Source organism: Leptolyngbya sp. FACHB-8 (genome assembly GCF_014695575.1).
Taxonomy (GTDB): domain Bacteria; phylum Cyanobacteriota; class Cyanobacteriia; order Elainellales; family Elainellaceae; genus Vacuolonema.
This window is the reverse complement of record NZ_JACJOO010000062.1, coordinates 57,672-103,786: the sequence shown is the minus strand read 5'-3', so window position 1 is coordinate 103,786 and position 46,115 is coordinate 57,672. Positions and strand designations below refer to the sequence as shown.

Genomic DNA, 46,115 nt, shown 5'->3' with positions numbered 1-46,115 from the left:
CTCTCATCCCATAAGGGAGTAAGGTCACCCGCAGAACACGGGTTAATAGGTTCTAGATGGAAGTCCAGTAATGGGCGAAGTCGAGGAATACTAACAGACCGAGGGCTTGTCCTAGCTTCAGGTCAGCATGCTGGATAAAAAACAGCAGTTGGTTTTGTTGAAGACTCAAGCCAAGCAGTTACGCAACAACCAAAATTTCTTCCTCTTCACTTGACAGGTTTGAACATCAAATATAGTTAATTCAATAAAAGCTTTCCTGGTGCTAATGGCGGTTTGGCCCCACTCTCATCCATCCCGAACTGAGGTGTGAAACAGACCAGCGGCGAAGATACTTTGGGGGTTGCCCCACGGGAAAATAGCTCAGTGCCAGGATAATATTTAAAGCAAGACTCCTGCCTCGTGTGATGCAGGAGTCTTGCTATTTGTCATGAGTAAAATACTATAAAAAGGTTCAGGTTTCGGACCTGAACCTTTTTAAGGCCTTACTTATTTATTAGGTTGCGGGGTCATGCGCAGATAAGGCTTAATTTCGGTAACGCCTTTGGGGAACTTCTGCTTGGCTTCCTCAGTGGGAATGGAGGGAACCACAACAACGTCTTCACCATCCTTCCAGTTAACGGGGGTTGCAACGCCATAGTTGTCGGTTAGTTGCAGGGAGTCAATAACGCGAAGGATTTCTTCGAAGTTACGTCCGGTGCTGGGGGGGTAAGTGATGGTCAGACGGAGTTTATGTTGAGGGTCAATGACAAAGACGGTCCGAACGGTAACTTTGGCGTTAGCGTTGGGGTGGATCATCCCATATAGGTCAGAAACGCTCTTGTCAGCGTCAGCCAGGATGGGATAGTTGACAGTAGTGTTTTGAGTTTCGTTGATGTCGCTGATCCAGCCCGTGTGGGAATCAGCATCGTCAACACTAAGAGCAATGACTTTGGCGTTGCGCTTCTCAAATTCGGGAACCAGCCGGGAAACTTCACCCAATTCGGTGGTGCAAACGGGCGTGTAATCGGCGGGGTGAGAGAAGAATACAACCCAGCTATCACCAGCCCAATCGTAAAAGTTGATTTCGCCTTGAGAGGACTGTTGAACAAAATTGGGTACGGTGTCCCCAAGTTGAAGTGCCATAGGTGTCGTTCCTGTAGTCAATAGAACAATGTAGGGCTTTAGTGCTATCTTCTCATAAACTACACAATCCCGAGCGGGGTTTAGGTTATTTTTCCCAATCTTTAATGAAGGGATAAGAACAGCTATTCTCCATACCTTGACATTGATAGTCTAAAGGCCCTTCTCATGCATTATTGAATAGTGGGATACAGGTGTAGATTGATGAGATTGGAGGTTCATTCTTCTCTAAAGCTTAGAGATCATTAGGCTGGATGCCACCCTCGGGGAAGACCCATTTAGATCCCTCCATCATTTTGCGACGGCGTGCTGCCTCGGCTATTTCATGCATTTTGTCTAGAGAGGTTTCGTGAATAAAGCGAGATGCCTGGTCACGGTATTCGGTGTTAGGGCATTGATCGCCAAGGACACAGCCGTCTTTACATGCTTCAGCGCAGTTAATTTGGGTTGATTCCATAAGTTCGCTATCCTGATTTGATCTTTATGGTTATGGTATCGCAGGTAGCTAAAGAGACAATTCTGCCAGGCCCAGGTAGGTGATGCCTAAAGGAGTATTTTTGAAACGACAGGGGAGAATTTGAACACCTTTAGCGATCGCCTCCCGAAACAGGCGTCCATATTCAGCATCAGCCACGTCACCCGGCGCAAAGTGGGTGCAATCATCTCGATTGATGTAATAGAGCATGACAGCCTGCTTGTCTGGCAAGAGAGCCGTCAATTCTTGTAAGTGCTTTTGCCCTCGTGTTGTGACGGTGTCAGGGAAAAGGGCAAGAGTTTCCTTCGTCCAAGTAGTGTTTTTAACTTCGACATAGGTTGGTGGGGTTTCAGCATCTGGCGCTGTCAGTAGGAAATCGATGCGGCTTTTGCTATCTTGGCCGTATTTTACTTCGGCACGAATTTCTGTATAGCCGTCCAATTCGGGAATGGCATGGGCTTGGAGAGCTGCTTTGATGACACGGTTGGGGAGAGCTGTATTGGTACCGACCCAGGTTGGAGTTGTGTCGTTGATTTCGATTAATTCCCAAGTGTAGGCCAGTGCACGATTAGGGTTGTCGCTTTTGGAAACAAGAACGCGGTTGCCTGGGATGTTGACGCCGGACATGGGACCGGTATTAGGGCAGTGGGCTGTGATAATTTCCCCTGTTTCTAGTTCGATGTCAGCGAGAAAACGTTTGTAGCGTTTGAGAAGAATGCCGGGGTAGAGGGGAGGGAAAGGATAAAAGAAATCGGGCATGGGAGAGATCAGGCTTTGAGGCTTTGGAGAAAGTGGTTGCAGTTGCGGGAGGAGTCAAAAAGATGGAGCCCAAGAACCTGGGAGAGCGTTTCACAGACTCTGACACCTCGGATACTGTTGCCCCTTTCATCTAAAGGCGGTGAGAAAATGGCAATGCCAATTTGTTCGGGAACGACAGCAATGATACCGCCGCAGACGCCGCTTTTGGCAGGAAGACCCACACGGTAATTCCATTCACCTGCGAAATTGTACATGCCGCAAGAGGCCATGACGCTGAGGATGTCGCGAATATAGCGGGGACTGACGGCGCGATCGCCCGTCAACGGGTTCACACCTCGATTTGCAAGGGTTGCTGCCATGACCGCCAGATCTCGGCAGTTGACCATGACAGAACATTGTTGAAAGTATAGGTCGAGGGCATCTTCCACATTGGCTTCGATCATGCCAAAATGGCGCATCAGGTAGCCCATCGCGCGATTGCGATCGCCTGTAGACCGCTCCGACACATACGTTGCCATGTCGACAAAGATGTCATGGCCAGTGTAGCGCCGGAACATATCTAGCAGGCGATTGAGACGTTCGGTGAGATCGCGGCCTTTGATGAGGCTGGTGGTGGCGATCGCCCCTGCATTCACCATGGGGTTATAGGGCCGCTTCGATTGCTCGTCCAAAACGATGGCATTAAAGGCATCTCCTGTCGGCTCAACTCCGACTCGGCTCAAGAGTACATCTCGCCCATGGTCTTCTAGTGCAAGGCCATGGACGAAGACCTTAGAGATGGATTGGATGGTGAAAAGAGGGTCAGTGTCACCGACTTCGAAAATTTGGCCATCTACGGTGGCGATCGCTATCCCAAACAACTCAGGATTTACCTTGGCAAGTTCGGGAATATAGGACGCCACCTTTCCCTCACGTAAGGTGGAATACCGTTCATGTAAGTCTGCCAAAAATGTTTTGAATTCTTGAGCTGACCGAACCATTTCTGGATGATCGGCAGACGATAAATCGTCAGGGTTCGTCATAGAGTTCTTCAGGGAAGCAGCTTATCCTTAGGCATCTTATATCCTTAAGACTGACGCAAGTCCACTCAAGTCCACTATAGATATGGCAGATATGGCATTTTTGTTGTGGGATCTGCTTCGCACATCCCACAACAAAAATCTAATAGATCCAGGGAATCAGTTTCTTTGCCCGCTGTCGATAATCCGCATAATCAGGATACTTCTCCGTCAGCCAGATTTCTTCGCGGCTGGCTTTAGCATTAAAAAAGAGGATAAAAATAAAGGCCGCAAGCAAGTGAGATAGGCTTTGCTGGGCGATCGCATAACTCAAGATTCCTAGAATTAAGCCACTGTAGATGGGATGGCGCACCAAGCCATACACTCCAGTTTGCACAAGCTGACCGTCTTCCCGGGGAAACGGCAAAGGAGTCAGGCTCTGTCCCAGATCGAGCAGCCCTTTGCCCAGCAAGATTATAGCCAGGAGGGCGATCGCCCCGGCTATGCCCCAAAGACCATAAAGGCCAGGAGGGATAATCGTCAACGAAGGCAATCGGTAAACAGGCAACAGGACAACGCCAAGCAACAGGAAGCCCTGAAGAAGAACCCAGTACTCACCTCGTTGCCCCGTGCGCCAGCCCTCGCGGGTAAACCCCCAATCAGACAGCAGTTTCATGGGCTGGCTGAACGTCTACTTTTTCACAATAGAGCGCAATGATCTGCTCGATAACGGCTTCAGCGGTGAGCTGATCGGTGTTGATCTCGATCGCGTCAGCGGCCTTGCGGAGAGGGGCGATCGCCCGACTACTATCCTTTAGATCTCGTTCGTAAATGCTTTTCTCCAACTCCTCTAGGCTAAACTCTCCCAGGCCCCGTTCCTTCAGCTCAAGTTGACGACGGCGGGCACGCTCTTGAACGGAAGCCGTAAGAAAAATCTTGAGCTCAGCATCGGGGAAGACGTGGGTGCCAATGTCGCGGCCATCCATCACGACACCACCGCGTTGGCCGTACTCCTGCTGCTGTTTCATAAGAGCCTGACGGACGGCTTTTTGGGCAGCGATCGCTGATACCTGCGCTGTCACGTTTGGCGTCCGAATTACTGTTGTGACGTCCACATCATTGATCCAAACCTGGAGAGTGGGAATGCCAGAATCTAAGTCCTGACGTTCCAGGCGAATCTTGCACTGGCTGACGAGTTCAGCGATCGCCGCCTCATCCTCGACTGCTATACCAGAATCCAACACTAGCCAGGTAACTGCGCGGTACATGGCGCCTGTGTCGAGATAAAGCAGACCCAGCTGCTGAGCGACCTTGGGAGTAACCGTACTTTTGCCAGAACCTGCAGGCCCATCAATGGCAATGATCGGTTTACGGGTGCGGAGCAGGACGTTGTCAATCAGGCGGGCAGAACCAAGATGGGCAGCGATCGCCAATAGGCCGGTGTCTTGAATGGATTGCAGGGAAGTCATGGTGATGGGATCAACCAGATCGATATATTGAGGTTTGATAGAGGGGGTTGTAGCCAGAGCCGTTTGTACTGCTGTGAGCAAGGGTTCTCGCTCGACAATGCCAGACCGATATAAGGCTTCTGCTTGCTGGAGACTTTGGTAGATGCGGGGAGCCTGAGCGCGTTCTTCTGCTGAAAGGTAGCGGTTGCGCGAACTCATGGCCAGTCCATCAGATTCCCGTACGGTTGGGCAAGCAACAATATCTACGGGGATGCTCAAGTCTTGTACCATACGCCGCAATATGGCCAGTTGTTGTGCATCTTTCTGGCCAAAGTAAGCACGATCGGGTTGAATCAGGCTAAACAGCTTAGTCACAACCGTAGCGACACCTTCAAAGTGCCCTGGGCGAAACTTCCCACAAAGTTCTGCCATCATACTCGTTGGAGGAATGACCTGAAACAGATGAGCTTCTGTGGTCGGTTGTTCTGTGTGGTATAGCTCTGCTACCGATGGCGCAAAGATGACATCTACGCCTGCCTCTTTGCAAAGAATCTGATCTGCTGCCAGGGTTTTCGGATAGTGGTGAAAATCTTCGTTTGCCCCAAATTGTAAGGGGTTCACAAAAATACTGACGACTACAAGAGCATTTTCCTGGCGGGCGCGCTGGATCAAGCTGAGATGGCCTGCATGCAAAGCCCCCATGGTCGGTACCAGACCCACAGTACCGGGGGGATGAACACAGGGAACCGCCTTTTCCCAGAATTGCTCCAGGTAAGTACGGAGCCCAGCTACGGTTTGAAACAGACGCACGAGATCCTCCGGGCTGCCAAATTATATTGTTTGGAAGCAAGCTAACCTTGATAGTTTACAGAATTCCCATTCCAATCGCAGGCGATCGCTCCCATCTTCCTGATTTGTTGGCCTACATCCTTGGAGGGGAAATCGTGGGTTCAGGATCTAAAAACCTGAAAACTGTCAGCATCCGCTGCTTTCGATGCGGCCATCGGGCATGATCGTATTGCAAAAGAGTGCCCCTTCCATCCGAGCCTCTTGCAAGCTTGCTCCCCGCAGATTCGTATTGGTCAAATTAGCGTTTCGCAGGTTTACTCGCCTCAGAATAGCTTGCTGAAGGTTTGCCCCTGTCAGGTTTGCATGAGTTAAGGAAGCACGCGTCAAACTGGCCCGGGTCAGGTCGCTCTGCTCTAGATTGGCATTGGACAAATCAGCCATGGTGAGATCGGCTTCTCCAAGCTGAGCACCCTTGAAGTTGGCTCCACTAAGGTTCGTGCGAGACAAGTTAGCGCGAAGCAGCATTGCTCTTACTAAGCGAGCATCTTTGAGACTGGCATCACCCAAATACGAACGTCGTAAATCCGCTGCTTCCAAATTGGCTCCGCTCAGGTTTGCTTCAGCCAGATTAGCCCCCAGTAAGATAGCGCCATCCAGGTCTGCCTTGCCCATATCAGCACGGCTCAGCACGGCATCAGCCAGATGTGCTCCTTCTAAGTTGATTCCTCGCAGGCTAGCATCTCCTAAATAAACCTGCCGTAGGTCAGCTCCTTCAAGGTCAGCTTCGTCCATTTTTGCCCGCGTCATAACGGCGTCTACCATGTGAGCCTCTCGCAAATCGGCCTCCGATAGGTTGGCATCATCTAGCCGGGCCCCTACTAAATTGGATTTCCGCATCTGAGCGCTAAACAGATAAGCGTTGCTGAGATTGGCATATTCCAGGTTCACTTCCTCCAGGTTGCTATCCCGCAATCGCACAGATTCTAGCTCACACCCTCCACACTCGCGGGTTGTGAGCAGCTGATTAACGCGGCTCAGCTTCGCGGCGTTAGCAATCCGTACGGCTCCAACCACCATGGTTATGGTGGCCAGGAAAGATGCAATGGTGAATAGGGCTGTAATATCTTTCCGATCCATAGTCTGAAGATGAATGCCTTTAGGAAAGCAGTGCGATCGCCAAATGAGCAGTCTTCAGTTTAGCGAGAAGCTTGCCTCTATTGGTGAAGTAGGGGGTAAGCTAGGACGGGCTGAACCTATGGCCTTTGCCACTAGAACAGAACATGATGGTAGAACAGGGGTACCCTCCACCTTGCCATAATCCTCTACTCTAATGGCCATACTATAGATCAACCTGTACGCTATATCCCTCGGCGCCATTCTGAAATCATGACTGTTCGTCCCTTTCATATTGCTTTTCCTGTTCGTGATTTGGCTGAAACTCGGCACTTTTATGAGATGATTTTGGGATGCTCTGTGGGGCGTACCAGTGATGCCTGGATTGATTTCAACTTTTTTGGTCATCAAATTACGGCCCACCTCAGCCCCGAGGAAGTGAGTGCTGTGGAAACAAACCCGGTTGATGGAAAATCGATTCCGGTAAGGCACTGGGGGGTGATTTTGGAGATGGAATCCTGGGAACGTCTGGCTGATTCGCTAAAAGACCAGGGGATTGTATTTGAGATTGGGCCTTACATTCGGTTTCGAGGAGAGGTGGGAGAGCAGGCAACAATGTTTTTTCGTGATCCTAGTGGCAACGCGTTAGAGTTCAAGGCTTTTCGTGATGATGCCTCGATTTTTGCTGCTTGAGGGCTGAGCAAAGAGATAAAATTCCGGAGAAGGGGGTGCCGGTTTTGCCTGCACCCCTTCTCCAGAATTTTATTCGATAGCAAGTTCTTAAGCCTTGGTTAACCTCAGTTTCGGATAAGCTGATGTGCCCATTTTCGCGTGTGCAAAGTACAGGCAAAAATGCTTATCGCTTAGTATCAGGGATATTGTGTGGAGCCTTCGTGAATCAATGGTTTCAAGCAAAATTAGGTCACGTCTCACGGTAGGCTAGAAGCTGGAATGATTGAAACGGGATCACCATGCCCATGATGACAGAGTGGCTGACTCCCAGCCATGGAATTATGTTTGGCTTGCTAGTTGGGTTTGCGATCGCTCATAGTGGTTTAGCCGCCTTACGCCCCCGAGCAGAGAAATACATCGGCCCACGGCTTTATCGAGTGTTGTTTGCACTGGTCAGTATTCCTTTTGCAACAACGCTAATTATCTACTTCATTAATCACCGCTACGACGGGTTACAACTCTGGAATTTACAGGGAACTCCCGGGATACAGGCAACGGTCTGGATTCTCTCGGCTATTTCGTTTTTGTTTCTCTACCCAGCGACATTCAATTTATTAGAGATTGCTGCTGTCCAAAAGCCTCAGGTTCATCTTTATGAAACTGGGATTATCAGGGTTACGAGACATCCACAGATGGTGGGACAGATTATTTGGTGTGTGGCCCATGCACTTTGGTTGGGAACGAGCTTCATGCTGGTAACCTGTGCAGGGCTAATTTTGCATCATCTGTTTGGTGTGTGGCATGGCGATCGCCGCCTGACCTTACGCTATGGAGCAGCCTTTGAGGCGGTTAAGGCCCGTACCTCCGTGATTCCCTTTCTGGCTATCCTTCAGGGGCGCCAATCCTTAAAACTGCAAGAGTTCCTTCGTCCGGCATATGTTGGGGTCGCTATTTTTGTGGGCATACTTTGGTGGGTACATCCCCTAATGATCCGTGCAACAAGTAACGTTGCCTGGTAAAGTAGTGCCAAATAGAAACTCTCTTCAACGCCTACTATTCAATGATCCCAACCATTAACGAAAGCACCTTTCCACAAGAAGTTTTAGATTCACCTTTTCCCGTCATTGTGAGCTTTTGGGCTCCCTGGTGTGGCCTGTGTCGAATCATCAACCCATTGCTTCATGGTTTACAGAGTGAGCAGGGAGAGCAGGTGAAGTTTGTCAGTGTTAATGCAGATGAAAACTTTAGGCTCGCGAACACCTATCGGCTGACGAATCTGCCCACCCTTCTGCTCATCGATCGGGGTCAAGTTCTCTGCCGCTTTGATCATTTTACATCTCACGATGACGTCAGAGCAGCTTTTGCTACGTTAGGCAAAATTTTGGGTGGTCTTGCTAACACATATAGCTACACAGCTTAATCTCACCTAAATAAGAAGGGAGGGGGGCAAAGCCCCCCTCCCTTCTTATTTAGGTGAGATAACAGGATGTGTTTTTGAAAGCTGTGCTTCGCGCAGTTTTCAAAAACACATGAGTTATTCGAGTATTAAGAGGCTATCAATTCGGGCTGAGCACTGGTCTCAGAAATAAGCTCGTCTGTTTCGGTATCCGAGTTAGGGATGATGTCTAGATCCACATCCAGAACCGTCATGTTTAGCCCAGCACGAGGTTGTTGGTCAACATTGGAAAGATAAGGGCTAGGTTCAAGATTACCTGTGCAGATGACAAGTGCTCCTTTCTTGAGAAAGGAAAGCTTCCGCCATGCAGCAGATCGCTCCCAAATACTCAGGCGCACGGTAAAAGAATCTTTGTAATCCCGTGGCTTTTGAACAAATAGGGTTACTTCGGCTAGTTGAGCCTGCTCACCGTTACGGAGAGTAACAGTTTTTACCTGAGCATCGGCACCTAAGTTACCGCTAACGATCCACTTGTTCAAACCTTTGCTAGACATGAATAGATGCTCCTGATTAGGAATGATGACTTTATAGAAGTAGCATCCCTTGATCTATGAAAACGTCCGTAGTCTTGTGTAAAAATAGACCGGCTCCTATATTCAGTACCGTAATTCTTCTTGGAGCCTAAATTTGACTTCAATACGAACTCTGCTTCATACAGGAACGGTCTGTTTTTCGCTGGAATGTCCGTATAGCGGATATCCCAACGAAAAACAGACTGCTGCTCTATGGGCAGGTTTCGTATTATGTAGCAGTATGCAAGTACGTTCAGTACAGCGCTGTACAAATTTTTCTGAGAAAGCTTTTGGAGATTTTACAGGGGGCTGTACAGCTAGACCCCTGTAAAATCAGCTGCTTGCTTTACTTCTGAACCCAGACAGAAACTGAGCCTCCTTCACAGCGGAATTCTCCCCAGCCGTATTCGTTAGTTTGAACCAGGCTAGAAATATGTCCCGTTACGTCATAGAAGGTGGTGTTGGGCTTGCCAACTTCCATCCACTTGCTGCCACCAGGGCCATCGCTCATGATGACCGCCATCGCTTTGGGGTTGGCTTCCGTACCCAGGCGAGTCCATCCAATCACATCCCAGTGGTCGAAGTAGTCGTACTGGGGGCCATGGGCAAAGTTATGGCGAGCGTAGAGAAGTTTATCGATGATGGAACGGTGGGAATCTAACCAGATTTCGTACTCGTTTCCATCGCGGCCGCGATCGCGATAATGAGCCCCATAATAATCGGCGTAGAAGACACAGGGGTATCCTTCTGCTCGCAACAGGATGACAGCGTAGGCCAGAGGCTTGAACCATCCTTCTACAACAGATTCCAAAGCTTGCAGGGGTTGCGAATCGTGGTTATCAACAAAGGTGACGGCAAAAACGGGTTGTTCCTTCATCAGAGTGCCGTCTAGGATACGGCGCATATCGTAGTTACCACTGGATTTACTGGCACGGTGAAAGTTGTAGTGAAGGGGGACGTCAAATAGAGAGAGGCGTCCGCCTGTGTTGGCAATGTACCAATGTAGAGCAGCTAGATTTTCACTCCAGTACTCGCCAACGGCAAATAGATCCTGTCCCGTTTCATGCTCCAAATAATCCAACCAGCTCGTGAAGAAGTCTCCTTGAATATGCTTAATGGCGTCCAATCGAAAGCCATCAACGCCGATCGTATCCAATAGCCATTTACCCCAGTACTTCAATTCACCCTGAACCTCAGGGTGGTTCATGTCTAAGTCGCAGCCCATGAGGAAGTCATAATTACCGCTGCTTAGATCGACTTTGGTTTCAAAACTTTTATCTTTAAACCGGTAAATGGTATTGTCACCGGACTTGTACATGTTGTGGTTGACGGAATCGAAGTGCCACCAATGCCACTTCATGCTGGAGTGAGTATCACCCCGTCCCGGAAAGGTAAAAGCAGTCCAGGACTTGATTTTTTCGACCCCGCCAGTAATGTGATTGCGATCGTTGACGTCGACAGGGTAGGCCTCAATCTCCTCTTCAGCATCGGCTCCATTCTTATGGTTGAATACGACATCCGCATAAACCTGGATACCGGCATCCTGAGCGGTTTTGATAGCGGCTGCGTATTCGTCTCTCGTCCCGTATTTCGTACGAATAGTCCCCTTCTGATCAAATTCGCCCAGGTCAAACAGGTCGTAGGCTCCGTATCCTACATCCCAGGCCCCCCCACTGGCTTTGTAAGCAGGGGGAAGCCAGAGAGCTGTAATACCCGCTTTCGCTAAATCGCGGGCATTTTTTTGAACGCGGTTCCAGTGATTGCCATCGTTGTCGATGTACCAGTGGAAATATTGCATCATGACGCCATTGACGGGTTCTGTCGGGTGCTTACGGCCGAATTCCTCGGAATATTCGGTCAGCAAACTCGAAATGGTGTCCTTCAGATCATCGAGAGCATTGGGGCCAAGCTCTGCGGCAGCTTTACGAAGACGTTCGATGAGGGCCATACAGTTTCTCGTAGTAATGCATGGTGTGAACGGCTGGGGGAATAGCCGTTCCAGCTTTTTACAAACTATAGAGTGAGGAAATCAAGCTTTGGGTTAATACACATTACAAAGAGACAAAATCGTAAAACTCGATCAATTTGTCCAAGTCGGCCCTGATACTAATTCAATAGAGAATGCGCCTAATGTTCTACGTCTGTGCATTCTCATTGTGAGCTTTATCTGGGAGTTTGTGCCTTACGGCACAAACTCCCAGATAAAACCCGAAAACCACCTTGGAAGAAATGGCTTTGCTTGGGAAAACTATCAATTAAGCATTGCGATAGGTCTATTCATGCAACCTGTTTTGCGTCGGGGGCAGCTTGTTACCTGGAAGGATGAGCGGGGTTTTGGGTTTATCAAATCAGAGGATGGGGGGAAAGAAGTTTTCTTGCACATCACGGCGATTAAGGGAGCCAGTCGCCGTCCCCAAGTTGGTGACACCATTCTGTATGAGTGCGTCATAGAAAGCGGGAAAGTTCGTGCTGCCAACGCCTCTATTCAAGGGCTGGTAAAGAAGTCTGTGGCCGCTAGACCGAAGCCACAACGAACCCCATCACAAAGATCCATTCGCCACTCTGCGCCCAGACGACCTAAAGGCCAACCGCAAGGAGCACTTGGAACGATCGCCACCATTGGATTTGCGATCGCCCTAGCCGTCTTCTTAAATAGGCAAAGTCCATCCCGCTCCCCGTCTCCTATTGCCGCGATTACCCAACCGGAATGTACGATTAAGGGCAATATTTCACAAAGCTCGGGCATCCGGTATTACCATCTGCCTGGCATGGAGGATTACGAAAATACAGTAATTGACCTGGCCGCGGGAGAAAAGTGGTTTTGCTCTGAGCAGGAGGCGATCGCTGCTGGTTGGCGGAGGGCTCCCCAGTAATAGAAAACGGTGTGTCTATCTGGACACACCGTTTTTGAAAAAATATTGTGGAGAATAAAAGGTTTAGGTTTCCTGATGTTTTTGCCCGATGCGTGGTTCTTGACCTGCAAAAAGGCGCTGAATGTTAGCCCGGTGCGTTATGAGGACATAAATCCCGGCCAGCAATCCAAATAAGAAGTAGGGCAAGGGTTGGTGGAAAATCAGCATGAGGATGGGGGCAGCGATCGCCGTCAAAATAGACCCCAACGATACAATCCGCGAAATGCCTAAGGTAATGAGGAACGTTGCCGTAGCTCCCAATCCCACAGGCCACGCCAATGCATACAGCAAACCTAATCCTGTCGCTGCGGATTTTCCACCTTTGAAACCTAGCCAAACCGATTTACTATGACCGACTACGGCTAGTAATGCTGCTAACGTTGCAGCCCAGGGCATTTGAGCTTCTAATCCAGGCTGAGCAAACAACGCACGAGTAATAGCAACGGCCACAACGCCCTTAAAAATGTCTACCAGCAGTACGATAATAGCTGGAACTTTGCCTAACGTACGCAGCACGTTGGTAGCTCCCGTAGAGCGGGAACCCTGTTCACGAATATCAATACCTTTCAGCAGCTTTCCGGCCCAATAGCCCGTGGGGATGGAGCCCAACAAGTAGGCAATGACTGAGGCAATGACCCATACCAACTCAGTATTCATGGCAGTTCACCTCAATACAGATTGGCATTGGGACGGGTGGGATCGGCCGCAAAGGCCAACCACAAGGGGAATTGCAGCAGTGACAGGTCAATCACTCCTTCCGATTCATCAATGATGATCAGGGGTAAATATTTTTGTTTGACCAGGCGATCGGCCCGCTGAGAGAGGGGTTCTGGGGCATCAAACAGGGTTACGCCCTGGTCGGTGCCAAAGTCCATGCGGCCCAGACCCAAGCAATCTTGCAGGCCACGTCGCCACTCGCCCAGACGTTCGGGTGAATCGGAGAGGACAAGGGTGCGGATGCGATCGCCATACATCCGATGCAGAATTGAAATTGCTGCCGAAGCTATCAGAATATTTTGCAGCCGAGAGCCCATGCTGCGAACCGCTCCCCGGCCTCCCTGTTCAAAAAACCAGTTGGAAACGCGTTCTGCATGAATGGGTTCGAACGTACGACGCAATTGCCAGGGCGGACCGTAGTAATCTGGCGAATTGCGGTACTGGTCGAGGGATTTGCGGATCATGCGGGCGGCTTCCTGGAAGCCCTGCTCTGCAAACTGTGGCTTAGGAGCAGCAGTCTCTTCGGCTTCCCGTTGAGGGCGGCGTGAGGGTTCGGGAGCGGGCGGAGGGGCGAGTTTAAGATCTTCAGCAGCGGACACAAGATCCTGTAAGCTACCGACCAAATAATCCTTAAAGCCCTGGATGCGAATGGCTAGCTCTTGAGAGCTGCCAGCAAAGGTACTCCGCATTTCGGCGCGAATACGTTCCTGACGGCGCTCCAATTGCTCTACAGAAATTTGGAGGGTTTGTTTCCGGTGCTCGAGCTCGCTAAGCCCTTCTTTGACGAGATTTCCGAGAGCAACCTGAGCGTCGAGCAGTTGTTGTTGTAGGCTGGCGACCTGTTGGCGAAGCTGCTGTTCTTCTCGTCGCAGGTCACTCACGCGATTTTCGAGATCCTGAGCGGTGCCTGGCTCATCCATCAGGTCTTCAATAATTTCCAACCCTTCAGCCATCAAGGTTTGGGGCGCTTCTGAACGATCGTCGACGTTGGAATCATCTGCTTCCAACGACTCGACTGTTTCCAGGAGCCCATCGACCTCGATTACTTCTGGCTCGTCTGGACTGTCTACCTCAGTTGTCCAGGGATCGGAGACAACGGACCCTGACGGGGGCTCTGTGGATGTGTTTGAGCGCCCAGACAGTACATCCGGCAAGGGTTGAGGTTTGTAGTCGTCGGGTTCAGAACTGGATGGCGGCATGGATGCGTCCATCGGATCTTGATTCAGGGATTCATCCGGATTCATGGTGTCCATCACTTAGCGATCAATCGGGCAGCGTTGCTCCAAGCAAACCTTCAACATTTTCGGATCAAACAGCACTGGAACAAAGTGAATGCTCTTAATTTCCTTGAAGTAGAACAAAATGGGCACGGGGTTCCAGAAAATTTTCCAATTTTGCCAGTCTTGATAGGGGAAACGGCGAATTAAAGTTTCGCCTCGATAAATGTCCAGATCGGTTGGGGTAAACCGCAATCGCAAGGAAACCGCCTGATACATCAGAAATAGGCCAAACAGGGCGATCGCCCCACTGACCCAGATATTGATCCACACCAGGGGTAGGGATAGTCCTACGAGTGCTAGGGGCAAGGCATAGCTGGGGGCCAGTTCTACAGTTTCCAGGGTGGTTGGGGTTGATGATGAGGTCACCGTTTCTCCTCAAAGTTCTGGAGCATGAAAATTAATTCCCATTTTAAGGGGTCAGAGGAAGGCTGAACTCGAATTGATGGTGATGAGCTTTTATTGAGAGAAGTCAAAGATCTCACATCAAAGCCGAATCCCATCGATACACTGGATAAGGATTCGCTAGTTGTATGGGGCGATCGCACGCTCCACTAGTTAAGCTGCTGAACTTATGACGCTGAAATATGCTTATTTTCCGGGATGTGTAGCTCAGGGAGCGTGCCGGGAACTGTACCAATCCACCGCTGCCCTGACCCAGGCATTAGGAATTGAACTGATTGAGCTGAAGAAGGCATCCTGCTGCGGGTCGGGTACGTTCAAAGAAGATTCTCAATTACTCGAAGATACGGTCAACGCCCGCAACATTGCCCTGGCCGAGGAATTGCAACTGCCGTTGCTGACTCATTGCAGTACTTGCCAGGGAGTTATTGGTCATGTCGATGAACGGCTGAAGGACGCTCAAAAGAACGATCCAGCCTATATTGAACAGGTTAATGGTCTGCTCAAAAAGGAGGGCTGTTCCCCTTACAAGGGCAGCACTGAAGTTCGACACTTGCTTTGGGCTTTAGTGGGAGATTACGGCCTGGAAGCCCTAGCGCAGAAGGTAACTCGCAAGCTGAGCGGCCTGAAGTGTGCTGCCTTCTATGGTTGTTACCTGTTACGGGCTCAGGATCACATCCCTTATGACGATCCTTACAATCCACAGTCCATGGAGAACGTATTTCGCACCATTGGGGCAACCCCTGTGTATTATCGGGGGCGAACTCAGTGCTGTGGCTGGCCACTGTCGAGCTATGCCACAGAGCAATCGTTCAAGATGGCGGGTGGGCATATTCAGGAAGCGATCGCCGCGGGAGCTGACTGCATGGTTACCCCGTGCCCATTGTGTCACCTGAATTTGGACTCCCGTCAGCCAGAGGTGGAAGCGGTTATTGACCAGAAATTAGGGCTGCCTGTATTGCACCTGTCGCAATTGGTAGCCCTGGCTCTGGGCGTTAGCCCCAAAGCGTTGGGCCTGGATCGACATATTGTTTCGACGAAATCGGTATTGGATAAGCTAGCTGCGACTGCGGCAATCTAAGTGTTCAGTTGCCTGTATTGGCTGGGGAGAGGGCACCCGCCTCCAGCCACTAAGTATTTTCGAGGGTAGTGCATTGCATCGTTGCATCGCCCTCTAAATACTCATTTTTGCGTGCACTTTTGCATATAAAAGTCGGTACTTCAGCTCATCCTCAGCAATTCTCAGTATGGGCATCAAAGCCAAGAGTTCACGCCCGACGGGCGTGAACTCTTGGCTTTGATGCCCGAAAACCGCGCGCCTTTGGCGCGCGGTTTTCGGGCCTGATTTCAAAATGAGAATTGCTGGCTCATCCTGAAGTGCCCCTTGCAGGGCTTTGTGCTTGAATTAGCCGCGCGGAGCGCAGCTCTCACAAAAACCAGATTTTAAGCGCTTGAAAAGTGCTGTAAGTAATCTCTGGAGTTGGAAGACGTCTCGGCCTGCCTGAATTATCCTGTGAAGAAGAGTCTGCGGTGAACGAACGCAACATGCCACGCATCAAGAAACGCTTGGCGATGAGAATTGCTGTCCTTTACCTATTTTGGGCAGGAGTTTGGATTTTAATTTCTGATCAGATACTTGCCTACCTGATTTCAGATGCTCGTCTCCTGACTGACGTCTCCATTCTAAAGGGGTGGTTGTTTACCCTGGTGACCAGCCTGCTGCTGTTCTGGCTCGTGCGCCGTGGGGAGCGATCGCACCAGGAAAATCTGGATCTCCTATACGACATTGTAGAAGGTACACGCGATGCCATTTTTGTGAAGGACTTGCGTGGCCGTTATGTACTCATTAATAGTGGCGGCGCAGACTTGGCGGGGCAACCGGTGTCGGCCATTCTGGGGCAGGATGACTCGGCCATTTTCCCACCGGATCATGTCCATCGCATCCAGCACGCTGATCAAACCATTATTGAAACAGGGATCGCCCAGCAAACCGAAGAGACGGTTTGGATGCAGGGACGACGCGTTACCCTCCTATCGTTTAAGTATCCTCGACTGGATCGCCAGGGACGTGTTCGGGGAGTGATTGGAATTTCTCGGGATATTAGCAATCGCAAACGCCTTGAAGAAGAACGGGAACAACTTCTGGAAACGCTAAATGCCCGTAATCAAGAATTGGAAGCGCTGAATTTAATCACGGCTAATGCTATCAGCACCCTGCAACTAGATGCGTTATTAAATCTTCTGCTAGATCGGCTCACCTCGGTGTTAAGGGCAGATTTAGGGCTAATTTTTCTGACGCAAGATGATGGAGCTTTACAACTTGCAGCGTGCATGAGTACGGCGCAATTGGAGACAACGCAGGATGAGGGGGCGATCGCCCACAAAATTGCCAATATCATTGCCACGACGGGCAAAATTCTTGATGTGGATGATATTCAGCAGAATCCTAATGAGCCAAAAGAGCTTCAAGTTTCAGCCAACTCGCACCATATTTTAGGCATTCCCCTGCGCCATCAGGGGCAACAGGTTGGGGTTTTACAGGTGCAATGGTTTTCTCCCCACACGTCATCGCAGCGAGAGATTCAACTACTAGAAATTGCGGCTGAACGTTGCGCCCTTGCAATTCTCAATGCTCGTCTATTTGAACGCACACAACATTTACAGCAACGACTTCAGCTGCAGTTTGACTGCAACCCTCTGGGCTGTATCACCAGCGATCCACAGGGCTATATAAAGGACTGGAATCCGGCTGCTGAGCGCATTTTTGGCTATACCAAAGCAGAAGTTTTGGGCCTGCATCCCTCTGACCTGATCATTCCTGCCGGCATTCGCCCTGTTGTAGAAGCAATCTTTAGCCGTCTGGGTCAAGGAGATGTGAGTGTCCAGAGCTGCAATCACAACCTGACCAAAGATAGACACACCATCATCTGTGACTGGTCGAATACGCCATTAAAGCAGGCCGACGGGCAGATCGTTGGCTTCCTATCCATGGTGCAGGATGTTACCGAACGCGTCCGCAATGAAGAACAACTGCGACAGTACGCCTACTATGATTCGTTAACTCAGTTGCCTCTACGCCGCTTTTTGGTAGAACGATTGAACGTATTGCTTTTAGAACCTCCTGAAAAGCGCCCAGTATTTGCGCTACTACACCTGGATTTGGTGCGCTACAAAATGGTGAAGTACATTCTGGGGCACCAACTTGCAGAGCAGTTGTTGATAGGAGTGAGCGATCGCCTTCAAGCCACACTACCCGAGGGTAGTCTCCTGGCTCGTATTGGTACTGATGAATTTGTCATCCTTCTCGAAAACCTGCCCCACTCAGCGGCGGTAGTCGACTTCGTCACACCCGTTCAACAGGTTTTTGCCCATGCCTTTCGGCTGGGTGATAACGAAATTTTTATGCATGTTCGCATTGGTATTGTGCTGAGTAGCGACTGTGAAGGTGATGCTGAGGATTTTCTGCGAGCTGCTGATATCGCTATGCATCAATCCAAAGTAATGGACCAGATCCCTTATGTGCGATACGAGCCGATGATGCAAAATGCGGCTTTACATCGCTTGCAGTTAGATAGCGATATGCGGTGTGCCCTGGAACGACAGGAATTTGCCCTGCATTATCAACCTTTAGTCAGCCTGGTTAATTCACAATTGCTGGGGTTTGAGGCACTGCTGCGCTGGCCACGGGGTACGGAATGGACGCCTCCAGACCAGGTCATTAGCCTGGCAGAAGAGACGGGGTTTATTGTCTCGCTAGGACGTTGGGTGTTAGAACGAGCCTGTCAGGATTTGCAGCGGTGGCGATCGCTCTATCCAGAAGCATCTTCCCTTTTTGTTGCGGTTAATCTCTCGCCTCGTCAATTAATCCAACCGGATTTTGTTGACATGGTAGAAGGCATCCTTCAGTCCACACAACTGCCTCCAACCTGTCTAAAAATGGAAATTACAGAAACGGCGGTTATGGAAAAAGCGGAGACCGTATCCCCTATTCTGGAGCACCTGAAGCAGTGCAATATCACTCTTTCCATTGATGACTTTGGTACAGGATATTCTTCCTTGAGCCAATTGCATGAATTTCCATTCGATACGCTGAAAATCGATCGCTCCTTTGTGCAACGGCTGACAACAGACCTCAAAAGCCGTGAAGTGGTGCGCAGTATTGTCGTCTTAGCTCATACCCTTGGGATGGATCTGGTAGCAGAAGGGGTTGAAACCTCAGAGCAACTATCGGAGTTGCAGGAATTGGGGTGCGATCGCATCCAGGGCTATTTCATCTCCCATCCCTTGCCTTTGGAAGAAGCCGAAATCCTGGTCAATCAGAATAATTGGATGAGAACGCCCTAAAAAGCTTCTCGTTGTTGCGATCGGTATGAACCTGGATGGAAAACCATCGTTTTACATTAAGTTCATCTCGGCCTTAGTAACACTGAAATCTCAGGGTTAACTACCGCTATGCTATCGAATCACCCGGAGCGGACTGAATCCCATCCGTTGCTCTCTGCCTCAACCCCCGAAGCCCTTCACCAGAAGGCAATGTTGATTCATGACCGCCTCTGCCAGGTTTATGGTTGCCCTATCCCCTACTTTCATCATGATTCAGATCCATTAAGCGAGCTGGTTTCAGCCCTGCTTTCCCATCGCACAACGAATCGATCGTCCGGGCAGGCATTTCGCCAACTGCGTCAGCAATTCGAGACCTGGGAAGCGGTGCGGGATGGGGATGTGGCGGCAATTCAGGCCGCGATCGCCCCCTGTACGTGGCCGGAGCAAAAGGCTCCTCGATTAAAGCAAGTGCTTCAGAAAATTACGGAGCGACGAGGAGAGCTTTCCCTGGATTTTCTAGAGGATTTGTCGGTGCCTGCCGCGCGAGCCTGGCTGGAAGAACTCCCAGGGGTTGGGCCCAAAACCAGCGCAGCCGTACTCTGCTTTAGCACCTTGCAGCGCCCTGCTCTACCTGTAGACAGCCACCATCATCGGGTCGCCCAACGACTAGCTCTGATTCCCTCCCATATTGCTGTTGGCCCCTCCCACGTTCTATTGTTCGCCCAATTGCCACCCGATTGGGACGGCCAGCAAGTCTACGACAACCATGAAGTGCTCATGCTTCACGGCCAAAAATGTTGCTACTATCGCAACCCAGCCTGTCAGCGCTGTGCAGTGTTAGATCTCTGTCCCTACGGGCAAAGCCGACTCACACAATCTTCACGGTAAGCACTATCGCCTATCCGTGTTCTCAGGGCTGTAGCTCGTGTAAGGAAAATCTATGCTAATGCTATAGCTAACAGATATTTCAGCCAATCATGGCTTCCCCTTGTGTTTCCCGTTGGTTTCGCATCAGTCCACTCATTGCAACTTATATCCTCGTTACAGGTCTGTGGTTTCCTGCATCTAGCTTTCTCGTGAAGCAGTCCTTCACGCAGGAAATCTGGTTTCTCGTCTGCGATTTCTTACAAAGCTGTGGCTTTGTTCTGTTTAACGCAAGTTTTCTCTGTTTTCTAATAGCGCGTCAAAAGCGGGCGATTACTAATCGTAATGACCTCCTACAAGCGGTTATTGAAAGTACAAAAGATGCCATCTACATCAAAAACCTTCAAGGCCGCTACGTGCTCGTCAATGCTCAGGCTGCTCAACTCCTTCAACACGCTCCAGAGGCAATTCTAGGAAAAACAGATGAGGAGTTGTTTGGAGCAGAAATCGCTGCTCATCATCAGCTAACGGATCAGCAGGTAATCCACATGGGGGTTGCGTGTGATTTTGTAGAACCCGTTCACCCGGCTTTACAGCAACCCCTAATTGCATCAACCAAGCTGCCCTGGTGCACTCGAACTGGGCAAATTCGTGGCTTGATTGGGATCGCTCAGGATGTCACCGAAAAGAAAGAGGTCGAGGATCGACTGCGCCGGCCGGCTTTTTATGATGCACTGACCGGACTTCCGAGACGAGCGTTGCTGCTGCGTCGGTTGCAGGCGTTAATGCCATCACCCCACCGCAGTCATGCTCCCCTGTTTGCTCTGTTGTATTTAGATGTCAGTCGTATTGAAGACATCAAGTACATTTTGGGAGCCGATTTTGCAGATGATTTGGTGGTGGCGATCGCCTATCGGTTGCAGCAAATTCTACCAGAAGCCGCCATCCTCGCACGGACTGGCAGCCTCAGTGAATTCATCATCTTGCTGGAATCCCTGGAGCACTTTAACGAAGCCATCTACTTCGCAGAAAAGGTGCTGGCAGAAATTGCTCAGCCGTTTCACCTGGAGGAGCGAGAAATTTTTGTAAATGCCAACATTGGCATCTTGCTTAGCACTCATATGACAGGTAGTACAGAGACTATGCTGCAAGCGGCTGATTCTGCTATGCACGAGGCCAAACGCCAGGGATACAGTAACTACGTCATCTTTCAGCCTGCTATGCAAGAGGCCGCTTTTCGTCGGCTTGCCTTAGATGGAGAATTGCGTCTTGCTCTAGAACGGCAGGAGTTTTCGCTGCATTACCAGCCTATCGTCTCCCTATCCAATCACCACATTATCGGCTTTGAAGCTCTAGTTCGTTGGGAGCATCCAAACTGGGGTTCTGTGCCTCCTGCTGAATTCATTTCTTTAGCGGAAGAGACAGGGTTTATTATGCCTCTTGGGTTCTGGATTTTACGTCAAGCTTGCCAGCAGTTGAGGCAATGGCAACGACAGTTTCCAGAGCTTGCGGAATTCACCCTGAGTATCAACATTTCTGTGGCTCAGCTCTTCCATCCCAACTTTCTTGAACAAGTTGACCAAATTCTGTTGGAAACTCAGGTTACCCCTCACCGTTTAAAGCTGGAGCTTACAGAAACAGCCATTATGAAGATGGGTAATCGGGTAGCTCAGGTGCTAGAAGCATTAAAATCTCGTCAACTTAGGCTCAGTATTGACGACTTTGGTACGGGCTATTCATCCCTCAGCTACCTGCATTTGTTCCCTTTAGACACGCTGAAGATTGATCAATCCTTTGTGCGCGCTATGACAACGCGGCACGAGGTGCTGGAGATTGTCCGAAGTATCATTTCCCTTTCCCATGCCCTGAACATTCAGGTAACGGCCGAGGGAGTTGAGACATTGCAGCAAATCAATCAGCTCCGTAGCCTTGGTTGTGAATTTGGTCAGGGATTTTTGTTTTCTAAACCAGTTCCAGTTCACCTGGCAGAAAAAATGCTGGTTCGGGAAGCTTCTCGCTTGAAACCTCGCATCTGTTCCGCTTGAAGTGTTGGTTTTGTGGGAGTGTTCTAGCTATAGCCCTACGCGTTCAACCAGACACTTTTTTGAAAAGCCGCGCACTGCATGGCTTTTCAAAAAAGTGCCCTAATCAACCTGAGGTCGGGTTAAGGGCGTTTTCGAGTGCCGCGCAACGCGCGGCACTCGAAAACGCTCATTTTGGCGTGCGCTTTGCGCACGCCAAAATGAGCACTTCAGCTTATCCCGAACTGAGGTTAATCAGGCTGAATGGATATAGGACTTCTAGATGGTCTTTAAGAAATGGGGTAAGGATAGCCCATCTTTCAAAACCACTCTACAAATTGCTTGGGGGTGCTATGGCGGGCTTAAAACCCTAAGTCCACGGCGATCCGGTGAGCGCAGGCAAAGCCAGAAAAGGCTACAGCATTAAGCCCCTGGCCAGGAAATGTGCTGTCTCCCACGCAGTAAAGCCCAGGTACGGCTGTGCGGTTGAAGGGCATGCCTAACAGGCCCAGCAACTTACGACTTGGAATAGGACCGTAAGTGCCATCAATGCGGCCCAGGAAACGACGGTGGGTGCGGGGGGTACCCGCTTCCTGATAATCCAGCCCTGCCCCGACTCCAGGGAAAATCCGCTCCAGGCGTTGCACCAACTGGTCCGCCAGGTCTTCTTTTTTCTGACGATATTCCTGGGTATCAAGCCCCTGCCAATCTTCCATCCAACTGGGGGTAAATACATGGAGGATATGGTGGCCCGGTGGAGCCAAATCAGGGTCGAGGAGCGTGGGAATAGAAACAAAAACGGTACTATGAGGGGCTTCTAGCTGTTCCCAATCGTCCAGAAGAATGTGGTGACATTCGGTGCTGGGGGGTAAGGCATCAGCGCGTACCCCCATATGGAGGCTGAAGAAACTGGGAGATTTTTGGTAGCGCTGTTGCCATCGGGTTTCAGTGGCAGGGCGCTTGCCTTTGGGTAGCAATCCCTCAAACGTGTCCCAACGGGTTGCATTAGAGGCAACCCGCTTGGCGCGGTACTCCTCTCCAGAGGCCAGCCGCACACCGACTGCGCGATCGCCCTCCATCACAATTTCTACTACCCGTGAGCGGTATTGAATATGGCTGCCTGCCTTTTCCAATCCCTCCACGAGCTTTTGGGCAATCTGGCCGACGCCGCCCTTGGGGTAGTTGATGCCGCCATAGTGGCGATCGCTAAACACCATCCCAGCATTAATCATGGGAGTGCGATCGGCAGGAACTACTGACCAGCAGTAGCACTCCATGTCAATAAACCGCAGAAGATCCGGGTCTGTAATGTAGCGACGGGCAATATCCCCTACATTCTGGGGTAAGTATTTCACCAACCCTAAACAGGCGAAGGGATGCTGGAAAAATACCCGTGTCAGGTAGCGAGGTTCTTCCAGGGATAGCAGATCCATCACATTTAAGCAGTTGAAAACGGCCCAGCACTCATCGTAGAACTGACGAATACCCTGGGCTTCATGGGGAAAGTGGGAAATTAACTCTTGCAAGAAATTCTCATAGTCCCGATGGACTTTTAAGTCCAAGTCTCCAGGAAGGTGGTAATGAATTTGCACTGGGTCTGGAATCGTTTCGATGGAAACGTTAACGGCATCTAAAGCACGGGTTAACAGGTTAGTAGTGCCTTGGGTGCCAAACCCAAAAATCATCGAGGCTCCTACATCAAATCGGTAGCCCTGGCGCTCAAAATAACCGGCACTGCCACCGGGAATTAAGTAACGCTCCAAAACCAATACCTGAGCTCCCTTAGCAGCTAGCTGGGTAGCTGTTACCAAGCCACCGATACCTGAGCCGACGACAATGACATCAAACTCGGAGCCTGAGGGGAAACGCGAGGCGGATGATGCATCCGGGCTAGAAAAAGCACGTGTGGAGGAAGCCGTCATTCGATTCGTGGAAAGCCTGTAAGAAATCTCATTATTTAGTGTATCGGAGTGCAGGTAACAATACCTTATCCGTTTTCTGAAAACCCCGATTGTATGGACACCTGGTCAGGTTTCAGCCATGTGGATGGTATGTGGTGAGAGGGGTACAAAGTGCCCCTCTCACCACATACGTCTAGAACACTACTAGCGTGTTACTGCGTGTCAACTCTCTCAGGACAAGACAAAATCTGGTTTTGAGAGGGGTCAAATTTTTGTTCTGTACTGAGGAAAGTAAGAAAAATGGAGTTAGCCCAGAGGCCAACTCCATCTGCCGATCCTTGAGAGGAGAACACTTGAGTAGAATCATAGGCCTTGTTGAAAATCTATGTCAATACTATTGAGACTAATTCTCATTTGTTTGGGCGATCGCTCTCCCCCCTTCCCAGTTTCGTCAGCATTTTTCAACATGTTGAATGAGAATTGCCAATAGAATTTGAGAAAATGCTGGTGAGGGTGAATCACCTCTGCTATTATGGTTAACCGAGTGGCCTGCGGATGTGGCGGAATTGGTAGACGCGCTAGATTTAGGTTCTAGTTTCGTAAGAAGTGTGGGTTCAAGTCCCTCCATCCGCATCAGTTAAAACAAACAGAAGTGGCTAGTTTTGCACAGGCTTTGTCTATGTAAAGTTAGCCACTTCTTGCTGCTTACCGTTCTGTTAGCTGGGATGTTGCTAGAAACCTCGGCTAATAATACTCCGCATAATTACTGATAAGTTTTGTTCGTATTGTGGGTAGGCTCACTGACGAGATGGTCCATTCTTGAGCTCTTGGCCGACAGTTTTCAGAACGTATAGAGTTGTTCTGGTCGGTTGTTGAGGTGGCCCTTGGCCTCTGAAAACTCGCGAAACCAATTTTGGTTGTTTTCAGATTACTTTGATGGTCCTCAGCCCAGCAACGGGCTGTTTTATAGACAGTGGGGATGCATCCTTGAGCAACCACTCCCGAGTAGCGATTTTACCTATGTCTGGCCCGGTGTTTCCTGGCCCAATTTTTAGTTGGATGGGTAGTGTGCTTCAGCTGCGTTTAGGTTGGAGTTCCACATTTGAAACGATGCCCTCCAATCGATTGGTTGTTCAGAAGTCTGGAAGCCGGACCTCCAGGCAAATAAATAAAGATTTTGGCCTGCTCCGCCCCATCGCAGGTATTTACGTTGGCGCCTACGACCTGCAAGCAACTTACCTCCAGATGAAGAGGCACTGCATTTGTGTGATTCCTGTCTTTTTCTCTGGGTTATGCTGTGTCGGCAGTCATGCCTTTAGGGATAATCCTCTCGCCTTGAAGCACAGCACAGACAATCTCCATCCTTTCGGGCTGGCTCCACCTTAGCCACCAGATTTTGGATTCGCCGACTGACTCTTCTCTATCCCGCCCATTCAACGACTAGCGAGAACCTCCCATGTCTGGTAACCCTCAAGGCAGCGAATTTCAGGTTAACATTACCACCGCCCGTAGCCAGCGAACCAATCCTGGGGCAATACCTTCTTATACACCAAGGGCGATCGCGAGCGATCGCTCTGGCAATTACGTTGTCGCTTGGACGAGTAACGGTCAGGATGGTGATGCAAATGGTATCTATGTTCGCCTGTTTGACAGTGCAGGCAATCCTCTCCCTGACGCTCCTGGGGAAATTCGGGTTAACACGACAACTGCGAATGATCAACGGCTGGCATCTGTTGCAATGGATGATAACGGCGATTTTGTCGTCGTTTGGAGAAGCTTTCAGGATGACAATAATACTGCTATTGCTGGGCCTGAGAGTTACGGGATTTATGCTCAGCGGTTCAGCCGAACAGGTGTTCCTCTAGGTACGGAGATCCAAGTAGCCACAACAACTTTCAACGAAGATCAACCCAGCGTAGCTATGGATGCCGATGGCGATTTTGTCATCACATGGACCGGTGGGGGAAGTGGCAACGATATTTATGCGGCCCGTTTTGAAGCAACCAACGGCACCCAGGTTGGGACTAACACCATTCTCAACACCACGACCGATGGCAATCAGCAACTTTCCAGTGTTGCTATGGCTCAGAACGGCAATTATGTCGTGGTTTGGACTAGTAGTGGCCAGGATGATTCCGGTGACGGAGTTTATGGCCAACGGTTTGATGCTTCAGGTGCCCCGGTGGGGGATGAGTTCAGAATTAATGTTGAAACCAACAGCAACCAGCGAAATCCAAGTGTTTCGATGGATCAAGACGGCAACTTTGTTGTAGCTTGGGCCAGCGCAAATCAAGATACTAATGCAAATGGTATCTATTACCGTCGATTTGATAGTAGTGGTAATGCCCTCGATGCAACGGATCAGCGAGCCAACGATACCGTTATTGGAGATCAAAACTACCCAACCGTTTCCTATGAACGGGATGGAGATTCCTTTGTTATTTCCTGGTCCGGTACATCACAGGAAGGCGACGCGAATGGTACGGCCGTTGTTGTGCGTCGCTACAACGAATTTGGGACCGCTCAAGGACCTGAAATCCGAGCCAATACTTACACATTTAATAATCAAGAATACCCATCGGTAGCCATTGACGCAGAATCAGATTTTGTTGTGGTCTGGTCCTCGCTACAAGATAGCAATCCTAGCCTAAGCTATGGGGTTTATGGTCAGCGTTTTGGTCGAGCATCTGCCAACGCTCCTACTGATATTGATTTGGCGCCCGTTGCCCTGATTCAGGGGCTGCCGGCTGTGAATGAAAACGTTGCGGTTGGTACTGTGGTTGGTACGCTAAGCGCAAAAGATCCCAATACTACCGCTGATGGCTTGAGTTTCACCCTGATCAGTGGACTTGGCCTTGATGCAGAGGCATTCACAATTGTCGGAAATGAACTCAGGCTGACAGAAACACCGAATTTTGAGTTTAAGCCTTTCTACAAAGTCAAAGTTCAGGTAACGGATGGGATCGATACCTACGACGAGATTTTTGAAATTCGTGTTGTCAACTCGCCATTTGAAGTTGCTCCCACAGATATTACGCTGTCAAGCCTCACTGTGGATGAGAATGTACCTGGTAACACGGTGGTTGCCCTCCTGGGTGCGGAAGATTCAGAGCCCGGCGATTCCTTCACTTTCTCCCTGGTTCCAGGCGTTGATAGTGATGACAACGCAGCATTTCAAATCGTCAATAATGAGTTAAGAATTCGCACATCACCTGACTTTGAAGCGAAATCCAGTTACAAAATTCGTTTACAAGTCATAGACCAGGGCGGCAATATTTATGAAGAAGCCGTTGTTATTGATGTCAATGATCGATTTGAACTGCCGCCAACGGACATCAATCTAGATTCTCTGAGCGTCAATGAGAATGTCACAGTTGGTACACTAGTGGCGAATGTGACAGGTTCTGACCCTGAAACAGCCTTGGGTGATGTTCTCACTTTCAGTTTGGTGCCCGAGTTTGGGGATAATGCAGCCTTTACTCTCTCGGATGGGCAACTCAAAATTAATACCTCTCCCAATTTTGAGGATAAACAGAGCTATAGCATTCGAGTGCTAGCAACGGACCAGGGTGGGAAAACCTATACCGAAGATTTCACCATCAGTGTTGTTGATGTTCCGTTTGAGATCGCTCCAACAGCAATTAATCTAGACCCCTCGACGGTTGTGGAGAATGTTGCTGCTGGTACTGCTGTAGGAACCATAACGGCAACCGACCCAGAGACGGCGAATGGCGATTCCATCACCTTTACTCTGGTAGATGGGGCTTTGGATAATTCCGCCTTTACGTTGGTCAATGGCCAGTTGAAGATTGTTGCATCTCCTGACTACGAGACTAAAAGTAGCTATCGCATTCTTGTACAGGCGACGGATCGAGGTAACAATAGCTCCGAACAGGAATTGACGATTAACGTTACAGACGTTCCGTTTGAGTCTCGCCCTACGGATCTGCGTCTCGACACAACCAATGTCAACGAGAACGTTCCGGCTAATACGGTTGTCGCAACTATCACTGGCTTTGACCCGGATGCGGGAGAGAGCCTGACCTACAGCCTCGCGCCTGACTTTGGTGATAATACATTATTCAATATCCTCAACGATAAACTTCGAATTAACGATTCACCGGATTTCGAAGTGAGGCCGAGCTATAGCATCCGATTACGGGTTACAGACGCGGCGAGCAACACGTATGACAAAGATTTCACGATTTCGGTAACCGACCTATTTGAAGAGGCTCCAACCAGCATTACGCTGAGTGGGAATACGGTGAATGAGAACGCGGCTCCTAATACATTGATTGGTGCTGTAACGGGTGCTGATCCGGAAACGGCTAAGGGCGATCGCCTGACCTTTAGCTTGCAGTCAGGAGTGGCTGATAACGACCTCTTCACTCTGGTGAATGGAGAACTTCACCTGATTGCATCGCCTGACTTCGAGGTGAAGTCCAGCTACAGCGTCAACATTCTGGCAACGGATCTGGGAGGCAATACCCTTACCCAAACGTTCACCATCAACGTCATCAATACGCCGTTCGAGCTGGCACCGACGGATATTCAGCTAGATAGAACCAGTGTTGTCGAGAATGTAGTAGCAGGGTCGACAGTTGCTACCGTGACAGGAACGGATGTGGAAGTTGGGGATGGAGGAGATGCCCTCACCTTTACCCTGGCCCCCGAATTTGGGGATAACGCTGCCTTTACTCTAGTGAACGGGGAACTCAAAATTGTTAGTTCTCCCAACTACGAGTCGAAGTCCAGCTACAGCATTCGTATTGTGGCGACGGATCGGGGGAACAACACCTACACGGAAGATTTCACCATCAATGTCACCGATGTGCAGTTTGAGGTTGCACCGACGGGACTGTCTCTCGATAAAACCCGTGTGGATGAGAATGTAGCAGCGAATACACCGGTCGCTACTATTACAGGAACGGATCCTGAAACAACAGCGGGAGATACGCTGACCTACAGTCTGGCAGACAACACGGGTGACAACGCCTTTTTCAGCGTCAACGGGAATCAGCTTATCATCACGAGTCGCCCCGACTTTGAAGCGAAGCCGAGCTACAACATCCGTTTGAAAGTAACGGATGCAGGAAACAACACCTACGAACAGAACTTCACCATCTCGGTGAATGATCTGTTTGAGGATGCTCCGACCAGCATTACGCTGAGCGGGAATACGGTGAATGAGAACGCGGCTCCTAATACATTGATTGGTGCTGTAACGGGTGCTGATCCGGAAACGGCTAAGGGCGATCGCCTGACCTTTAGCTTGCAGTCAGGAGTGGCTGATAACGACCTCTTCACTCTGGTGAATGGAGAACTTCACCTGATTGCATCGCCTGACTTCGAGGCGAAGTCCAGCTACAGCGTCAACATTCTGGCAACAGATTTGGGGGGCAATACCCTTACCCAAACGTTCACCATCAACGTCATCAATACGCCGTTCGAGCTGGCACCGACGGATATTCAGCTAGATAGAACCAGTGTTGTCGAGAATGTAGTAGCAGGGTCGACAGTTGCTACCGTGACAGGAACGGATGTGGAAGTTGGGGATGGAGGAGATGCCCTCACCTTTACTCTGGCCCCCGAATTTGGGGATAACGCTGCCTTTACTCTAGTGAACGGGGAACTCAAAATTGTTGGTTCTCCCAACTACGAGTCGAAGTCTAGTTACAGCATTCGTATTGTGGCGACGGATCGGGGGAACAACACCTACACGGAAGATTTCACCATCAATGTTACCGATGTGCAGTTTGAGGTTGCACCGACGGGACTGTCTCTCGATAAAACCCGTGTGGATGAGAATGTGGCAGTAAACACGCCCGTCGCTACCATTACGGGAACGGATCCTGAAACAACAGCGGGAGATACGCTGACCTACAGTCTGGCAGACAACACGGGTGACAATGCCTTTTTCAGCGTCAACGGAAATCAGCTTGTCATCACGACTCGCCCCGACTTTGAAGTAAAGCCGAGCTACAACATCCGTTTGAAAGTAACGGATGCAGGAAACAACACCTACGAACAGAACTTCACCATCTCGGTGAATGACCTGTTTGAGGATGCTCCGACCAGCATTACGCTGAGTGGGACTACCGTGAATGAGAATGCGCCCATCAATACGGTAGTTGGAACGATTACAGGCCTTGACCCAGAGTTGGCAAAGGGCGACGCCTTGACCTTCAGTCTCCCATCGGGCGGTACCAATGATAATGCCAGCTTTGCAGTGGTAGGCAACCAATTGCAAATTCTGGTTTCGCCAGACTATGAAAACAAGACGAGTTACACCATCAACCTGCGGGCAACGGATCGAGGGGGAAATATCTATGATCAGGTATTTACCATTGCCGTCAACGATCGCCTCTCTGAGCAAAGCCCCACTGACATCACCCTAGACTCAACAACGGTGAATGAGAACGTGGGAGCGAATACGGCGATCGCCACCCTCGGTGCTGTTGACCCCGATGTAGGGGATAGCTTCACCTTCAGTCTCGTACCCAATTCTTTGGATAATGCATCCTTTACCGTTGTCGGTAATAAACTGCAAATTAATGCCTCTCCGGACTTTGAGACGAGAAGCAGCTACAGGATTCTCCTGCGGGTAGCCGATGCGGGCAATAACACGTTTGATAAGGAATTCACCATTCAGGTGAATAACTTGTTCGATCTGCGTCCTACAGAGCTGAGATTGGTTGGCACAAGCATCACAGAAAACCAACCCATAGGTAGCTCGGTGGGTACCGTAGAAGGCACGGACCCCGAACCCGGAGACATCCTGACCTATAGCCTGGTGACTAACTTTGGGGACAATGCCGCCTTTACGCTGACAAATGGCAACCTTCAGATTGCTGAGTCTCCTAACTTTGAAACAAAGCCCACGTATAGTATTCGGGTGCGAGCAACGGATAGGGGCGGCAACACCTACGACCAAGACTTCACCGTAACGGTGAATAACTTGTTTGATGTTTCACCAACCGGAATTTCCCTCAGTTCTACGACGATTGCTGAGAATGCAGGTGCAAATGCCGTAGTTGGAACGATTACCGGTACCGACCCTGAACCTGGTGATTCTCTAACATTCAGTTTGGTGTCTGGTTCTTTCGATAACAGAGACTTTAGCATCGTCAATAATCAGCTGGTTATCAATGCCTCTGCTGATTTTGAGATGAAGTCAAGCTATCGTATCCTCCTACGAGCTACGGATATAGGCTCGAATACCTTTGATAAGGAATTCACCATCTCGGTTACCGATAATCCGTTTGATCGGCTACCAACGGATATTCTCTTGAGCTCGACAACGGTTGCTGAAAATGCTGGTGCGAATGCCGTTATTGGGACGATTACGGGTGTCGATCCGGATACGGGGGATACTCTGACTTTTAGTCTCGTACCTGGCGATTTGAACAATGGAGATTTCAACATTGTTAACAACCAGCTTGTTCTCAAGGGTTCTGCTGACTTTGAAACAAGACCCAGCTATAGTATTCGCCTGAGAGCAACCGATCGGGGCAATAACACTTATGAGGAGACGTTTACTATTAACGTCACCAACGTTGCGTATGAGTTGGCTCCAACGAATATTGCCCTGACGCCTACATCTGTATTGGAGAATGTCCCTCCCGGTACCGTCGTTGGCACAGTTTCGGGAGACGATCCAGAAACGAATGCAGGAGACAGTCTCACCTTTAGCTTGCTAACTAGTGTTGGTGACAATGGTGCATTTACCCTGACCGGAACGCAGTTGAAGATTAATGCCTCTCCCAACTTTGAAGCAAAATCTAGCTACAATATCACCTTACGCGCGACCGATCAGGGCGGGAACTTTTTTGATAAGACGTTAACCATCAACGTCACGGATATTGTTTATGAGTTGGCTCCAACGGACATCATCTTAAGTAGTACTGCGGTCAATGAGAATGTTGTCGCAGGTACTGAAGTTGCAACCCTTAGAGGTGTTGATGCTGAACCCAACGACAGCCTCACTTTTTCGTTAGTGCCGGGAGATGGGGACGCAAATAATGGTGCGTTTACGATTGTCGGCAACCGATTGCGGATCAATGCCTCGCCTGACTTCGAAACCAGGTCGAGCTATAGTATTCGCCTGCGCGCTACGGATCAAGGTAACAACACGTACGATGAAGTGGTGACGATAACTGTGAATAACTTATCTGAGGGCTTGCCTCCTAACGATATTGCCTTAAGTGCAAATCGCATTGATGAGAATGTCAATCCTGGTGCTGTGGTCGGTACTTTGAGTGCCACTGACCCCGATGGCAATAATGGATTCACGTTTAGCCTGGTGAATGCTGCGGGCTATGACACTAGTGCCTTCAGCATTGTGGGGAATGAACTGCAGATGGCGGTTCGCCCAGACTATGAAACCAAATCTCTGTACCGCATCAAGGTGCGGGTACAAGATCCAAACGGGCTGACCTACGACGAAGATTTCATCATCTCGGTCAATGACCTACCCGAAAATCGAACTCCGACAGATATTAATCTGACGTCGACGGCGATCGCCGAAAACTCCCCTGCTGGTAGCACGGTTGGCACCCTGATTACCAGCGACCTCGACACAGGTGATACCTTTACCTACACCCTGGTAGACGAGCCCGGATTGGATACGGCGAGTTTTGCCATTGTCAACAACACGCTTCAGATCACTACCATTCCCGACTACGAAACCAAGAACTCCTACACCATCCGTATCCGCACAACGGATAGTGGGAACTTGAGCCGGGAAGAGCTATTTACCATTACGGTGCTCGATCGCCAGGAAACGAGTGCACCCACCAACCTCACCTTAAGCAGCACCAGCATTGCCGAGAACGTACCCGCTGGCAGTGTTGTTGGTACGCTCGTGGCGGCTGACCCAGACCCAGGTGAGTCGATTACCTACACCCTGGTAGATGGGCAAGGGAATGACAACTCAGCCTTCCAAATTGTGGGTAATCAGTTGCGCATTATTGCGTCACCTGATTTTGAAACTAAGGCAAACTACAGTGTCCAGGTGAGGGCGACGGATCTCCAGGGCAATAGCATTGACAACACTTTTACCATCACGGTACTCGATCGCCAAGACAATGCTGGTAATGCCAATGCTCCCGTGCTGGATCTGAATGGTGCTGAAACCGGAGTCAACTATACGGCTCCCTTCACCCCTGGAATACCCGTGCGAGTGGTGTCTGATGCTGCAACCTTGACGGACAGTGATAGTACCAATTTAGTTTCAGCTCTGGTTGCGATCTCCAATCCGCTTAACACGCCAGATGAAGTACTGATGGTTGATGTGAGCGGTACGAATATTCGGGCTACCTATGAAGCAACAGGGGCACTCACATTAACGGGTAATGCCTCTTTGGCAGACTACCTGAAAGTTCTCAAGACGGTTACCTACAACAACACCATTAGTGTTCCTGGCGATGACCCACGCACGCTGGTGTTTGTGTTGGATGACGGGGTAAATACCAATACGTCGGTTACCACGCAGCTAATTCCCTCCTTGACGAATCCTATTCAGGGAACGGCTGGAGATGATCCCTCGCTCATCACTACAGCTCGTACGGATCTGTTGACGGCGTTGGCCGGTGACGACCTGGTGACCTCGACGCTAGAAAACTTGCAACAGGACGATCGCCTGGATGGTGGAGAAGGTGTTGATACGCTACATATCTCCAGCGGGACGGGTAGCCTGGCGGTGAATGTTGGATTGGCGACTAACCAGGTAACAGGCATCGATCCTGAAACCCAGATTTTCAACTTTGAGAACTTTGATTTAACGGGCTTCCAGGGAACCTCCCAGATGCTCGGTAGTAATGTTCGCAATGATGTGTTTGTTGGTGGTGAGGGTAGCGCTAGCCTCAGCGGTTTAGGTGGGGATGATGATCTGACGGGCGGAGCTGGCAGTGACACGTTGGATGGTGGAGCCGGGAATGACACCCTTGGTGGTGAAGCTAGTAACGACACGTTGGATGGCGGCACTGGGGATGACACCCTCGGGGGCGGAGCCGGCAACGACACGTTGAATGGTGGCGCTGGCAACGACACCCTTAGCGGTGAAGTTGGCAACGACACGTTGGATGGCGGCATTGGAAATGACACCCTCAGGGGCGGAGCCGACAACGACACGTTGAATGGTGGCGCTGGCAATGACACCCTCGGGGGCGGGGCTGGCAACGACGTCTATATCGTGGACAGCCTGCTGGATGTGGTGGTCGAGACAGTGAATGAGGGAACCGACCAAATTCAGTCGAGTGTGAATTACAGCCTAATCCCGAACCAGGAAAACCTAATTTTGCTCGGCTCAGCCCGGAATGGTTTTGGCAATGCAGTAACCAACCGTATTACTGGAAATGCCTCTGTTAACCGCCTGGACGGTCGTGGGGGAAATGACATACTGGTGGGTGGTCGTGGCGTTGACACTTTGTTAGGTGGCACCGGCAATGACCAATTAACTGGAGGAATTGGCCGAGATGTGCTGAATGGCGGTGGGGGTAGCGATCGCTTTATACTCTCCGCAGTAACAAACTCACGAGGTGATGTTATTCAAGATTTCAACTCGGCCAAGGATGTCATGCAGATATCGCTGCGGACGCTACAAACCTTGATTCCGGCTTCGGTGACGAATACGTTGCGTGTAGGCCAGCTGCCTACCGCACAACTTACCTTCGGAACCTCTGCCCGCACTGCTCGTCAGCGGTTTATCTACAATCGTTCAACCGGCAATCTATTCTTTGACCCGGATGGCAATGGGGCAACGGCTCAAACGTTCATTGTTCGTTTGCAGGGTGCCGCTGCCATGAACAATACTGATATCTCTATCACCGCTTGATGGGCTATCAACGAGACTCATAACCATTCTGATTAAGACGAAGAGAGGGCAGGTATCAAGCACCTACCCTCTCTTTTTGTCCTATATAGCGCTTTGCGTGTTGATTCAGTACGGTGGTGTAGGGCGCGAAGCGCCCTACACCACCGTTTTTGTACTTAACGCATTTGCACGCCGCTATAACAGTAGATCTTCTGCATAAATCAACGTCAGCTCGGGATAAGCCGAACCGCCCATTATTGCGTGCGCGATGCGCACGCAATAATGGGCTTTTTCGAGTGCCGCGCTTCGCGCGGCACTCGAAAAAGCCCTTAACCCGAACTGAGGTTAAATCAGTTTTTGAAAAGCCGCACGGCGCACGGCTTTTCAAAAATAAACAGCATATGGGAACGTTTGCTGCATAGATATTGAGCGTAGCGGTAACACAGGCGATTACTGGCGTTCTAAAAGGACGTACAGGAATGGTTCCAGGTAGGTGAGCGCATTTTGCACAGCCTGAAATGCTTCAGCATCCGTTAAGGGAACCAAACTCACAGGGTGAACCGGATGAAGTGTCTTATAGCGTTGTACGAGAGCCTGGATTGGCTGGGGGCCATCCCATAGGCTTAGTAGGGTAGCAGCTACTATGCCATCTACAGGGATAGCGCTTCTGGCCGGTAAATCGATTAGTTGAGCGAAATCAAACGGTTGTTGATTTTCTAAGGATTTTAGTAATTCGCCTTTCGCGTCATTGCTGCGCAATTGAGGATGCAGATGCACTCGTGCCGTTTGCCAGTCCTCATCGCTCCATTCTTCAACCGGACGATCGGGATCAGGAGTGTCTGTGGAATAGCACCAAAAGTCAAAGAGCCGATGAACGGGGTTGAGCAATTCGTACAGGCGTAACTGCTCGGCTGGACTAGCCATTGCCAGGGCCATACCAATCATGCCGGGCAACTCGTCGACATTCTGAAACAGCTCTTGCACATCCCACTGTCGCCAGTTCAGCATGCTGAGGAATTCTAAATCGGATTGCTCCAGCATGTCGAACAGCTCAGGAATCGTAAAACCTTGATCGCCAGACAGCAGGAAATTGGCAAAGATCTGCTCTCGCCCATCGTCGTTGTCCTGTTCACAACTGGAAACCCATCCCCGTGCTCGCAGGTCAACGTTCACCTTCAAGTTCTTCATAGTGGCAATGACCGTTTGGCGATGCTCTTCTGTGGGGGCCTCATCCATCAACCCAAACATACGGAACATCTCCTGAGCACGGTAATAAACCAACCGCTGCAATTGGCTATGCAGATTAGCCCGAAGAATGCCACCCGGTGACAACACACGGCGTAATGCCTGAAATGCGCCTAAGGGATCAGGCAGTAAATACAGCACTTCATCGCAGTTGATGTAGTCAAACTTCAGACCTAAATCGGCGATGTCGTAGATCGACATGGCGTGGAATTCAACATTTTCAAATTTGTGGAATTCCAACCGTTTTTTAGCTAAATCGATGGATTTTTCTGACAGATCAATCCCAACGATTTTGGCTCCGGGATTGGCGATCGCCAACACCAATGCCTTGTAACCCGTTCCACATCCAGCATCTAAAATCAGCGTACCTTGGGTATCAACAACCCGGCGATCGCGCAAGTAAAACGGCGTCACGATGTTATTGACAAACAGATCGTTGTACTTGCCTTCGGGGGTGGCTTCGGGCGGAATTCTAGGGTATGGGGCCGCGTCAAACTGCTGCCGCATTTGCTCCAGGGTCAAAGGGTTGGGAGTGGTTGGCTTCGCTGTCATCAGTCGATCTACCCAAGGGATAAAGGCTCTTTCTGTGAGGATGCCCCTCACACTCCAAAAACACGCTACTATTACAAAAATAACCAGAACCAGACCTGGACTTGACACTCGCAGACTTATCAACCCGTCGTTACGTCACTCCGTTTCCCGCAGAAACCTACACCCTGCGAAATGGTCTGACGGTAATTTTTCAACAAACGCCATCCCCTGTGGTGACGGTAGATGTATGGGCCAAAGCCGGGGCGATCGCCGAACCGGATGCCTGGTCTGGCATGGCTCACTTTCTAGAGCATATGATTTTCAAGGGCACCGACCAGATGCCCCCCGGTTATTTTGACTATGTGATTGAGAGCCACGGCGGCGTCACGAACGCGGCCACCAGCCACGACTACGCCCACTTCTTTATTAATACAACAGCCGCTCATTTGCCTGCAACGCTGCCCTGTTTGGCAGAGCTGCTGCTCCACGCGGCTATTCCCGACGATGAGTTTGAGCGGGAACGCGATGTGGTGCTGGAGGAAATTCGCCAGGCAGAAGATGATCCCGACTGGCTAGGTTACCAGGCGCTCTCAGAGTTGGTTTTTCAGTCCCATCCCTACGGGCGATCGGTGCTGGGTACTCCCAATCACCTGCTGCGCATGCTCCCTGAAGAGATGCGAGCTTTTCATCGGGCGCACTATCAGCCTCAAAACCTGACGGTTGTACTGGTGGGAGATGTTCCACGGGATGCCACGCTGGCTTTGCTAGAAGAGGTTTTTGCTGGTTTTGAACCGCCTCAAGCGGTGCCCCAAGCCATAGTCGAAGCTGAGCCTCCGCTCATTGGCGTTCGTCGTAATCATCTGGAATTGCCCCGCCTGGAGTTAGCTCGTTTGATGTTGGGTTGGGTTGGCCCGGGTGTGGATCAACTCTCTGATGCCTATGGTTTGGACTTGTTGTCAGTTTTGCTGGCGGGGGGACGCACGTCTCGCTTAGTGCGGGAGCTGCGGGAAGAGCGGCAATTGGTTCAGGATATTGGCAGTAGCTTCTCGCTTCAAAGGGATTCTAGTCTATTTACAATTACCGCCTGGTTAGAGCCTCAGTATTTAGGACAAGTAGAAGCGTTGATTGGCGATCGTCTCTCCCAACTGAGCAGTACCCTGGTTTCCATTGAAGAACTTCGCCGCATTCAGCGGCAGTTGTGTAATGACTTTGCCTTTTCAACGGAAACTTCCAGTCAACTGGCAGGTTTGTATGGCTACTATGGCACCATAGCCCGGCCTGAATTGTCGATGATTTATCCCGAGCGGATCATGAGTCTGCAACCGGAAACCCTACAGGCCTTGGCTAACCAATATCTCTCGCCCTATCGCTACGGGGCCGTGCTGCTGACCCGTGAGCCTGATTGATGCGTGTGCTTATACCGACTTCAAAACTCGACGGTAAGCTTTAGGTAGGGTGGCTGTAAAGGCTTCCCTGCCTTCTGCAATTTTTGTCTGGATTGTTCTTTTTTCTTCGAGAGGCCCATGTCTTTACCGCTTGCTGGCGATCGCCCCCAACTTCAGGTTCATCGTACCGTTCTGAACAATGGCCTGGTGGTGCTGGCGATGGAAAATCCCAGCGCTGATATTATTGCCGCCCGTATTTTTGTGCGTGTGGGTACCCGTTATGAGGCTCCTGAGCAAGCCGGGATCACCCACTTGCTGACGGCTGTAATGACGAAGGGTACCGATCGCCTGTCGTCTATGGAGATTGCTGAGCGGGTAGAAACGGTGGGGGCCAGTCTAGGGGCTGACTCTGCAACTGATTACAGCATCATGAGCCTGAAGACGGTCTCCTACGACTTTCCAGAAATGCTGGCTCTGGCAGCGGAGTTGTTGCGATCGCCCTCCTTCCCGGAGGCCGAGGTTGATTTGGAGCGTCGCCTCACTTTGCAGGGATTGCGTTCCATGCAGGAGCAACCCTTCAATGTGGCTCAGAAGCAACTGCGCCAGGCGATGTATCGTAACCACCCCTACGCACTCTCCTCCATGGGTACGGAAGAGAGCATCACGACCCTGCAACGGGGTGACCTGCAACGCTATCACCAAACTTACTTCCGCCCCGACAACATTGTAATTAGCATTGCCGGACGGATTACCCCTGAGCAGGCGATCGCCCTGGTAGAGCAAACCTTTGGCGACTGGGTTAATCCTGAGGGTGGAGCGGCTCCTACGGCTGACGGTTTGCCTGAGCTTCAACCTCAACCCCAGGTTGTTAAGACGGCTCAGGATACACAGCAGGCAATTGTAATGCTGGGCTATCTAGCGCCATCCATCCATAATCCGGACTATACCAGTCTGCGATTAATTAACACTTATCTGGGTAACGGGCTTTCCAGCCGCCTGTTTGTGGAGCTACGGGAAAAGCAGGGATTGGCCTATGACGTTTCGACGATCTTCCCGACGCGCATTTCGACCTCTCAGTTCATCGCTTACATTGGTACGGCCCCTAGTAATGCGGCGATCGCTCTAGAAGGCTTGCAGCGCGAGATTAACTACCTGCGTGATAACCCCCTCACTTCTGAGGAGCTGGAAGTAGCGAAGAACAAATATTTGGGCCAATACGCTCTGGGTAAACAAACCAATGCTCAGATTGCTCAAGTCTATGGTTGGTACGAAATTTTGGGAGCGGGAATTGACTTCGATCAGCGATTCCAAGTAGCCTTCTCGGCCGTCACTGCTGAGGATGTACAGGAGGTCGCTAATCGTTACTTTGTTGAGCCTTATGTTTCATTAGTGGGTCCTGAGATGGCGATCGCCCAAGCCTAACTCATGCATCTTTAACAGGTTGGGCATATTTACAAACTTGTGGATGGGGTGAAAGGGACACGAAGTGCCCCCCTTCACCCCATCCAGATAGCTAGAACTGGAACGCCAAGCTTATAGTTCGGCATTCCAGTTCATCTTCTTGTTCAGCAGAACGTAGTGTAGCAAACCCAATTAGTTTGATAAATAGTGCAAATCTGAATACTCGATTTCATCTACCTTTTGGCAGTTTTCTGCCCCTTGCTAAGCGGTAGGGATCTGCGGTACGGTAGGCTTTCGGTATCAGGAATAACAGTCTGAAATTCCGCATCCCAAAGAAAAACGGCCTTCGTCATGAGCTACTATATTTCGCCTCACTTTCTTGAAAAACTATCCGTTCATATCACCAAAAACTATCTGAAGTTACCTGGCGTGCGAGTGCCATTGATTTTGGGTGTGCATGGGCGCAAGGGGGAGGGCAAAACCTTCATGTGCGAGTTGGTATACGAACGCATGGGTATAGAAGCCATTCATGTCTCAGCGGGGGAGTTGGAAAGCCCCGATGCGGGTGATCCGGCGCGCCTGATCCGTCTGCGCTATCGCGAAGCGGCAGAACTGGTAAAGGTGCGGGGTCGCATGGCGGTTCTGATGATCAATGACGTGGATGCGGGGATTGGTCGGGTTGATTCTCAGACGCAGTACACGGTCAACACTCAGCTGGTGAACGCCACGTTGATGAATATTGCGGATAACCCTACGAATGTGCAGCTTCCTGGCAGTTATGATGCCGAACCTGTGCAGCGTATTCCCATTATTTTGACGGGGAACGACTTTTCGACGCTGTATGCGCCCCTGGTTCGTGATGGGCGGATGGAGAAGTTTTTCTGGGATCCGGATCGGAGCGATCGCCTTGGCATCATCGGAGGCATCTTCGACAAGGATCTCAGCCCTGGTGAGGTGGAAACCCTGGTGGATACCTTTCCGAATCAGGCAATTGATTTCTTTAGTGCATTGCGAGCGCAACTTTACGATGAACAGGTTCGTAACCTGATTCAAACCATTGGTCTTGAACACATTTCCCAAAAAGTCGTTCACAGTGACGGCAAACCTACTGAGTTTCATCGGCCCGACTTCAGCCTGCCTCATCTTATTGAAATTGGTCGACGCATGGTGCGCGAGCAAGAGCGGATTCGGGAGTTGCGGCTGGTTGAGGAGTATCACTCTGCACTTCAGCCTCGGATGGATGGCGGCGGGCAGCGGGCAGACGGCCAGGGATCGGTCGCAGATAAGCAGGCGGTAGATGGCAAAAAGCGGCCGATTGAGGAAAGGAATAGTGCTCCTGCCAGCCCCCCAAAACCGATAGCCCATTATCCCTCTACCGATCACAACGGTTCCAACGATGCTATTCCTGCAGAGGCGATCGCTGAACTCGAACGCCTCCTGAATACTAACCATCGAATCGGAATTGAGCATGTGAATGAGCGACGGTTCCGCATTGGGTCGTGGCAATGTTACGGCAGCTTTGAGAGTACGCTGGATGTGGCGATCGCTGGGCTCAAAGCCTGCATGGCTGAGTATCCGCAAGACTACATTCGCCTGGTGGGTGTCAGCCCCGATCGACGACGAGTGGCGGAGTTGATTGTGCAACGTCCTAAAGCAGCCGTTTAGGGGTTATCAAGCAAGCTTGAATGGCACTAGGGCGTGCTTTAAAGCTGCCTGAGAGAGTCATTTTCTCGTGCGCTTCGTGCACGAGAAAATGACTCTCTAGCACTGTGCACGTTGATTAAGTACGGTGGTGTGGGGCACGGAGCGCCCCACACCACTGTTGCTTTACTTAACTCACTTGGACATTGCTATAGATTCTTAGAGAGTTTGAGGATTTAAATTTCTCCAAACATCTACCGCTTGCTTCATGCGCTTTTCATAGGAGTTCTTTAAGATCTGTCTGGATATTTTGTGATTCTCGGGAGCCTAAGTCGTGAAGTCAAAAGCTGTTGCATTGTTTCTTAGCCTTGGTTTAGTAGGCACTCTAACAGCCTGCTTAGGTGCTAACGAACGTGAAGAAGAAGCGGAAGATACTGTTGTTCCCACCGCTCCCAATGTCCAAGATGCAGAAACAGAACAGGAAGAGGCAGAAGAAAGTGAGGGAGGCGAAGAGGGAGAGGGTGGAGAAGGCTAATGTAGCGATCGCCTGACCTAAATGCTGGAACTTATATCCGAGGCATTTTTATAGAATGGGACGCACATTGTGCCGTCCCACTCTTTTTGCCTTAATGAAAATCATTGAATCAGGACTTATGCATTCTTATGGTGTGCAAAGCACACCATAAGAATGCATAAGTCCTAAAAATATGAGTTCCAATTCGCTTTTGGTAGCTATGTACCATTAGGTTGTACACAGATTCTTGTAACGTTAATCTTGCCTCACCTTCTCATGCCCGAAGTTTATGATTATTTGCATTGACAATTTACTGACAACAGATGAATTGGACAGTATCCACCAAACCCTCAGCGACGCAGAATTTATAGACGGAAAACTGACTGCTGGGCAATACGCGCGTACGGTTAAAAATAATCAGCAATTATCTGGGCAAGCCCAGGCAACCCGAACCATTCGGGACGTAGTCGATCAGGCGCTTAAACGTAATGCCCTGTTTCAAGCGGCTGTGCGGCCCCATATCATTCGTCCTGCGCTCATTAGCCGCTATGAACCAGGCATGTCCTATGGTTCTCACACCGATAATGCTCTGATGGGTGAGGCTCCTCTGACCCGCTCAGATGTATCGATGACGATATTTTTGAGTGAACCGGATAGTTACACAGGGGGAGAGCTGATTTTGGATAGCAGCTTGGGGGAGCAATGCTTTAAGCTGTCGGCCGGTTCAGCCATTGTTTATCCTTCTACCACATTGCATCAGGTCAGCGAAGTGACCCAAGGGGTTCGCTTAGCCGTTGTCACGTGGATTCAAAGTGTGATTCGTGATAGCCAGGATCGGGAGTTGCTGTTTGATTTGGATACTGCTCGCCGTTCTATCTTCGAAAAGTATGGCAAGACTGTTGAGTTTGATTTGCTCAGCAAGACTCATGCAAATCTGCTGCGAAAATGGGCTTTTACGTGAGGTCGTTTTTACATGAAGTTGCACAGAATGAGAGTGGCGGCGGGTACCCGCCGCCACTCTCATTCTGTGCAACTTCACATTGATTTGGTATGAGGTCAGTTTGGAGTGTTAGGTTACTCTTGGTCCATCTGATCGGGCGATCGCCCTCCCCCTTTCCCTTCCCCTCTCTGTTATATGAATCTCCGCAAACTCCATCGTCAAGCGGCCCCGCTGGTCTTCTTCCCGCTCTTGCTGGCAGCGTTAACGGGCGTCGCCTACCGCATTGGCAGCAACCTATTGGATATTCCCGATAATGTTGCCAATATCTTTATGGTGCTGCATCAGGGGGAATTCCTAGGTGAACCCCTTATGCCTGTTTATGTCTTGCTGATGGGGCTGGGTTTAGTGGGCATGATTATCACAGGTCTGTCTATGCTTCTTCCCAAAAAAGCATCTAAGGCTCAACCACGTCGAGATCATCGTTGGCTACACCGCATCCTCTCTATCATCGGGCTTTTACCTTTAACCATTAGCGCCCTCACGGGTGTTGCCTACGCCATTGGCACAAGCTGGTTGGGGCTTTCCCCCCGCGATATTGGCTTCCTGCTGCGCTTACACCAGGGTTACTATCTGGGTTCAATTTTGTGGCCGTTATACGTGTTAGTTCTGGGGGTTGGGCTGGTCGCGCTCCTGATTACGGGCATCACTATGACCCCCGTGTTTCGCAAGCGGCGTTCTGCCTCTGGCGGTTAAGGACACTCCAATTTATTTTTGCAAAGCCTTGCTCCGTGAGCCTTTGCAAAAATAAACTTCCTGGTCTGAGGGCGTATTGCTAGAGGCTGAGCTTATTCAGCACGACCGCCTGGACTCCAAATATCACGGCCTGCCAGACTGTTTAGAGTGGCCTCTACTGCCCGTACTGCGGCCAGAATGTCGCGTTCTTCACCGCCCAGGTAAAGCCGCCCAAAGGTACCCACCGCTGAAACCTGAAGAATATTGATCAGGGCGGCTTTTTCGGCTTCATTGGCAGCTAGTGCTGCATAGGCTGCAGGCTCCACTTCCAAAATGTAGAGAGTTTGGCCTGATAAAATCATTTGTCCCCGCCGGTTTCGGTTGATCAGCTGCGTATGGTGGGGATCAATATTACGAATGACCTGGCTGGAAATAATTCGGGGTTTAATGCAATCGCTGGGGGTCATGCCCAATTCTTGCAAAATGGCGCGGCCGGCTGCATGAACTTCTCCCTGGCTGCTGGAATGCACTTCCAATACACCATACAGCCGCTCGATAATCAGTACCCCTGGGCGCACGACGGCGGCTTTTAGGGCTTTATCCATCAGGTGATTAATTTCGACTCCTGGGGAAACTTCGACCCAGAGAGAGGCATCCCCTGGCAGCGGCAAAAAGCCCAGCGCTACCGTGCCCAAATAAGCGGCATGTTGAGCCTGTAAGCGGTCAAGATAAACGTAACTGCGGAGATCAATTCCCAAAATTCAAACAGCCCAGGATGAACAGCTAGAACATAGGGCAGAATGCCCCTTTCAAATCTACCCTAATCCTTGCACATTACTATGGCTTGCCCAGTCATCCTGAAGGCCTGTTCTATACCGCCTGAGCCTTGAGGTCTTGTTTCATGGGTTGCTGTGCTTGGTTGCTGAGAGCTTCTCGCGCAACAACCAAGCCCATGTCTAGAACAGCACTGATTTTGGGATTCATGAAATTTGCAAGGGCTGGGAGTCGTGTTGGTTTCGAAAATTCCCTGAATCCGAGCTGAGGTTCGATACCATAAGCAATGTATAGTTTGCGAGGATCATGCTGGACGACCCAGGTACGATGAACACTGCCCTGGCCATGATGTTGCAGATGATCGTGGCGGTCATGGTCGGCATTGGCGCACAGGTCATCGCTGACTTTTTCAAAGTGCCCAGCATTGTTTTTTTGCTGTCTTTTGGCATTTTGCTGGGCAATGATGGCCTGGATATTGTGCATCCGCAACTATTAGGCAACGGACTGGAAGTCATTGTGGCTCTCTCCGTAGCCCTGATTCTGTTTGAAGGCGGCCTTAATCTTGAGCTGCGGCGGCTGAGTCAGGTGTCGGGTAGCTTGCGTAATCTGGTGACGATTGGGACGCTGATTACCCTCGTCGGTGGTGGGATGGCAGCCCACTGGTTGGGAGAGTTCCCGTGGGCGATCGCCTTTCTCTTTGGTTCTCTGGTGGTTGTCACCGGCCCCACCGTCATTTCCCCCCTGCTCAAGCAAGTGCAGGTTCAACCCCCTGTTGCTGCACTATTAGAGGGGGAAAGCGTGTTGATTGACCCGGTCGGAGCCATCCTGGCCGTGGTGGTACTGGATGTGATTCTCAATGGCGAAACCGATCCCCTATCGGTTGTGGGGGGCCTGTTTGTCCGTCTGAGCATTGGTGGCGGCATTGGAGCGCTGGGTGGCTGGGCATTAGGGCAGGGGCTGAAGCTGAACCGATCGCTCTCTGATGACCTAAAGAATTTGGTGGTGCTGGCGGGAATTTGGGGGCTGTTTGGCGTCGCGCAGCTCATCCGTAGTGAAGCAGGGCTGATGACAGCGGTGGTTGCCGGGGTCGTGCTACGAGCTTCTGGAATCCCGGATGAACGGCCCCTGCGTCGGTTTAAAGGACAACTGACAACCTTGTCGGTATCAGTTCTCTTTGTGCTGTTAGCGGCAGACCTCTCATTAGCCAGCTTGTTCGCTCTGGGGCAGGGAGCGCTGCTCACGGTCGCTGTGCTGATGTTTATTGTCCGTCCCCTGAGTATCTGGCTCTGTACACTCAACAATCAGGAATTGAGTTGGCGGCAGAAGCTTTTCTTGGCCTGGGTCGCACCCCGAGGCATTGTGTCTGCTTCTGTAGCTTCCCTGTTCGCCATTCTGCTGACAGAACGGGGTGTCACGGGGGGAGATGCGATTAAAGCCCTGGTATTTCTCACAATTCTCTCAACGGTATTTCTCCAGGGGTTGACGGCCCGTTGGGTCGCCCAACTGCTGGGTATTACAGCATTGGGTTCTACTGGGATCGTCATTGTGGGTTGCAATCCCCTCAGTTATCTGATTGCTCGCTTGTTTCAGGAGCGAAATGAGGCGGCTGTTTTGATTGATACAGACCTGCAAGCATGTGCCATCGCTGAACGGCAGGGTTTAATGACGATCGCCAGCAGCGCCCTCGACGCTGAGGTGTTGGAACAGGCCGGATTAGAAACCAAGGGAACCTTCCTGGCTGCGACAACCAATGGGGCTATCAACCAGGTGATTGCCCAGCGGGCGGCTGAAGAGTTCAACCCACCTCGGGTTTTGTCTCTGCTTCCCAGTGACTCTGCGGCGAATGCGGATGGTGCCGAAGGTTCTACCAAAATTAAAGCGGCTTTTCTGCCGCAGTTGCCATTAAAGAACTGGAATCGCTATTTAAGCGATCGCGAAATTCGTCTTGGCGAAACGACGCTGAGTGAAGCCAACCGTCCTCGCCAACTGAAACATTTGCGAACGCTGATTGATAACGGCCGCATTCTTCCAGTTCTGCTGCAAACTGACACGCAACTGTTGCTGGTGTCTAATCTGGAGGATGGTAAAGCGGGCGATCGCCTGCTCTACCTCTACCACGATCCCAAACCTCAGCTGATCAAGCTGTTGGGAGGTGGATACACCAGAACTGTGCTGGTGCCGGAAACGATTGCAGACATTGAAAATCTGCCTGAACCCGTTACCGAACCTGTAGAACTGCCTGACGTGAAAGTGCCTGTCATTGCTCAGGTAGAGGAGCGGACAGAGGGGAGCGGGCAGGAAACTCAAGGGTAGGGGCGTAGGGCCTGAGAATGGGGGAGTAAAAGGCTGAGGCTTGGCTTACGTTTTGTGGCAAATCTGGG

32 protein-coding genes, 1 tRNA gene and 1 rRNA gene are annotated in these 46,115 nt (G+C 50.5%); 19 read left to right on the top strand and 15 right to left on the bottom strand.

Translation table 11 applies throughout. The annotated features are described in order from the left end of the window. Positions 1 to 114 (top strand): 23S ribosomal RNA (locus H6F91_RS15955); the annotation flags it as partial. Positions 115 to 486: 372 nt separating this feature from the next. Here the strand turns inward: H6F91_RS15955 and H6F91_RS15950 are convergent. The 7 genes from H6F91_RS15950 to H6F91_RS15920 form a co-directional block, all read right to left on the bottom strand. Beyond that, positions 487 to 1,122 (bottom strand): peroxiredoxin, encoded by a 636-nt coding sequence (locus tag H6F91_RS15950; RefSeq protein WP_190772278.1) that lies wholly within the window; start codon positions 1,120 to 1,122, stop codon positions 487 to 489. A 232-nt stretch (positions 1,123 to 1,354) separates the two neighbouring features. Next, positions 1,355 to 1,576 (bottom strand): hypothetical protein, encoded by a 222-nt coding sequence (locus H6F91_RS15945; RefSeq protein ID WP_190772277.1) that lies wholly within the window; start codon positions 1,574 to 1,576, stop codon positions 1,355 to 1,357. Between the two features lie 48 nt (positions 1,577 to 1,624). Continuing rightward, complete coding sequence (gene sfsA, locus H6F91_RS15940) at positions 1,625 to 2,353, bottom strand: DNA/RNA nuclease SfsA (protein ID WP_190772276.1); 729 nt, start codon at positions 2,351 to 2,353, stop codon at positions 1,625 to 1,627. A gap of 8 nt (positions 2,354 to 2,361) precedes the next feature. After that, positions 2,362 to 3,333 carry a glutaminase A gene (gene glsA, locus H6F91_RS15935; RefSeq protein WP_347280045.1) on the bottom strand — a complete coding sequence of 324 codons (972 nt, stop codon included), beginning with the start codon at positions 3,331 to 3,333 and terminating at the stop codon, positions 2,362 to 2,364. Positions 3,334 to 3,514: 181 nt separating this feature from the next. Then, positions 3,515 to 4,027, bottom strand: coding sequence for an isoprenylcysteine carboxylmethyltransferase family protein (locus H6F91_RS15930; protein ID WP_190772274.1), 513 nt, complete (start codon positions 4,025 to 4,027; stop codon positions 3,515 to 3,517). Continuing rightward, positions 4,011 to 5,609 (bottom strand): bifunctional pantoate--beta-alanine ligase/(d)CMP kinase, encoded by a 1,599-nt coding sequence (locus H6F91_RS15925; RefSeq protein WP_190772273.1) that lies wholly within the window; start codon positions 5,607 to 5,609, stop codon positions 4,011 to 4,013. The genes H6F91_RS15930 and H6F91_RS15925 overlap by 17 nt, the downstream gene beginning before the upstream one ends. 165 nt (positions 5,610 to 5,774) lie before the next feature. Beyond that, positions 5,775 to 6,725: a pentapeptide repeat-containing protein gene (locus H6F91_RS15920; protein ID WP_190772272.1), complete on the bottom strand. Its 951-nt coding sequence runs from the start codon at positions 6,723 to 6,725 to the stop codon at positions 5,775 to 5,777. A gap of 13 nt (positions 6,726 to 6,738) precedes the next feature. Between H6F91_RS15920 and H6F91_RS15915 the strand changes: the two genes are divergently transcribed. From H6F91_RS15915 to H6F91_RS15900, 4 genes are all read left to right on the top strand, one after another. After that, the gene (locus tag H6F91_RS15915) at positions 6,739 to 6,906 is read left to right on the top strand and encodes a hypothetical protein (protein WP_190772271.1); all 168 of its coding nucleotides are present in this window, start codon (positions 6,739 to 6,741) and stop codon (positions 6,904 to 6,906) included. Between the two features lie 68 nt (positions 6,907 to 6,974). After that, positions 6,975 to 7,394 carry a VOC family protein gene (locus H6F91_RS15910; protein ID WP_190772270.1) on the top strand — a complete coding sequence of 140 codons (420 nt, stop codon included), beginning with the start codon at positions 6,975 to 6,977 and terminating at the stop codon, positions 7,392 to 7,394. Between the two features lie 284 nt (positions 7,395 to 7,678). After that, positions 7,679 to 8,392: an NnrU family protein gene (locus tag H6F91_RS15905; protein WP_190772286.1), complete on the top strand. Its 714-nt coding sequence runs from the start codon at positions 7,679 to 7,681 to the stop codon at positions 8,390 to 8,392. Positions 8,393 to 8,433: 41 nt separating this feature from the next. Beyond that, positions 8,434 to 8,793: a thioredoxin domain-containing protein gene (locus H6F91_RS15900; protein WP_190772269.1), complete on the top strand. Its 360-nt coding sequence runs from the start codon at positions 8,434 to 8,436 to the stop codon at positions 8,791 to 8,793. Positions 8,794 to 8,918: 125 nt separating this feature from the next. Here H6F91_RS15900 and H6F91_RS15895 read toward each other — a convergent pair whose 3' ends face one another. Both H6F91_RS15895 and H6F91_RS15890 read right to left on the bottom strand, forming a co-directional pair. Continuing rightward, on the bottom strand, positions 8,919 to 9,323 hold the full coding sequence (locus tag H6F91_RS15895; RefSeq protein WP_190772268.1) for a single-stranded DNA-binding protein: 405 nt from the start codon (positions 9,321 to 9,323) through the stop codon (positions 8,919 to 8,921). A gap of 364 nt (positions 9,324 to 9,687) precedes the next feature. Further along, entirely contained in the window at positions 9,688 to 11,142 is a 1,455-nt protein-coding gene (locus H6F91_RS15890) for an alpha-amylase (RefSeq protein WP_242035820.1), read from the bottom strand. 478 nt (positions 11,143 to 11,620) lie between these two features. Between H6F91_RS15890 and H6F91_RS15885 the strand changes: the two genes are divergently transcribed. Beyond that, a complete protein-coding gene (locus tag H6F91_RS15885; protein ID WP_190772266.1) occupies positions 11,621 to 12,214 on the top strand; it encodes a cold shock domain-containing protein in 594 nt (197 codons plus the stop codon). A gap of 63 nt (positions 12,215 to 12,277) precedes the next feature. Here the strand turns inward: H6F91_RS15885 and plsY are convergent, their stop codons facing one another. The 3 genes from plsY to H6F91_RS15870 are packed head-to-tail and all read right to left on the bottom strand — an operon-like array spanning position 12,278 to position 14,616. Beyond that, complete coding sequence (gene plsY / locus H6F91_RS15880) at positions 12,278 to 12,910, bottom strand: glycerol-3-phosphate 1-O-acyltransferase PlsY (protein WP_190772265.1); 633 nt, start codon at positions 12,908 to 12,910, stop codon at positions 12,278 to 12,280. A gap of 11 nt (positions 12,911 to 12,921) precedes the next feature. After that, a complete protein-coding gene (locus H6F91_RS15875) occupies positions 12,922 to 14,214 on the bottom strand; it encodes a DUF3086 domain-containing protein (RefSeq protein ID WP_190772285.1) in 1,293 nt (430 codons plus the stop codon). A gap of 12 nt (positions 14,215 to 14,226) precedes the next feature. Continuing rightward, positions 14,227 to 14,616 (bottom strand): DUF3119 family protein, encoded by a 390-nt coding sequence (locus H6F91_RS15870; RefSeq protein WP_190772264.1) that lies wholly within the window; start codon positions 14,614 to 14,616, stop codon positions 14,227 to 14,229. 205 nt (positions 14,617 to 14,821) lie between these two features. On the opposite strand from H6F91_RS15870, the gene H6F91_RS15865 reads away from it, so the two are divergent. The 4 genes from H6F91_RS15865 to H6F91_RS15850 all read left to right on the top strand — a co-directional run bounded on the left by H6F91_RS15865 (position 14,822) and on the right by H6F91_RS15850 (position 21,881). Beyond that, positions 14,822 to 15,730 carry a CoB--CoM heterodisulfide reductase iron-sulfur subunit B family protein gene (locus H6F91_RS15865; protein WP_190772263.1) on the top strand — a complete coding sequence of 303 codons (909 nt, stop codon included), beginning with the start codon at positions 14,822 to 14,824 and terminating at the stop codon, positions 15,728 to 15,730. Positions 15,731 to 16,194: 464 nt separating this feature from the next. After that, a complete protein-coding gene (locus H6F91_RS15860) occupies positions 16,195 to 18,993 on the top strand; it encodes an EAL domain-containing protein (protein WP_190772262.1) in 2,799 nt (932 codons plus the stop codon). Between the two features lie 189 nt (positions 18,994 to 19,182). Further along, on the top strand, positions 19,183 to 19,860 hold the full coding sequence (locus H6F91_RS15855) for a Fe-S cluster assembly protein HesB (RefSeq protein WP_190772284.1): 678 nt from the start codon (positions 19,183 to 19,185) through the stop codon (positions 19,858 to 19,860). An 89-nt stretch (positions 19,861 to 19,949) separates the two neighbouring features. Next, the gene (locus tag H6F91_RS15850; protein ID WP_190772261.1) at positions 19,950 to 21,881 is read left to right on the top strand and encodes an EAL domain-containing protein; all 1,932 of its coding nucleotides are present in this window, start codon (positions 19,950 to 19,952) and stop codon (positions 21,879 to 21,881) included. Positions 21,882 to 22,219: 338 nt separating this feature from the next. Here H6F91_RS15850 and crtH read toward each other — a convergent pair whose 3' ends face one another. After that, positions 22,220 to 23,779 (bottom strand): carotenoid isomerase, encoded by a 1,560-nt coding sequence (gene crtH / locus H6F91_RS15845; RefSeq protein WP_190789400.1) that lies wholly within the window; start codon positions 23,777 to 23,779, stop codon positions 22,220 to 22,222. A gap of 530 nt (positions 23,780 to 24,309) precedes the next feature. On the opposite strand from crtH, the gene H6F91_RS15840 reads away from it, so the two are divergent. After that, positions 24,310 to 24,391 (top strand) — tRNA-Leu (locus H6F91_RS15840). An 823-nt stretch (positions 24,392 to 25,214) separates the two neighbouring features. Beyond that, the gene (locus H6F91_RS15835) at positions 25,215 to 34,592 is read left to right on the top strand and encodes a cadherin domain-containing protein (RefSeq protein ID WP_190772259.1); all 9,378 of its coding nucleotides are present in this window, start codon (positions 25,215 to 25,217) and stop codon (positions 34,590 to 34,592) included. A 429-nt stretch (positions 34,593 to 35,021) separates the two neighbouring features. Here the strand turns inward: H6F91_RS15835 and H6F91_RS15830 are convergent, their stop codons facing one another. Then, positions 35,022 to 36,368: a class I SAM-dependent methyltransferase gene (locus H6F91_RS15830; protein WP_190772258.1), complete on the bottom strand. Its 1,347-nt coding sequence runs from the start codon at positions 36,366 to 36,368 to the stop codon at positions 35,022 to 35,024. Between the two features lie 101 nt (positions 36,369 to 36,469). Between H6F91_RS15830 and H6F91_RS15825 the strand changes: the two genes are divergently transcribed. From H6F91_RS15825 to H6F91_RS15800, 6 genes are all read left to right on the top strand, one after another. Continuing rightward, positions 36,470 to 37,753, top strand: coding sequence for a pitrilysin family protein (locus H6F91_RS15825; protein WP_190772257.1), 1,284 nt, complete (start codon positions 36,470 to 36,472; stop codon positions 37,751 to 37,753). A 117-nt stretch (positions 37,754 to 37,870) separates the two neighbouring features. Next, positions 37,871 to 39,154 (top strand): pitrilysin family protein, encoded by a 1,284-nt coding sequence (locus H6F91_RS15820; protein ID WP_190772256.1) that lies wholly within the window; start codon positions 37,871 to 37,873, stop codon positions 39,152 to 39,154. A gap of 330 nt (positions 39,155 to 39,484) precedes the next feature. Continuing rightward, complete coding sequence (locus tag H6F91_RS15815) at positions 39,485 to 40,798, top strand: AAA family ATPase (RefSeq protein ID WP_190789399.1); 1,314 nt, start codon at positions 39,485 to 39,487, stop codon at positions 40,796 to 40,798. A gap of 310 nt (positions 40,799 to 41,108) precedes the next feature. Then, a complete protein-coding gene (locus tag H6F91_RS15810; RefSeq protein ID WP_190772254.1) occupies positions 41,109 to 41,309 on the top strand; it encodes a hypothetical protein in 201 nt (66 codons plus the stop codon). Positions 41,310 to 41,577: 268 nt separating this feature from the next. Continuing rightward, positions 41,578 to 42,249, top strand: a complete 672-nt coding sequence (locus H6F91_RS15805; RefSeq protein WP_190772253.1) for a Fe2+-dependent dioxygenase — start codon at positions 41,578 to 41,580, stop codon at positions 42,247 to 42,249. A 174-nt stretch (positions 42,250 to 42,423) separates the two neighbouring features. Next, positions 42,424 to 42,981, top strand: a complete 558-nt coding sequence (locus H6F91_RS15800; protein ID WP_190772252.1) for a PepSY-associated TM helix domain-containing protein — start codon at positions 42,424 to 42,426, stop codon at positions 42,979 to 42,981. 92 nt (positions 42,982 to 43,073) lie between these two features. Here H6F91_RS15800 and H6F91_RS15795 read toward each other — a convergent pair whose 3' ends face one another. Continuing rightward, positions 43,074 to 43,718, bottom strand: a complete 645-nt coding sequence (locus tag H6F91_RS15795; protein ID WP_190772251.1) for a hypothetical protein — start codon at positions 43,716 to 43,718, stop codon at positions 43,074 to 43,076. A gap of 322 nt (positions 43,719 to 44,040) precedes the next feature. Here H6F91_RS15795 and H6F91_RS15790 point away from each other — a divergent pair, with 322 nt between their 5' ends. Continuing rightward, complete coding sequence (locus tag H6F91_RS15790; protein ID WP_242035816.1) at positions 44,041 to 46,047, top strand: sodium:proton antiporter; 2,007 nt, start codon at positions 44,041 to 44,043, stop codon at positions 46,045 to 46,047. Positions 46,048 to 46,115: the final 68 nt, after the last annotated feature.

Coding starts and splice junctions, on each gene's coding strand:
- sfsA (WP_190772276.1), bottom strand. CDS start 2,353: ATGCCCGATTTCTTTTATCCTTTCCCTCCCCTCTACCCCGGCATTCTT.
- H6F91_RS15860 (WP_190772262.1), top strand. CDS start 16,195: ATGCCACGCATCAAGAAACGCTTGGCGATGAGAATTGCTGTCCTTTAC.
- H6F91_RS15800 (WP_190772252.1), top strand. CDS start 42,424: ATGAATCTCCGCAAACTCCATCGTCAAGCGGCCCCGCTGGTCTTCTTC.
- glsA (WP_347280045.1), bottom strand. CDS start 3,333: ATGGTTCGGTCAGCTCAAGAATTCAAAACATTTTTGGCAGACTTACAT.
- H6F91_RS15915 (WP_190772271.1), top strand. CDS start 6,739: ATGCCTTTAGGAAAGCAGTGCGATCGCCAAATGAGCAGTCTTCAGTTT.
- H6F91_RS15945 (WP_190772277.1), bottom strand. CDS start 1,576: ATGGAATCAACCCAAATTAACTGCGCTGAAGCATGTAAAGACGGCTGT.
- H6F91_RS15875 (WP_190772285.1), bottom strand. CDS start 14,214: ATGAATCCGGATGAATCCCTGAATCAAGATCCGATGGACGCATCCATG.
- H6F91_RS15805 (WP_190772253.1), top strand. CDS start 41,578: ATGATTATTTGCATTGACAATTTACTGACAACAGATGAATTGGACAGT.
- H6F91_RS15885 (WP_190772266.1), top strand. CDS start 11,621: ATGCAACCTGTTTTGCGTCGGGGGCAGCTTGTTACCTGGAAGGATGAG.
- H6F91_RS15865 (WP_190772263.1), top strand. CDS start 14,822: ATGACGCTGAAATATGCTTATTTTCCGGGATGTGTAGCTCAGGGAGCG.
- H6F91_RS15910 (WP_190772270.1), top strand. CDS start 6,975: ATGACTGTTCGTCCCTTTCATATTGCTTTTCCTGTTCGTGATTTGGCT.
- H6F91_RS15850 (WP_190772261.1), top strand. CDS start 19,950: ATGGCTTCCCCTTGTGTTTCCCGTTGGTTTCGCATCAGTCCACTCATT.
- H6F91_RS15835 (WP_190772259.1), top strand. CDS start 25,215: ATGTCTGGTAACCCTCAAGGCAGCGAATTTCAGGTTAACATTACCACC.
- H6F91_RS15815 (WP_190789399.1), top strand. CDS start 39,485: ATGAGCTACTATATTTCGCCTCACTTTCTTGAAAAACTATCCGTTCAT.
- H6F91_RS15900 (WP_190772269.1), top strand. CDS start 8,434: ATGATCCCAACCATTAACGAAAGCACCTTTCCACAAGAAGTTTTAGAT.
- H6F91_RS15790 (WP_242035816.1), top strand. CDS start 44,041: ATGCTGGACGACCCAGGTACGATGAACACTGCCCTGGCCATGATGTTG.
- H6F91_RS15930 (WP_190772274.1), bottom strand. CDS start 4,027: ATGAAACTGCTGTCTGATTGGGGGTTTACCCGCGAGGGCTGGCGCACG.
- H6F91_RS15830 (WP_190772258.1), bottom strand. CDS start 36,368: ATGACAGCGAAGCCAACCACTCCCAACCCTTTGACCCTGGAGCAAATG.
- H6F91_RS15905 (WP_190772286.1), top strand. CDS start 7,679: ATGATGACAGAGTGGCTGACTCCCAGCCATGGAATTATGTTTGGCTTG.
- crtH (WP_190789400.1), bottom strand. CDS start 23,779: ATGACGGCTTCCTCCACACGTGCTTTTTCTAGCCCGGATGCATCATCC.
- H6F91_RS15890 (WP_242035820.1), bottom strand. CDS start 11,142: ATGATGCAATATTTCCACTGGTACATCGACAACGATGGCAATCACTGG.
- H6F91_RS15820 (WP_190772256.1), top strand. CDS start 37,871: ATGTCTTTACCGCTTGCTGGCGATCGCCCCCAACTTCAGGTTCATCGT.
- plsY (WP_190772265.1), bottom strand. CDS start 12,910: ATGAATACTGAGTTGGTATGGGTCATTGCCTCAGTCATTGCCTACTTG.
- H6F91_RS15855 (WP_190772284.1), top strand. CDS start 19,183: ATGTTGATTCATGACCGCCTCTGCCAGGTTTATGGTTGCCCTATCCCC.
- H6F91_RS15950 (WP_190772278.1), bottom strand. CDS start 1,122: ATGGCACTTCAACTTGGGGACACCGTACCCAATTTTGTTCAACAGTCC.
- H6F91_RS15920 (WP_190772272.1), bottom strand. CDS start 6,725: ATGGATCGGAAAGATATTACAGCCCTATTCACCATTGCATCTTTCCTG.
- H6F91_RS15895 (WP_190772268.1), bottom strand. CDS start 9,323: ATGTCTAGCAAAGGTTTGAACAAGTGGATCGTTAGCGGTAACTTAGGT.